This window comes from Pseudomonas sp. GW821-FHT04D07 (genome assembly GCF_059420225.1).
The window spans coordinates 56,083-111,838 of sequence record NZ_JBWKTH010000002.1; the positions used below are offsets into that span (position 1 = coordinate 56,083).

Below are 55,756 nucleotides of genomic sequence, written 5' to 3' on the forward strand. Positions count from 1 at the left end.
ACTGGGTCCACAGCCAGGCCCACCTCGCCGACCGCCTCGGTATCGGCCAATGGGCCGCGGTGATCGGCGGCAGCCTCGGCGGCATGCAGGCCATGCAATGGAGCATCACCTACCCCGATCGCGTGCGCCATTGCGTCGCCATCGCCTCGGCCCCCAAGCTGTCGGCGCAGAACATCGCCTTCAACGAAGTGGCGCGCCAGGCGATCCTCACCGATCCGGAGTTCCACGGCGGCTCCTTCCAGGAGCGCGGTGTGATCCCCAAGCGCGGCCTGATGCTGGCGCGCATGGTCGGGCACATCACCTACCTGTCCGATGACTCCATGGGCGAGAAATTCGGCCGTGGCCTCAAGAGCGAAAAACTCAACTACGACTTCCACAGCGTGGAATTCCAGGTCGAAAGCTACCTGCGCTACCAGGGCGAGGAGTTTTCCGGGCGTTTCGATGCCAACACCTACCTGTTGATGACCAAGGCCCTGGACTACTTCGACCCGGCCGCCAATTTCGACGACGACCTGGCGAAGACTTTCGCCAGCGCCACGGCGCGCTTCTGCGTGATGTCCTTCACCACCGACTGGCGTTTCTCGCCGGCCCGCTCGCGGGAAATCGTCGATGCGCTGATGGCCGCGCGCAAGGACGTCTGCTACCTGGAAATCGACGCCCCGCAAGGTCACGACGCCTTCCTGATTCCGATCCCGCGTTACTTGCAGGCGTTCGGCAACTACATGAACCGAATTTCGCTGTGAGGACGCCATGAGAGCCGACCTGGAAATCATCCAAGACTGGATCCCCGCCGGCAGCCGCGTGCTCGACCTCGGCTGCGGTGACGGCGAACTGCTGACCTGGCTGCGCGACCACAAGCAGGTCAGCGGCTACGGCCTGGAAAACGACCCGGACAATATCGCCACCTGCGTGGCCAAAGGCATCAACGTCATCGAGCAGGACCTGGACAAGGGCCTGGGCAACTTCGCCAGCAACAGCTTCGATATCGTGGTCATGACCCAGGCCCTGCAAGCCGTGCACTACCCGGACAAGATCCTCGACGAAATGCTCCGGGTCGGGCGCCAGTGCATCATCACTTTCCCCAACTTCGGTCACTGGCGCTGCCGCTGGTACCTGGCGAGCAAGGGCCGGATGCCAGTCTCGGAATTCCTTCCGTACACCTGGTACAACACGCCGAACATCCACTTCTGCACCTTCGAAGACTTCGAAGCCCTGTGCAGCGAACGCTCGGCCAAGGTCATCAATCGGCTTGCCGTGGATCAACAGCATCGCCATGGGTGGGCCAGTAAGCTATGGCCTAATCTATTAGGGGAGATCGGCATTTATCGTGTCAGCAGTCCGGGACTCGCCGATCATCGGATCGCGGTATAAACCGCACGATTTTCGAGGAGAACGATCATGCTGCGTTCAGTTGTGTTTCTAGTGGCGGCCTGTTTCGGCGTCACGGCCATGGCCGCCGATGCCATCAAGGGCGAGCGCCAGGAAGTGTTCGGTGATCTCACCGTGCACTACAACACCTTCAATTCCACCTACATTCAACCGAAGATTGCCAGTGAGGTGGGACTGGAGCGTAGCAAGACCAAGGGCGTCATCAACATCTCGGTACTCAAGGCCGACAAGCCGATGGTGGCGCAGGTCATCGGCACGGTGAAAGACCTGACCGGCGCGAACGTCAAGCTGGAGTTCAAGCAGATCACCGAACAAGGCGCCGTCTACTACCTCGCGCAGTACCCAGTACCGCAGCAGGAAAACCGCACCTTCGACATTACCGTCACCCTCGGCGGTGATGCCCACACTTTCAGCTTCAATCAGGAACTTTTCCCAGCCGAATGATGAACTTCAGCCAACTGGTACTGGCCAGCCACAACGCCGGCAAACTCAAGGAACTCCAAGCCATGCTTGGTGGGTCGGTGCAACTGCGCTCGATCGGTGAGTTCAGCAGCGTCGAACCGGAAGAAACCGGTTTGTCGTTCGTTGAAAACGCCATCCTCAAGGCCCGCAATGCGGCCCGTATTTCCGGCCTGCCGGCGCTGGCCGATGACTCGGGCCTGGCGGTGGACTTTCTCGGCGGCGCGCCGGGTATCTATTCGGCCCGGTACGCCGACGGCCTGGGTGATGCGGCGAACAACGCCAAGCTGCTCGAGGCCTTGCAGGACGTCCCCAGCGCCGAGCGCGGCGCACAATTCGTCTGCGTGCTGGCCCTGGTGCGGCATGCCGACGACCCGCTGCCGATCCTCTGCGAAGGCCTCTGGCACGGACGCATCCTGACCGCCGCCAGTGGCGAACACGGTTTTGGCTACGACCCGCTGTTCTGGGTGCCGGAACGCGACTGCTCCAGCGCCGAACTGGGTCCGGTGGAGAAGAACCAACTCAGCCACCGCGCTCGCGCCATGGCCCTGTTGCGCCAGCGCCTGGGCCTGCAATGACCCAGTCCGACTCCGCGCCGCCGCTGATCCACGGCAGTGCACCGACACCACGGGCGGCTCTGCCACAGCTGCCACCCCTGGCGCTGTACATCCATATTCCCTGGTGCGTGCGCAAATGCCCGTATTGCGACTTCAACTCCCACGCCGCCAGTCCGGTGCTGCCGGAAGAAGAGTACGTCGACGCGCTGCTGGCCGACCTCGACCAGGACCTGCACGCGGTGTACGGCCGTGAGTTGAGTTCGATCTTCTTCGGTGGCGGCACCCCCAGCCTGTTCAGCGCCCAGGCGCTGGGACGCTTGCTCAAGGGCGTCGAAGCGCGCATCCGCTTTGCCGCTGATATCGAAATCACCCTGGAAGCCAATCCCGGGACCTTCGAGCAGGAAAAATTCATCGCCTATCGCCAACTGGGCATCAATCGGCTGTCCATCGGTATCCAGAGCTTCCAGGAAGACAAGCTCAAGGCCCTCGGCCGTATCCATAGCGGCGGCGAAGCCGTGCGCGCGGCGGACATGGCGCGCCAGGCCGGCTTCGACAACTTCAACCTGGACCTGATGCACGGCTTGCCGGACCAGTCCCTGGAGGATGCCCTGGGCGACCTGCGCCAGGCCATTGCCCTGCGGCCCACGCACCTGTCCTGGTATCAGCTCACGCTGGAGCCGAACACGGTGTTCTGGAACCAGCCGCCGACGCTGCCGGAAGACGACACCCTGTGGGATATCCAGGAAGCCGGCCAGGCCCTGCTGGCCGAGCACGGCTACGCCCAGTACGAAGTCTCGGCCTACGCCCAACCCGGACGGGCGGCGCGGCACAACCTCAATTACTGGAGCTTCGGCGATTTCATCGGCATCGGCGCCGGCGCCCATGGCAAGCTCAGCCACCCGGACGGGCGCATCGTGCGAACCTGGAAAACCCGCCTGCCGAAGGACTACCTGAACCCGGCCAAGGCCTTCCAGGCCGGGGAGAAAGCCCTGGCCAATGAAGAGTTGCCGTTCGAGTTCCTGATGAATGCCCTGCGCCTGACCGCGGGCGTTGACACGGTCTTGTTTGCGCAACGTACCGGGCTTAGTCTCGACAGCTTGAACGAAGCACGCGCCGAGGCCGAACAAAGTGGCCTGTTGCAGGTCGAACCGTCACGCCTGGCGGCCACCGACCGTGGGCAACTGTTTCTCAACGACCTGCTGCAATACTTTTTGACCTAAGGAAACCCCATGGACCTGGTACTCGACCTGCTCGCCACGGTATCGCGTTGGAGCCGCAGCAACCTGTCGGAAATCGCCCTGGCGCTGGTGGGCTGCCTGCTGGTGCTGTTTGGCGCGGATATCAAGGGTTGGATCGATCAACGCCTGGGCAGCATCGCCGGCGCCTTGCGCGTGCCGCTGCTGGCCTTGCTGTGCATGATCGGTAGCGGCGCGGCCTTGATCTACGCCACGCCCTGGGTGGTGCGCGGCTTGAGCCAGTTCAACAACTACAGCCTGGCGCCGGTGTTGTTGGTGGTGCTGGTGTTGATCGGGGTGGTGGCGGATCGGCGCTGACGCTGAAGGCTAACGCGGTCAGTGTAGGAGCTGGCTTGCCAGCGATGAGGCCAGCAAGTCTTGCATCGATCTTGCGGACGTCATCGCTGGCAAGCCGGCTCCTACATAGGTTGCGGTGTGGGTGAGTACGGGATCCGGCTCACCTCACCGCCATAGGCCTCAGGCCAGCTTCTCGAACTTCAGGTCCCACACCCCGTGCCCCAGTCGCTCGCCACGGCGCTCGAACTTGGTGATCGGGCGTTCGGTCGGACGCGGCACGCATTTGCCATCTTCCGCCAGGTTGCGATAACCCGGGGCAACGTTCATCACTTCCAGCATGTATTCGGCATATGGTTCCCAGTCGGTGGCCATGTGCAGGATCCCGCCGACCTTCAGCTTGCTACGCACCAGCTCGGCGAAGGACGCCTGGACGATACGCCGCTTGTGATGGCGGCTCTTGTGCCAAGGATCCGGAAAAAACAGCATCAGCCGATCCAGGCTGTTGTCCGCCACGCAGCGGTTGAGCACTTCAATGGCGTCGCAGTCATAGACCCGCAGGTTCTTCAACCCCTGGGTCAGCACACCATTGAGCAGCGCGCCGACCCCCGGACGATGCACTTCCACACCGATAAAGTCCTGCTCCGGCGCCGCCGCCGCCATCTCCAGCAGGGAATGGCCCATGCCGAAGCCGATTTCCAGCGAGCGTGGTGCCGAGCGACCGAATACCTGGTCGAAATCTACCGGCGCATCGGCCAGCGGCAGGACGAACAGCGGCGTGCCCTGCTCCAGGCCCTTTTGCTGGCCCTCGGTCATACGCCCGGCGCGCATCACAAAACTCTTGATACGGCGGTGTTGGCGCTCTTCGCCGGCGTCCGTCTGGATTGGCGTGTCGTTCGATTCAGTCATCAAAGGCTCTTACTTGATCAGACCATCCAGCGGCGAGGAAGCGCTGGCATAGAGTTTTTTCGGCATACGCCCGGCGAGGTAGGCCAGGCGGCCGGCAACGATGGCGTGTTTCATGGCTTCAGCCATCAGGATCGGTTGCTGGGCGTGGGCAATCGCCGAGTTCATCAGCACCGCCTCGCAACCCAGCTCCATGGCAATGGTGGCGTCGGAAGCGGTGCCGACACCGGCATCCACCAGCACCGGGATCTTCGCTTCTTCGAGGATGATCTGCAGGTTGTACGGGTTGCAGATCCCCAGGCCCGTACCGATCAGGCCGGCCAGCGGCATCACCGCGATGCAGCCGATTTCCGCCAGTTGCCGGGCGATGATCGGATCATCGCTGGTGTAGACCATCACGTCGAAGCCTTCCTTGACCAGCACTTCGGCGGCCTTGAGGGTTTCGATCACGTTGGGGAACAGGGTTTTCTGGTCGGCCAGGACTTCCAGCTTCACCAGGTTGTGCCCGTCCAGCAGCTCACGGGCCAGGCGGCAGGTACGCACGGCTTCGATGGCGTCGTAACAACCGGCGGTGTTCGGCAGGATGGTGTAGCGATCCGGCGGCAGGATATCCAGCAGGTTCGGTTCACCCGGGTTCTGCCCCAGGTTGGTCCGGCGCACGGCCACGGTGACGATCTCGGCACCCGAGGCCTCGATGGCCAGGCGGGTTTCTTCCATATCGCGGTACTTGCCGGTGCCCACCAGCAGGCGGGACTGGTAGGTACGGCCGGCCAGCACGAAGGGCTTGTCGCTGCGAACAGTGCTCATTCGGAAATCCTCTTGAAAGGTTGAGGGCTTGCAGGGTGGATCAGGGCGCGGGACCGCAGGCGGGATCAACCGCCGCCGATAGCGTGCACCACTTCGACCTGATCGCCTTCACGCAGGGCCGTTTCGGCATGTTGGCTGCGCGCAACGATGTCCAGGTTCAGCTCTACCGCCACCCGCCGCCCGACCAGGTCGAGCCGGGCCAGCAACGCCGCGACGGTCTCGCCATCGGGCAGTTCAAAGGGTTCACCGTTCAATTGAATGCGCATGCGCCGGGCTGCCATCATTTTTAGGGGCCAGCATTCTAGCCCGATCAGTCCAAGCGACCCAAGCCATTCGTCGACCTGGCGGTCAGCTCAAGCCGCCGCTTGCAGACGCCAGGCGGCCAGTCCGAGGCAGAACCAACCGATCAGGAAGCACAGGCCACCGAACGGGGTGATGATGCCCAGCTTGCCGATACCGGTCAGGGTCAACAGATACAGACTGCCGGAGAACAGGATAATCCCGATGGCGAACGCAAGGCCGGCCCAGGCGACCAAACGCCCTGGAATATGGCTCGCCAGCAGGGCGACGCCGAACAGCGCCAGGGTATGCACCAACTGATAGGTCACGCCAGTGTGGAAGATCGCCAGGTACTCCGCGCTCAGGCGGTCTTTCAGGCCGTGGGCGGCAAAGGCACCGAGGGCGACGCCGGTAAAACCGAAAAAGGCGGCCAGCAGCAGAAAACCACGCAACATGACGAACTCCATCCAGGGGGCACAGGGTCTGTATAATGGCCCGCTCCCACGCCCCGGCCAAGCCATCTCTATGTTGCAATTCCTTTTCCGCCGCCTCGTCACCGTCCTGAAATGGTTCGCCATTGGCAGTGTGCTACTGGTGCTGCTGTTTCGCTGGGTGCCGCCGCCCGGTACCGCGCTGATGGTCGAACGCAAGATCGAGTCCTGGACCGATGGCGAGCCCATTGACCTGCAACGCAGCTGGCGCCCATGGGAGCAGATCTCCGACGAGCTGAAAGTCGCGGTAATGGCCGGTGAGGACCAGAAATTCCCTGAACACTGGGGTTTCGACCTCGATGCGATCCAGGCCGCCTTCGAGCACAACGAGCGTGGCGGTTCGATTCGCGGCGCCAGCACCTTGAGCCAGCAGGTGTCGAAGAATCTGTTCCTCTGGTCGGGTCGCAGCTATTTCCGCAAGGGGCTGGAGGCTTGGTTTACCACGCTGATCGAGCTGACCTGGCCCAAGCAGCGGATTCTCGAGGTGTACCTGAACAGCGTGGAGTGGGACGACGGGGTATTCGGCGCAGAAGCGGCGGCGCGGCATCACTTCGGCGTCAGCGCGGCGGGCTTGTCGCGGCAGCAAGCCAGTTTGCTGGCGGCGGTGCTGCCCAATCCACGGGAGTGGAGCGCCAGTCATCCGAGCATCTATGTGGCACGCCGGGCCGGCTGGATTCGCCAGCAGATGAGCCAACTGGGCGGGGATGAGTACCTGGTGGGGCTGAACAACTCGCGCAAGGCGCCTTGGGCGTTATAAAGTTGTCGCTGCGGTGCCTGTGCTGCCGTCTTCGCGGGCAAGCTCCGCTCCCACAGTGGACCGAGTCGTACGCCAGTCTTGTATACGCCACAAAACTTGTGGGAGCGGAGCTTGTCGGATCGCCGCACCGCCGCGAAGAGGCCCGCAATAACAGCGCATGACTGATAGCCTGTCATCGCCTGAAACAAAAACGCCCCGATCAGATCGGGGCGTTTTTTATTGCCTCAGCGCTTAAGCGGCAATCGACAGCTTCAGCTTGTTCATCGCACTCTTTTCCAGCTGGCGAATACGCTCGGCCGAAACGTTGTACTTCTGCGCCAGGTCGTGCAGCGTGGCTTTCTCTTCCGCCAACCAGCGCTGGTAGAGAATATCGCGACTGCGCTCGTCGAGCACTTCCAGGGCTTCATGCAGGTTGCTGTTGGAGTTCTCGCTCCAGTCGGCATCCTCCAGTTGACGCGCCGGGTCATACCGGTGGTCTTCCAGGTAGTTGGCCGGAGACTGGAACGCGCTGTCGTCGTCGGCTTCCGCCGCCGGGTCGAAGGCCATGTCCTGGCCAGTCAGCCGGCTTTCCATCTCGCGCACTTCACGAGGTTCCACACCGAGGCTTTCCGCCACGCGGTGAACTTCCTCGTTGTTCAACCAGGCCAGACGCTTCTTCTGGCTGCGCAGGTTGAAGAACAGCTTGCGCTGGGCCTTGGTGGTGGCCACTTTGACAATGCGCCAGTTGCGCAGGATGAACTCGTGGATTTCCGCCTTGATCCAGTGCACGGCGAACGACACCAGGCGCACACCCATTTCCGGGTTGAAGCGCTTCACCGCCTTCATCAGACCGACGTTGCCTTCCTGGATCAGGTCTGCCTGGGCCAGGCCGTAGCCGGAATAGCTACGGGCGATATGGACGACAAATCGCAGGTGGGCGAGCACCATCTGCCGAGCCGCCCCCAAATCCTGCTCATAGTAGAGACTCTCGGCCAGTTCACGCTCCTGCTCCGGCGTCAGCAATGGAATGCTGTTCACCGTGTTCACGTAGGCTTCCAGGTTCGCACCCGGGACCAGCGCGTAGACAGGTTGCAAAGAAGTGGTCATACGAAAAAACCTCCGACTCACATAACTCGTGCAGTGATGCACTGCGAAAATTGACCGGGAACCGTAGGACAAGTTCCCTAAACCACTGACACGGTCAATACAAACGAAACCACATTAATCTGACATTAACTACTTCGGTGCCAGCTCACGTAAATGCCGTGCGACCGCAATCCAAGCACCGATATACCCCAAGAGCACCGCCCCAAGCAACAATGACAGACCGTCGGCGACCGGCACGCCGGCCAGGGCGAAATCGCTGCCGTAGAGACCGGCCAGCCCGACCACCGCGTCATTCAGCCAGTTGAGGCCGTAAGCCAGCACCCCCCAGGATAAAAACCCGGCACCAAAGCCATAAAGCGCGCCCATATAGAGAAAAGGCCTACGCACATAGCTATCAGTGCCGCCGACCAGTTTAATCACTTCGATCTCGGTGCGGCGGTTTTCAATATGAAGACGAATGGTATTGCCTATCACCAAAAGTAATGCAGACACCAGCAGCACGGTCAGGCCGAAAACAAAGCGGTCGCCAAGTTTGAGGATCGCCGCCAGGCGCTCGACCCAGACCAGGTCCAACTGCGCCTGTTGCACCTTGGGCAACTCGGCCAGGCGCTGGCGCAGCGCTTCCAGGGTCGCTTTGTCGACTTCGTTCGGCGTCACCAGCACTACCCCCGGCAAGGGGTTCTGTGGCAATTCCTTGAGGGCTTCGCCCAGGCCTGACTGCTGCTGGAACTCGTCCAGGGCCTTTTCCTTGCTGATGAACTCGGCATCCGCCACGCCGGGCATGGTCTTGATCTGTTCGCTGAGGTGCTCGCCTTCGGTCGGGCTGGCATCCAGTTGCAGGTACAGGGAAATCTGCGCCGCGCGCTGCCAGGAGCCGCCGAGGCGCTCGACATTGTTCAGCAGCAGCGACAAGCCCATGGGCAGGCTCAGGGCCACGGCCATCACCAGGCAGGTAAAGAAGCTGCCAATCGGCTGCTTGCCCAGGCGCCGCAGGCTGTCCACCAGGCTGGCGCGGTGGCTTTCGATCCAGGCGCGCAACAGGGTGCCGAAGTCCGGGCCGTCGTCTTCGTCGCGTTTTTTCTTCGGTGCCTGCGGATCGGAGGCCTTCGGGGCCACGCGCTCGGCTACTTTGGGGCTGCGGGTCGCACTCATACGCTGGCCTCCCCGTCGCCGATCAATCGGCCGCGTTGCAGGGTCAGCATGCGGTGGCGCATGCGCGCGATCAGGGCCAGGTCGTGGCTGGCGATCAGCACGCTGGTACCCAGGCGGTTGATGTCTTCGAACACACCCATGATTTCCGCCGCCAGGCGCGGGTCGAGGTTACCGGTGGGTTCGTCCGCCAACAGCAGGGCCGGGCGATGGACGATGGCCCGGGCAATGCCGACGCGCTGTTGCTGGCCGGTGGAGAGGTCGCCGGGGTAGAGGTCGGTCTTGTCCGACAGCGCCACGCGCTCCAGGGCCGAATCCACCCGCTTGACGATCTCGGCCTTGGACAGGCCGAGGATCTGCAACGGCAAGGCGACGTTGTTGAATACCGTGCGATCGAACAGCAACTGATGGTTCTGGAACACCACGCCGATCTGCCGGCGCAGGAACGGAATCTGTGCGTTGCTGATCTGGCCCAGGTCCTGCCCGGCCAGCAGCAGCTTGCCGGTGGTCGGACGCTCCATCGCCAGCAGCAGGCGCAACAGGGTACTTTTGCCCGCGCCGGAGTGCCCGGTCACGAACAGGAACTCACCACGACGCACCCGAAAGCTCAGTTCATGCAAGCCGACATGACCGTTCGGATAGCGTTTACCGACCTGTTCGAAACGAATCATGAATGCTCCCGCTCGGCGAAAAGGGCCTGGACAAAGGGCTCGGCTTCAAAGGTACGCAAATCGTCGATCCCTTCGCCGACGCCGATGTAACGAATCGGCAGGCCAAACTGCTTGGCCAGGGCAAAGATCACCCCGCCCTTGGCGGTCCCATCGAGCTTAGTCAATGCCAGGCCGGTCAGTTGGACCGTCTGGTTGAATTGTTTGGCCTGGTTGATGGCGTTCTGCCCGGTACCGGCGTCGAGCACCAGCAACACTTCGTGCGGCGCGTCGGCATCGAGCTTGGCGATCACCCGGCGAACCTTCTTCAGTTCTTCCATCAGGTTGTCTTTGGTGTGCAGGCGACCGGCGGTGTCGGCGATCAGCACGTCGATACCTCGGGCCTTGGCCGCCTGGACCGCGTCAAAGATCACCGAAGCCGAATCGGCACCAGTGTGCTGGGCGATCACCGGAATCTGGTTGCGCTCGCCCCACACCTGCAATTGCTCCACCGCCGCCGCGCGGAAGGTATCGCCCGCCGCCAGCATGACTTTCTTGCCGTCGAGTTGCAGCTTCTTCGCCAGCTTGCCGATGGTGGTGGTCTTGCCGGCGCCATTCACGCCCACCACCAGGATCACAAAGGGTTTCTGCTGCGAAACGATGTTCAGCGGCTGCTCGACCGGTTTGAGCATCGCAGTCAGCTCGGCCTGCAGCGAAGCGTAGAGCGCATCGCTGTCGGTCAACTGCTTGCGGGCGACCTTCTGGGTCAGGCTCTGGATGATCACCGAAGTGGCTTCGACGCCCACGTCGGCGGTCAGCAGACGGGTTTCCAGTTCTTCCAGCAGATCGTCATCGATGGCCTTTTTGCCCAGGAACAGGCTGGCCATGCCTTCGCCGATACTGGCGCTGGTCTTGGACAGGCCCTGCTTGAGACGGGTGAAGAAGCCGACCTTGGTTTCTTCGGAAACCGGTTTGGCCGGTTCGACGGCCACGGGTTCGGCCACCGCAACCGGGGCCGGCGCAACCACGGGCGCCACAATTGGCGCAGGTGCTGGGACTGGTGCAGGTGCAGGTGCAGGTGCAGAGACTGGAGCTGGAGCTGGAGCTGGAGCTGGAGCTGGAGCTTCGACAATCGGCGCAATGACCGGCGCTTGCACCGGCGCGGCGATGAACGGTTCAGGCACGGCCACTTCAGCGACCGGCGCAACACCCGTTAGCGGAATCGGCGGGGTGATGTGCGGCGCCTGAACATCCTCGACCAGAGCCACGGGTTCTTCGGCCACTGGCAAATTCGGCCAAGGCTCATGTACGAGGGCATCCGGCGCAACGGCGGGCGTTTCAACCACCGGCGCGCTGGCCGGCAACGGCTCGGCGGCGCCCGGCGAAGCTCCGTTGAGCGCTGCCGGCGCGGCGTCAGGGGTCGGCTGTGGCTGTTCGACGACCGCTTCCTGCGGTTTTTTACGCAGCCAGCCGAACAGGCCTTTTTTCTCGCCAGCCGGGGCTGGGGTCTTCTTGTCGTCGTTGGAACCAAACATGGAGGACGGCTATCTCACGGTAGCGACGCGCCAAGGTGGCGCTTCGGCAAATAATATTCTGATGCGTAACAGACTGCCTTTTGACCAGATTGTTCGCGCGCAACGCAGTATCCTAGCACCTCCTCGCCCGCCGACGCTAAGATCACGCGGGCCGTACTACAGGTTTGAAAACGAATGAATGCTCTAGCCCGCCGTGCCGCTGGCCTGTTGCTCAGCACGCTCTGTCTGCCCCTGGCCGCCTTGGCCGCCGACCCGCAACCGACCCACGAATTCACCCTCGACAACGGCCTGAAGGTCGTGGTCCGCGAGGATCACCGCGCCCCCGTGGTGGTCTCGCAGATCTGGTACAAGGTTGGCTCGAGCTACGAGACACCGGGCCAGACCGGCTTGTCCCACGCCCTGGAACACATGATGTTCAAAGGCAGCGCCAAGGTCGGCCCGGGCGAAGCCTCGCTGATCCTGCGCGACCTGGGCGCTGAAGAGAACGCCTTCACCAGCGACGACTACACCGCGTATTACCAGGTCCTGGCCCGCGACCGCCTGGGCGTGGCCCTGGAACTGGAAGCCGATCGCATGGCCAGCCTGCGCCTGCCGGCCGACGAGTTCAGCCGGGAAATCGAGGTGATCAAGGAAGAACGCCGCCTGCGCACCGACGACAAGCCCATGGGCAAGGCCTTCGAGCGCTTCAAGGCACTGGCCTACCCGGCCAGCGGCTACCACACGCCGACCATCGGCTGGATGGCTGACCTCGACCGCATGAAAGTCGAGGAGCTGCGCCACTGGTACCAATCCTGGTATGTGCCGAACAACGCCACCCTGGTGGTGGTCGGCGACGTCACCCCGGACGAAGTCAAAACCCTCGCCCAGCACTATTTCGGCGCCATTCCCCGGCGTGACACGCCGCCGGCGAAGATCCCACGGGAACTCGACGAGCCCGGCGAGCGCCTGATCACCCTGCATGTGAAGACCCAGTTGCCGAGCCTGATGCTCGCCTTCAACGTGCCGAGCTTCGCCACCGCCGAAGACAAGCGTTCGGTCAGCGCCCTGCGCCTGATCGCCGCCCTGCTCGACGGCGGCTACAGCGCCCGCCTGCCGTCGCAACTGGAGCGCGGCGAAGAGCTGATCTCCAGCGGTTCGTCGAGCTACGACGCCTACACCCGCGGTGACACCCTGTTCCTGCTCTCGGCCACCCCCAACAGCCAGAAGAAAAAGACCCTGGCCCAGACCGAGGCCGGCCTCTGGCGCCTGCTGGAGCAGTTGAAGACCCAGGCCCCGAGCGCCGACGAACTGGAACGCGTGCGCGCCCAGGTGATCGCCGGCCTGGTCTACGAACGTGATTCCATTACCAGCCAGGCCAGCGCCATCGGCATCCTGGAAACCGTCGGTCTGTCCTGGAAGATGATGGACACCGAACTGGCCGACCTGCAAAGCGTCACGCCGCAGGATCTGCAGAAAGCCGCCCGGACCTATTTCACCCGCGAGCGCCTCAGCGTCGCCCATGTATTGCCCGAGGAGAGCGCCCAATGAATCAGTCCAAGGGGCCACGTTTCGCCTTGCTCGCCCTGACCCTCGCCGTTGCGGCGGGTGGTATCGGCTTTTATCTGTTCGATTCACGCAACTCCCAGGCCAGCCAGGCCCTCGACGCGGCCAAGTCCAGCCACAAGCTGCAATCGCTGGCGGAGCTGGACGGCAAGGCGCCAGCGCACCGCGCCCTGAACGTGCAGACCTGGAAAACCGCCGAAGGCGCCAAGGTACTGTTCGTCGAGGCCCATGAGCTACCGATGTTCAACCTGAACCTGACCTTCGCCGCCGGCAGCAGCCAGGACGGCAACGCGGCGGGCCTCGCCACGTTGACCAACGCCATGCTCAACGAAGGCGTGGCCGGCAAGGACGTCGGCGCCATTGCCCAGGGCTTCGAAGGCCTCGGGGCCGACTTCAGTAACGGTTCCTATAAGGACATGGCCATTGCTTCGCTGCGCAGCCTCAGCGCCGTGGACAAACGCGAGCCCGCGCTGAAGCTGTTCGCCGCGGTGGTGGGCAAACCGACCTTCCCCGCCGACTCCCTGACGCGGATCAAGAACCAGTTGCTGGCCGGCTTCGAATACCAGAAGCAGAACCCGGGCAAGCTGGCGAGCCTGGAATTGTCCAAGCGCCTGTATGGCGATCACCCCTACGCGCACCCGAGCGAAGGCACGGCACAGAGCATCCCGCCGATCAGCCTCGAACAGTTGCGCGCTTTCCATGCCAAGGCCTACGCGGCCGGCAACGTGGTGATCGCGCTGGTCGGCGACCTCTCGCGCAGTGAAGCCGAAGGCGTCGCCGCCCAGGTCTCCGCCGCCCTGCCCAAGGGCCCGGCCTTGCCGAAGATCGCCCAGCCGGCCGAACCGAAAGCCAGCGTCGGGCATATCGAGTTCCCGTCCAAGCAGACCACTATCCTGATGGCCCAGCAGGGCATCGACCGCACCGACCCGGACTACGCGGCCCTGTCCCTGGGCAACCAGATCCTCGGCGGCGGCGGTTTCGGGACCCGTCTGATGAGTGAGGTCCGTGAAAAACGCGGCCTGACCTACGGCGTCTATTCGGGCTTCTCGCCGATGCAGGTGCGTGGCCCGTTCCAGATCAACCTGCAGACCCGCGCCGAAATGAGCGAAGGCACGCTCAAGCTGGTCGACGACGTGATCGCCGACTACCTGAAAAACGGCCCGACCCAGAAGGAACTCGACGACGCCAAGCGCGAAATGGCCGGCAGCTTCCCGCTCTCCAATGCGAGCAACAGCAGCATCGTCGGCCAGTTGGGCCTGATGGGCTTCTATGACCTGCCGCTCGATTACCTGGAAAACTTCGTGCAACAGACCCAGGCACTGACCGTCGAGCAGATCAAGTCGGCCATGAACAAACACCTGAGTGTCGACAAGATGATCGTCGTCACCGCAGGCCCCACGGTGCCGCAAAAGCCCCTGCCGCCACCGACAGACAAACCCGCCGAGCAGCCGCTCGGGGTTCCGGAGCATTAATGGCCAGCCCATCGCGTCCCAGCAAGAAACCCGCTCACCCGCATAACGGCGTGAATCAACTGCGTATCATCGGCGGCGAATGGCGCAGCCGACGCCTGAGCTTCCCGGATGTCCCGGGGCTGCGTCCGACCCCGGACCGCGTGCGCGAAACCCTGTTCAACTGGCTGGCGCCCTATGTTGCCGGGGCCAAGGTGCTCGACCCGTTCGCCGGCAGCGGCGCCTTGTTCCTCGAGGCCCTGTCCCGTGGTGCGGCCATGGGTCAGGCGCTGGATGCCAGCAACCTGGCCGTGGCCAACCTGCGCGAACACTTGGGCACCCTGCGTTGCAGCGTCGGCCAGGTGCAGACCGCCGACGCCCTGCGCTACCTGGAAACCCAGACGGCCACGGCCTTCGACCTGGTGTTTCTCGACCCGCCGTTCAACCAGAACCTGCTGCCCGGCATCTGCGCCCTGCTGGAAGAGCGCCAGTGGCTGGCCGACGATGCCTGGGTCTACACCGAAAGCGAAACCGCGCCCTCGGGCCTCGGCCTGCCGGGCAACTGGCGCCTGCACCGCGAGCAAAAGTCCGGGCGGGTCTACTACGCGCTGTGGCAGCGCAGCGTCGCCACCCAGTAGCTTGAACCTCGATGGCGGCTCGAACTGATCCTCGAGCCGCCCTCACTATCCCGATACCGCCCGCTCATCCGTCCGCCAGATCAAGGTGCTCCTTTGAAACTCAAAAGGATCCCCGACGGATGAAACGACCCACCCTCTGGCGCGTACCCGGCTTGCTTTTGCTGCCGCTCGTCGCCTTCGCCAGCCCCGCGCCCAGCACCCACGAACTGACACTCGACAACGGTTTGAAAATCATCGTGCGCGAAGATCATCGTGCCCCTGTCGTGGCGGCCCAGCTTTGGTACAAAGTCGGCTCCAGTCACGAGCCGCCTGGCGAATCCGGGCTTTCCCATGCCCTGGAACACCTGTTGTTCCAGGGCAGCAGCAAAGTCTGCCCCGGCCAGGCGTTCCAGATCATGGAGCGCCTGGGGGCTCGGATCAACGCCTTCACCAACCATGACGCCACCACCTACGAATACCTGATGCCGCGCCATGTCCTGGGCGTCGCGCTGGAAATCATGGCCGACCAGATGAGCGCCGCGCAACTTTCGCCAGCCGCCTTCCGACGTGAAATCGAGGTGATCAAAAACGAGCGGTTACAGAGCATCGACGACGCCCCCTGGGCCTTACTCGACGAGAAGCTGCGCAGCCTGGCCTTTACCACCAGCGGCTATCGCACCTCCACTGTCGGCTGGCAGCACGACCTGCAACGCATGAACGTCCAGCAACTGCAGCGCTGGTACGCCAACTGGTACGCGCCGAACAACGCCACCCTGGTGCTGGTCGGCGATGTCACCGCCGAGGAGGTCGAAACCCTGGCCCGTCGCTACTTCGCCGAACTGCCCCGCCGGACGCTGCCCGAGGCCCCGCGCCCACTGGAACTGAACGAGCCGGGCGAGCGGCGGATCAGGCTACAGACCCGCAATGAGTTTCCCAGCCTGATCATGGCGTTCAACGTGCCCAGCCTGGCGACCGCCGCCGACCCGCATACCGCGCACACCTTACGCCTGCTCAACGAATTGCTCGGCGTCGGCGGCGGCTCGCGGATTTTCAGGCAGTTGAAATTCCGTGAAGAACTGATCACCCAGGCCCACTCCAGCTATGAGGCGTTCCACCGGGGAGACACCTTGTTGATGATTGCCGTCGACCTGGACACCCAGAAAAACCCGAGCCTGGAGGATATCCAGACACGCCTGTGGCAACTGCTCGACGAGTTCAAACGTACGCCTGTCAGCGCGCAGGAGCTTGAACGTGCGCGTACTCGAATGTTGGCGAAACGGGTGTTTGCCCGCGACTCAGTGGAAAACCAGGCGCAGAAACTCGGCAGCCTGGAAAGCGCCGGCCTGTCGTGGACCCTGGAAGAACGCGAACAAGAGCAACTGAAGGCCGTCACGCCCCTGGATATTCAACAAGCCGCACAAACCTACTTGACCCACGAGCGGCTCAGTGTGGCCCTGGCCAATCCTGGGAAAACCAACCATGAATAAGGCCTACACGCTGTTATCGAGCGTGCCGCTGGTGCTGCTCGCCATGTTTTTAATTCCTGGCTCGAAGGCGTCCACCACGGCCGGCATGTCGACCATCAAGCCTCTGCAATCGCTGAGCGAGGTCCAGCACCTGGCGCCCACCCCCGCCACCCGTGTTGTGCGGGGTTGGAAAACGCTCAACGGGACCAAGGTACTCTTCGTTGAAACCCATGGCCTGCCGTTGCTCGACGTGGCCGTGAGCTTTGCCGCGGGCAGCCGTTACGATGGCGCGCAACCGGGCTTGGCGGCCATGACCCTGAGCCTGCTCAACGAAGGCACGGACGGTAAAGACGTCGACGCGATCATGACCGCGTTCGACAGCCTGGGGGTCAATATCAGCAATGGCATCGACCGCGACCATGCGCGGTTCACCCTGCGCAGTCTCAGCGACGAAGCCATCCGCACACCGGCCCTGCAATTGTTGAGCGATGTGCTGAGCAAGCCCAGCTTCAGCGCCGATGCCATTCGCCGGGTAAAGAGCGAGGCCCTCGATCAACAAATGCGCCAGGATGTCGCCTTCGACACCTGGGTCAGTCACCGCTTTCCACCGCCGCTTTACTCACGACACCCTTACGCCCAGCCCCTCTACGGCACCCGGGAGAGTATCGAGAAAATCACTGTCGATCAGCTGCGAGCCTTTCACGACAAGGCTTACAGCGCAGGCAACGCCGTTATCCTGTTGGTCGGCGATCTCTCGCTGGAGCAGGCACAAACCCTCAGTGTGAAAATTTCCGAGGCCTTGCCCAAAGGTCCGGCGCTACCCCCCACCGCCAGTGCCCGCCGTGAAGACAGCATCGTTGGCACCACCCACATCGAACGCCCGACCCTGCTGGTCCATCTGGACTTGGCCCAGATCGCCATCCCCCGGCACCATCCCGATTACGTCGCGCTCTACGTCGCCAGCCTGATCTTTGGCGGCGGCTTCGATAGCCGGCTGATGCAGGCCTTGCGCGAGCAACATGGCGTCACCTATTCGGCGGTGGCCCAGCTCAGGAACTGGCAAGCCCGTGGACCGTTCCATATCCACCTCTCGACCCCGCCCGAATATCGCGACGCAGCCATCCAGCGGATAAAGCGGATGTTCGCGCAGTTCCTGCAAGAAGGCCCGACCGAGCAGGAGCTGCAGAACATCAAGCAGAGCCTGCGCGGTGACATGGCGCTGGATGGCGCAAGCAATGCGGATATCCTCCAGGCCTTGTTGCTGATCGCTCGTCACGACCTGCCGCTCAGCCTGACCGACTACGCCGAACAGGCGCAGCGGCTGACCCGTGAAGCTATCAAGGTCGCCTTGAACACGCATTTCGATGCCGAAAGCTGGGTGGTGACCAGTACCGGCCCGAGCGTCACCCAGCAAGCGTTGCCTGATCTGCGGAGTCCGGAACCAAGTTGCCAGCCCGGCGCCCTGCCGCCTGGATAAAAAGCTGCGGTAATGGACAGGACTGTGGCAATTTAGACGCATCGCACGCGCAAGCGTGGCTGCCATGACGACTTGCTTATGGCAGCGCCAGACCTGTCCACTCCCACTCCGAGACTCGCCGCGTTGCCGTCATTTTCCCAGCCCCCTCATTTGTCGGGCTTCACCCCCGCCCCGGGCCTGGGCAACCCGCACCTGCAAACCCTGTGGGGGCCACTCTGGCGCAAGACCGTCCACCTCGACCGCCGACGTGAACGCCTGTGGCTCGACGACGGCGACTTTCTCGACCTCGACTGGCACGGCCCGCACGCCGCCGAGACGCCGTTGGTGCTGATCCTGCACGGACTGACCGGCTCGTCGAACTCGCCCTATGTCGCCGGCCTGCAACAGGCGCTGGCCAACCAGGGCTGGGCCAGCGTGGCGCTGAACTGGCGGGGCTGTTCGGGAGAGCCCAACCTGCTGGCGCGCAGTTATCACTCCGGGGCCAGCGAAGACCTGGCGGCGACGGTCGCCCACCTCAAGGCGCTGCGCCCACTGGCACCGCTCTACGCCGTCGGCTACTCCCTGGGCGGTAATGTGCTGCTCAAGCACCTCGGGGAAAGTGGCCAGGACAGCGGCCTGCAAGGCGCCGTCGCGGTGTCGGTGCCGTTTCGCCTGGATCAGTGCGCCGACCGCATCGGCCAGGGGTTTTCACGGATCTACCAGGCGCACTTCATGCGCGAGATGGTGGCCTATATCAAGAACAAGCAGCGCCAGTTCCAGCACGACGGGCGGATCGAGGGCCTGGCGACCCTGAGCGACCTGGGACCGCTGACGGGCATGCGCACGTTTTGGGACTTCGATGGCCGGGTCACGGCGCCGCTGAATGGCTTTGCCGATGCACAGGATTATTATCGCCGCGCCTCCAGCCGCTATTTCCTTGGCACGATTCGCACCCCGACGCTGATCATCCAGGCCAAGGACGACCCCTTCGTGTTCCCCCACAGCCTGCCGGAGCCTGGCGAGCTGACAGCGGACACCCAGCTCGAATTGCAGACCAAGGGCGGGCATGTGGGGTTTGTCGACGGCAGCCTGGGCAAACCGACTTACTACCTGGAGCGACGCATCCCGCAATGGCTGGCCGATAGAGGATGTTGATCACACTGCGGAATCAATGTGGCGAGCGGGCAAGCCCGCTCGCCACAATCAGTCGCCCGTCGCCACCGCTCGCTGTGGATCGGTAATCCACTCGCTCCACGACCCGGCATACAAGGTTCCCAACGGATAACCCGCCAGGCACAGGGCAAACAGGTTTTGACACGCCGTCACCCCGGAACCGCAATACGCCACCAATTCCTGCGGCGGACGCTGCCCCAGCTTGGCGGCGAAACGTTGTTTGAGCTGATCCGCCGGCAGAAACCGGCCCTCGGCATCCAGGTTCTCGCTGAACGCCGCACATAACGCACCGGGGATATGCCCGGCCACCGGATCGATCGGCTCCACTTCACCACGAAAACGCGGCAAGGCGCGGGCGTCCAGCAGGGTCATCGACGGCTGCCCGAGGCGTTGTTGTAGGTGTTCGGCGCTGATCTGCAACGCGGCATCCGGCGTCCCCTCGAAGGATCCACGAGCGGCGGCCGGCGGATTCAGGCTCAGCGGCTGACCGGCCGCATGCCAGGCTTTCAACCCGCCATCGAGCAGGAACACGCCGTCACGCTTGCCCAGCCAGGTCAGCAGCCACCAGGCACGGGCGGCGTACATGCCCGGACCGTCGTCATAGAGCACGACCTCGCTGTCGGCACTGATGCCCCAGGCCTGCAGGCGCTCGACCAAGGCCGCCGGCGCCGGTAACGGATGACGCCCGGTCACGCCCTTGATCACCGGACCGCTCAGGTCCCGGTTCAGATCGGCGTAGTGCGCGCCTTCAATATGCCCCTGGGCATAGCTGCGCGGCCCGTAATCCGCGTCTTCAAGGGCAAAACGGCAATCCAGGATCACCAACCCGGGCCGGTCCTGGCGTTCGGCCAGTTGCCGGGGGCTGATCAGTTGCGCAAGGGACATGGCGAACTCCTCCTAAGTAAAGTAGATAACGGACAACTGTAGGAGCGAGCTTGCTCGCGATGGGCGTCAACGATAACGCGAGGTATCTGCTGCTACGCGGCGCCTCTGCCACCCTCGCGAGCAAGCTCGCTCCTACACCTCATCCAGGGCCTGTGCCAGCGGCACATAAAATTCGTTGAGCAACGTGTCCACCGCCGCCCGCGACTGCACGGTAACAAACCCCGACTCCAACACCAGCACCTGATAGACCCCACGCTTGATCGACTCTTCGCTCAAGTGGTGGGCATTCTCACGGGTGGTGCTCAGGAACCGCACCCAGGAGGTCAGGATAATCCAGGCATTGAGGGTCAGGGCCTCGATCTGCACGCGATCCATGTCGAGGATGCCGGCCTCGACAAACCCTGCGTAGATCGCCTGCCCCTGGATCAGGCAGCGCTGGGAAAAACACCGGTAACGCGCAGCCAGTTCGGCATCGCTTTCCAGCAGATGTTCGAGATCGCGGTGCAGGAAGCGATAACGCCACATCGCCGCCAGCAATGCCTTGAGATAGAAACGCTTGTCGTCGATGGTCGCGGCGCGGCCCGGAGGCGGACGCAGGAAGCTGTCGACCAGGGCTTCGTACTCGGCGAACAGCACGGCGATGATCGCCTGCTTGTTCGGGAAGTGGTAGTAGAGGTTACCCGGCGAAATGTCCATGTGCGCCGCGATATGGTTGGTGCTGACACTGCGCTCGCCCTGCTGATTGAACAGATCCAGACTGTTCTGGACGATGCGCTCGCTGGTTTTTATTCGGGGGGCCATGACTTCAGCTTTACTTCCAGAAGACGGTATCGGCCATCTTACGGCCTATCCGGCCGCGGATAAATCGCCACGATTCTCAGCTGCTATAAGAATCTACAGGCACTCCTTGTTGACTTTATGGAGCAATAGCTCTAAACATTCGTTTAAAAATAAAATCACATGCCCTGGAGCGCGCCATGTCTGCCGAAATCGCCTATCTGCAGGAATCGCAGCAGCAACTGGACCAGCTCCAGCACCGCTTTCAAGCACAACGCCAAGCCTATGCCGCGCATCCCATGCCCCCCGCCGAGCAACGCCGCCAATGGCTCGACAGCCTGCGCCAGTTGCTCAGCGACGAACGCCAGGCGCTGATTGACGCCATCAGCCAGGACTTCGGCAACCGCAGTGCCGATGAAACCCTGCTCGGCGAACTCATGCCCAGCCTCCATGGCATCCACCATGCCCGCCAACACCTCAAGCGCTGGATGAAACCGTCACGCCGGCGGGTCGGCCTGGCCTTCCAGCCGGCCTCGGCCAAGGTCGTCTACCAGCCACTGGGCGTGATCGGCGTGATCGTGCCCTGGAACTACCCGCTGTTCCTCAGCGTCGGCCCGCTGGTGGGGGCACTGGCGGCGGGCAACCGAGTGATGCTCAAACTCAGCGAATCGACTCCGGCTACCGGTCTTTTGCTCAAGGAACTGCTGGGCCGGGTGTTTCCGGAAGATCTGGTGTGCGTGGTGCTCGGCGAGGCCGAAATCGGCATGGCCTTTTCCAAGCTGCCATTCGATCACCTGCTGTTCACCGGCGCCACCAGCATCGGTCGGCACGTGATGCGCGCGGCGGCGGAAAACCTGACCCCGGTAACCCTGGAACTGGGCGGCAAGTCGCCGGCCATCGTGTCCCAGGACGTCCCCCTCAAGGATGCCGCCGAACGCATCGCCTTCGGCAAGACCCTCAACGCCGGCCAGACCTGCGTGGCACCGGATTATGTGCTGGTGCCGGAAGATCGAGTCGGCGCCTTCGTCGAAGCCTACCGCCAGGCGGTGCGCAGCTTTTATCCGACGCTGGTCGATAACCCGGACTACACCAGCATCATCAACGATCGCCAACTGGCCCGGCTCAACGGCTACCTGAGTGACGCCACCAGCAAGGGCGCGTTGCTGATTCCGCTGTTCGAGCAGAACCAACAGCGGCGCATGGGCCACAGCCTGCTACTGAACGTCAGCGACGAAATGACGCTGATGCAGGACGAGATCTTCGGCCCGTTGCTGCCCATCGTGCCGTACAAGGGCCTCGATGAGGCCTTTGCCTACATTAATCGCCGGCCTCGTCCCTTGGCGCTCTACTACTTCGGCTACAACAAGGTCGAACAGCAACGGGTGCTTCAGGAAACCCATTCCGGCGGCGTCTGCCTGAACGACACCCTGCTCCATGTGCCCCAGGAAGACCTGCCCTTCGGCGGCATCGGCCCCTCGGGCATGGGCCATTACCACGGTCACGAAGGCTTCCTGACCTTCAGCAAGGCCAAGGGCGTGCTGACCAAGCAACGCTTCAACGCGGCGCGACTGATCTATCCGCCTTACGGAAAATCGATCCAGAAACTGATCCAGAAACTGTTCGTTCGTTGATGTTCCACTGTCCAGGTGAATAACAAGAATGCCAAGCCTGCCCGCATCCCCCGTACTGAGCCGTCGTGGCGTGCTGAAAGTCGGCCTCTGTGCCGGCGCCTTCCTCAGCACCGCCGGGCTCGCCGCCAGCCTCAGCGGCTGCTCGGCCGGCCATCCGGCCAGCGGTTTTGCCGTGCTACAAGCCAACGACCTGCCGTTTCTGCAGGCGCTGATCCCGGTGATGCTCGAAGGCGCCGTCGCTGCCGAGAAAATGCCCGGCGCCATCGACCAGACCCTGGCGAGCCTGGACTACAGCCTCGCCCACCTGTCGCCGGAAATGCTCAAGCTGACCCGACAACTATTCGACGTCCTCGGCATGGGTATCACCCGTGGGCCACTGACCGGTATCTGGGGCCGCTGGGAAAATGCCAGTGACGCGCAGATCCACGCCTTTCTCGAGCGCTGGGAAAACAGCTACCTGAGCCTGCTGCGCATGGGCCACGCATCACTGCTGCAACTGGTGATGATGGCCTGGTACAACCGCGCCGAAGCCTGGGCCCACTGCGGTTATCCCGGACCGCCGAAAGTCTAGCCCCTGTAGAGATCCGGCTCTTGTGGGAGCGGGCGAACCTGACAAAACAACAATAAAAGAGGCTGCACATGCCCGTACCCGATCTGTTTCGCGAAGGCCTGGCCCGAGGCTGGAAAACCTATAACGGCGCTCGCCTGGAGCAGGACCTGACGCTGGAGGCCGATGTCGCCATTATCGGCAGCGGCGCGGGCGGCGGCACCACCGCCGAAATCCTTAGCGCCGCCGGCTACAAGGTTTTACTGATCGAGGAAGGCCCGCTGAAAACCAGCAGCGACTTCAAAATGCTCGAAGACCAGGCCTATACCAGCCTCTACCAGGAAGGCATCGGCCGCATGAGCAAGGACGGCGCCATCACCATTCTCCAGGGCCGCGCGGTTGGCGGTACCACGCTGATCAACTGGACCTCGAGCTTTCGCACGCCGGACCAGACCCTCGAACACTGGGCCAAGGAGCACAACGTCAAGGGCCACGGCAGCGCCGAGATGGCGCCCTGGTTCGAGAAAATGGAACAGCGCCTCGGCGTCGCCCCCTGGATTATGCCGCCCAATGCCAACAACGACGTGATCCGCAATGGCTGCGAAGCCCTCGGCTACAGCTGGAAAGTCATTCCGCGCAACGTCCGCGGCTGCTGGAACCTGGGCTACTGCGGCATGGGCTGCCCGACCAATGCCAAGCAGTCGATGCTGGTCACCACCATTCCGGCGACCCTGGAAAAAGGTGGCGAGCTGCTCTATCTGGCCCGGGCCGAACGCTTGCAGATCGAAGGCGACCAGGTCACCGGCCTGCTCTGCGTGGCAATGGACGAGCGTTGCGTGGCCCCCAATGGCCGAACCATCCGGGTCAAGGCGCGGCATTACGTGCTGGCGGGCGGCGGCATCAACAGCCCGGGACTGCTGCTGCGCTCCAAGGCACCCGATCCCGGCGGCCAACTGGGCAAACGCACCTTCCTGCACCTGGTGAATTTCTCCGCCGGGCAATTTTCCGAGGTGATCAATCCATTTTACGGCGCCCCACAGTCAATCTATTCCGATCACTTCCAGTGGAATGCCGGCGTCACCGGGCCGATGTCCTACAAACTCGAGGTACCGCCACTGCAACCGGCACTGGCCAGCACCCTGCTGGGTGGCTTCGGCGCGCAAAACGCCCTGCGCATGGAACAACTGCCGCACACCCACATGATGCTGGCGCTGATGCGCGACGGATTTCATCCGGACAGCCCCGGCGGTAGCGTGGAACTGCGCGGCGACGGCACGCCGGTGCTCGACTACCCGGTGTCCGCCTATGCCTGGGACGGCTTGCGCCGGGCGTACCACAGCATGGCCGAGATCCAGTTCGCGGCGGGCGCCAAGTCGGTACTGCCACTGCACGCCGATGCCGACTACGTGAATAGCCTGGCCAAGGCCCGGGATCTGATCGACGAACTGAGCCTGGAGCTGTACCGCACCCGCCTGGGCAGCGCCCATGTCATGGGCGGTTGCGCCATGGGCGAGGACGCGAAAAGCGCGGTCGCCGACAGCCTCGGCCGCCACCATCAACTGCGCAATCTGTCGATTCACGACGGCTCACTGTTCCCTACCAGCATAGGCGCCAACCCACAGCTTTCAGTCTATGGTCTGACCGCGCAGTTGGCGACGGCCCTCGCGGAGCGCTTGAAAAACCCGTAAAAAAGAGGACTATTCGCCGCGTCTATAGTGCTTTCTTCCCGGTATCCTGACTTGGCCCACCGGAAAGGCTGCGATACCATCCGACTCCCGCAAACGGATACCCGCCAGGACGACGCGATGAACCGAGTGTTGTACCCAGGTACCTTCGACCCGATTACCAAGGGTCATGGCGACTTGGTCGAGCGCGCCGCGCGCCTGTTCGACCACGTAATCATTGCCGTGGCTGCCAGCCCGAAGAAAAACCCGCTGTTTCCGTTGGAACAACGTGTGGAATTGGCCCGTGAGGTCACTCGACACCTGCCCAACGTGGAAGTGGTGGGCTTTTCTACCCTGCTGGCGCATTTCGCCAAGGAACAGAATGCCAACGTCTTCCTGCGCGGCCTGCGCGCCGTGTCGGACTTCGAATACGAGTTCCAGCTGGCGAACATGAACCGTCAATTGGCCCCGGACGTCGAAAGCCTGTTCTTGACACCGTCGGAACGTTATTCGTTCATTTCCTCGACATTGGTCCGGGAAATTGCGGCGTTGGGCGGCGATATCACCAAGTTCGTCCACCCAGCGGTGGCCGACGCACTGACCCTGCGCTTCAAGAAATAACGCCCGGCGCAGGCGCTGTCGAGGCAGGCTATTGCGGTCGCCTCGACGGGCGCGCGTGCACTGCGCGCGCCAATGCGGCACAATTGACGCATTAGTTTTCATGTCGCCCGGGCCTGCCGTCCGGGCCGGAGTGCCCATGTCCCTGATCATCACCGACGATTGCATCAACTGCGACGTCTGCGAACCCGAGTGCCCGAACGCCGCCATTTCCCAAGGCGAAGAGATCTACGTGATCGACCCGAACCTGTGCACTCAGTGCGTCGGCCACTACGACGAGCCGCAATGCCAGCAAGTCTGCCCAGTGGATTGCATCCCACTGGACGAAGCCCATCCGGAAACCGAAGCCGAGTTGATGGTCAAATACCGGAAGATCACCGGTAAGGCTTGAGCGTTGTAGCGAATCCAAGGCCCTTTTCGCGGGCAAGCTCCGCTCCCACAGGTTTTGTGCCGTACACAATATCCAGGCTTGACTCAAATATTGTGGGAGCGGAGCTTGCCGGGACGCCGGACCGCCGCGAAAGATCCGGTTCGCCTGAGCCCTGTGGGAGCGGAGCTTGCCCGCGAAAGGGCCATCATTGGCGCCGCAGCCACCTAAGGTGGTACTGGGCGTTATAGACGCCAAGCCAACCTACTGGTCGCCGTCAAAACCTTCCGCCGTGCAACCCAGGCAACGGGCAAAGGCCGCTTTCCCGGGGGCGAGCACCAGTGACTTGCCGGCCTTGCCCATGCCGTCGACGCCGCCGAACGCGGTAAACGGCAACGACACCACGAACACCGCCGTGCCCACCAGGGTCGCGCCCACCAGCAAGGGACGGGCGATGATCAGGTCGGCGATCATCGCGTAGGCCGGTGGATTCTGGATCGTGTAGGTCGGGTCGCCGCTGCTGCCATCGTCCGCCAGAACCGGCAACGCCTGCAGGCCAAAACTCAGGGCCACAACCAGGGCCAGGGTGCGAAACGGGTTCATGGCACTATCCTTCAACAAAGCAATGGATGGCAAAGTCTTAACTATAACAGCGTCCGCACGCTTGTCAGGTCAGCTCTGGCAACGCGGGCAGTACACGCTGGCCCGTTGGCCCAGACGAATCTCGCGCAAGACCGTGCCACAGACCTTGCAGTGCTCGCCGCCACGCCCGTAGACGAACAGTTCCTGCTGGAAGTAGCCGGGCTGGCCGTCGCCACCGATAAAGTCGCGCAAGGTCGTGCCACCCCGTTCGATGGCCGCCGCCAGGATCCGCTTGATTTCGATCGCCAGCACCAGGTAACGCCCCCGCGAGATGCTCCCGGCCTCGCGGCGCGGGTCAATGCCGGCGGCGAACAAGGCCTCGGTCGCATAGATATTGCCGACCCCCACCACCACCGCGTTATCCATGATGAACGGCTTTACCGCCATGGAACGCTTGCGCGACAGCTGGAACAACCGCTCACCGTCGAACAGCTCGGTCAGCGGTTCCGGCCCCAGGCGCGCGAGCAATTCGTGATTGAGCGGGTCCAGGCTCCAGAGCATCGCGCCGAAACGCCGTGGGTCGGTGTAGCGCATGGCCAGTCCGGACTCCAGCTCGATATCCACATGCTCATGCTTGGCCGCCGGCAAGCCGGCTTCCACCAGGCGCAGGTTGCCCGACATGCCCAGGTGACTGATCAGGGTCCCGACCTCGGCATTGATCAACAGGTACTTGGCTCGCCGCTCCACCAGCACGATGCGCTGGCCGGACAGGCGCACATCGAGGTCTTCCGGGATCGGCCAGCGCAACCGACGGTCGCGCACGATCACCCGGCTGACCCGCTGGCCTTCCAGATGGGGCGCGATACCGCGCCGGGTGGTTTCGACTTCAGGTAATTCAGGCATGGCGGCCCCAGGTCAGGCGATAACGGGCTCGACGACGGCACTCGGACGCTTAGTGAGCGCCGAGCTCGCGGATGTTTTCCCGGAGGTTTTCGAAGTCATAGTCGGACAGGCCGACATAATCGAGCACCAGAGGGCCGATGGCGTTCCATTCGTGGTCTTCGGCCGTGTTGCCGAGCACCCGATGGGACGCACAGATATGTTCGGCCATTTTCAGGATCGCCAGCAGGTTCTTCAACTGGCTGTTGCGGGTCGACTCGTCGCTGAAGATCGCCAGGGCGTTGTGATGATTGGCGATGGCGTTGGTCACATGCTCCGGCAGGCGCCAGGATTTGGCCGTGTAATAGCCAACCACCGCATGGTTGGTGTTGAACTCGGCGTTTTCCGTGTCCACCACCCGCTGCTCCGCGCTGGCATTGGCGTAGGCCCGCTCGAGCACGCTCATATAGTTGGGGAAACGCTTGATCATCAGCGGAATGCCACAATCGTGGAACAGCCCCAGGGCATAGGATTCATCGACCGCTTGTCCGCCGGTACGCTTGGCCAGGGTCAGGCTGGTCATAGCCACGTCCTGGGCGGTGTCCCAGAACCGATTGAGGGTCACGATGGTTTCGTCGGCCATCTCACCCTTGATCGACTGCGCGTTGATCAGGTTGATGATCGACCGGCTGCCCAGCAGATTCACCGCGCGCTGGATCGAAGCAATCTTGTTCGACAGGCCGTAATAAGGCGAGTTGACGACTTTCAGCAACGCGCCGGAGAGGCCAGGGTCCTGACTGATCAAGCGGGCAATCACCTCCAGGTCCGGGTCGGGCATGTACTGCTCCATCTGCAAATCCACCATGATTTGCGGTTGAGGCGGCACGCTGATGCCTTGCAGGGCCTGCTGGATCTGTTCGGCTGACAGTTCTTGGGACATGGGTACACACTCCGGACGAGTGAGCGATTCTAGCGGAAAACTTGTACGACATGGGCCGAGTGCACAATCGCTTACATGAAACATCGCACGCCGTGGAGGCCGAACTCCCGCTATAATTCCGCTCTTTTTTCCCCGGAGCGACGTCATGTCCCTGCCTAGCCTACGCCTCAAAGCCAACGCCGACCGACGCCTGCGCAACGGTCACCTGTGGGTCTACAGCAACGAAATCGACGTGGCGGCCACCCCCCTCCATGGCTTCAAGGCCGGTGACCAGGCCGTGCTGGAAGCCGCCGGCGGCAAGCCGTTGGGCATCGTTGCCATGAGCCCGAACAACCTGATCTGCGCCCGCCTGCTGTCGCGCGACATCAAGCTGCCACTGGACAAGTCGCTGCTGGTGCACCGCCTCAACGTAGCCCTGTCGCTGCGCGAGCGGCTGTTCGACAAACCTTTCTATCGCCTGGTCTACGGCGATTCCGACCTGCTGCCGGGGCTGGTGGTGGATCGTTTCGGCGATATCCTGGTGGTCCAGCTCGCCTCGGCGGCCATGGAGCAGCACAAGGATGAAGTGATCGCGGCGCTGGTCCAGGTCCTCAAACCGAGCGGCATCCTGTTCAAGAACGACTCCGCGGCCCGCGATGCCGAAGGCCTGGAGCGTTATGTAGAGACCGTGTTCGGCCTGGTGCCGGAGTGGGTTGCCCTGGAAGAGAACGGCGTGAAATTCGAAGCGCCGGTGATGGAAGGCCAGAAAACCGGCTGGTTCTACGACCACCGCATGAACCGTGCGCGCCTGGCGCCCTACGCCAAGGGCAAGCGGGTGCTGGACCTGTTCAGCTATATCGGCGGCTGGGGCGTGCAGGCGGCGGCGTTCGGCGCCAGCGAAGTGTTCTGCGTCGATGCCTCGTCCTTTGCCCTGGACGGTGTCGAACGTAACGCGGCATTGAACGGTTTTGCCGAGAAGATGACCTGCATCGAAGGCGACGTGTTCGAAGCCCTGAAGGAACTGAAGGCCTCCGAAGAGCGTTTCGACGTGATCGTGGCCGATCCGCCCGCCTTCATCAAACGCAAGAAAGACCTGAAGAACGGCGAAGGCGCCTACCGCCGCCTGAACGAACAGGCCATGCGCCTGCTGAGCAAGGACGGCATCCTGGTCAGCGCCTCGTGCTCGATGCATTTGCCGGAAGATGACCTGCAGAACATCCTGCTGACCAGCGCCCGTCACCTGGATCGCAATATCCAGCTGCTGGAACGCGGCGGCCAGGGCCCGGACCATCCGGTGCACCCGGCGATCCCGGAAACCCGTTATATCAAGAGCATTACTTGCCGGTTGTTGCCTAACAGCTGATTTTACCGTAGCGCGGAGCAGCCCCGCTCCGCGCCACAGGACTCGTTAAATATCCGACTTATCCTCTTTCATTACAAACACGTCCAGTTCAATCACACCCCAATAACATATAGACGCGACTTGCACCAACAACAAACACATACAAAGCCTCCTACACCCCAAAGACACCTCTTACAAAATTCCTGGAAATTTCCCACTTGGCTTTCCCTTGCCAACAACCACAACCAAACTACTATTGAGAACAGTCATTTCAAAAATGACTAACCCCGGAAGCATCAACTATCCAACTCAAAAGCAGAATGGAGTAATAACCATGAAAACAATCAATCTTGAATGCAAAAAAATCGCCAACCTTAACTGCCTGGTAACGACCAAGTAGCGTTAATAACAGTGAGGGATCGGGAAGTGCCAGCAATCCGATTCCCTCCTGCTAGCGTTCTAGTATTCCTCAAGAAGGTGGCATACCATGCATATAAACTCAAATCTATTTATTATTGCTCGCCCACCAAACCAGATCGTATGGAACTACAAAACACATACGCAACACGAGCTAAATATCCATTATGCAAAACGCTTATCCGAACTTATAGACAACCCGGATTCATTTGATGCGAATTCGTCGATGGACGCAGAGTTTCTCGCCTCTGGAATAATCAGCAAATCAAAACAGACCACCCCCACTTGGAAATGGGACGAGCTATCGAAGATATTCCATATCGGCACAAAGGACATTCCTTGCAAATATGAACCCCAAGATATTGAAGAATGGTCAACTCACTATCTGGAGCATTGTAATGAAATCCTAAAAAATCCGTCACCAGACTTCCTCTCAGAGAAAGTCCCACCCCCCCATCTGATCCCCCTGCCACCTCATTTGTCGACAGAATTATTGGAGATGTCGCTGATTCAAAGCCTGATCAGCAGAAAAACCTGTCGATCATTCGCCGACGATGAAATATCCCTAAGCCACGCCAGCACCTTGCTCTATCTCTCACTCGGCTATCTGAAAGAGCGCGATGAGGGTATCGATGAATCCATTCCAGAGAGGTTACGATCACGGCGAAGCAGCCCCTCAGGGGGTGGATTGAACGCATGCGACGGTTTTATCTATGCTCGTCGGATCAAAGGGATAGATCCTGGTATTTATCGCTATCATCCAGATCATCACGCATTGAGCTTCACACGTCCGTTACCAGCTAAACCTCTGGGTCTGTTCCTCGCGGGTCAGCATTTTATCAACACGTTGCCTTTCGGTGTTTTTCTCACCTGTCGTTTTGACAAATTGTGGTGGAAGTATGAGCATTCGCGAGCCTATCGGATGGCCTACGTCGAAACGGGTCACATCGCCCAAACGTTCCAATTGGTCGCCACTGCACTCAGACTAAAAACCTGGTTGACTGGCGCTATGGCTGATGAACAAATCGAGGATTTGCTAGGACTGGAAAATAATCCTGAACAAGTCTTATTTTTTGTAGGATGTGGAAAGGGTGATGCAGAAGCCCAGTGCGAAGCACTCCGCGCGCTGATCAAAGAACGGAGTGTTCAAGAATGACGCCATCGGCCTCCGACGTCTTGGGCGACTCTCCCTGCTTTACCTTGGGAGACTGGAATAACAAAGCCAGTGTAAGAAATAAAAAAGATAATTGCCTTCTCCCTCCCAAGCAGGAACTGGAGTTTGAGCTGGAAAGCAAATACTGGTTCCCTCCAACTTTTATGCCTTACCTACAACACCCGCTGATCACAGGCACAGATAAAAAAGTCAAACAAAAACTCACAGCCAATCACTTGATTCATTTTCTCGACTATACAACCGTACTAGAACACAAAATCGTCAATCCCTCGGTAGAAACCATCATCCATGGAGAATTGTCAGGCGACATACCCGAAGAAATGAAGTCCGCCGCCTTACAGCTCTACACTGACGAGGGTTATCATGCACTTTTTTCTTATGAAATGGCCAAACAGGTGGCAGAATATTACGATGTTCCTCACCGACATCTTAAGCCACTACGAATCACCCTGCTATTTGATTTTATCGACAGAACTGATGCAGAGCACAAACCACTGGCATGGTTCTTGACTGGCTTTGTGTCGGAGACAATTATTGCCAAAGAGCTACTCAACATCACCTGCCACACGATAATCTCTAGCGTATACCAGGTTCTACGACAGCATCTGGAAGATGAAGCTAGACACAGTCGATTTTTTGCAGACGTTTTTTACTATTTTTGGCGCAGCCTCGAGATTGACCAGCAACTACTTGCAGCAAAACTACTAAAAGACATCGTTCTTATTTTTTCAGAAGTCGATCACCCGTGGTTGAGGGAGAGTCTGTGCAGCACAGGTTTCTCTGCTTTTCAGGCCGACACCATCATTCGACCACTCCTGAATAAATCTGCGGCGGCTCAGCGTATGAGAATCAGCGCTGCTCCCACTTTCATGGCCATGAAAAGGGCCGGTGTTTTCGACAATAAACATAACAAGCTTCATTTCAAGGAGGCGGGCCTGATCGATGACTGAGCTAAATACAGCCATAAAGAAAAACAAAAAAATCTCGGCGATTGCACTCTTGCTATCCATGGTACTGCTAGGGGTATTTCCAATTGATGTACTGCTCCCGTCCTTTCCTTCGCTATCCTCTCATTTCAATCGCTCCCCTGCCGACATTGCCCTGTCCATCAGTCTGTTCGCCATCGGTATATCTATATCTCAACTGTTCATTGGTCCGTTATCAGATAGAATAGGTCGAAAAGGGCTCCTTCTTACCGGCATGGCGATATCCATGCTGGGGGCGCTGGGGTGCCCGCTAGTTGACGAATATCATCTGTTTCTACTATTTCGTCTGATCCAAGCACTCGGATGCGGTTGCTTTGTACTATCACAGGCCCTCGTCCAAGATCTATTCGAAGGCAAAGAGCGAGATCGACTACGCATTCTCATCGTTACTGCCAGCGGTGTTTTCATATCACTATCGCCCTTGGCCGGTGCCGCATTGCAGAAGTGGCTGGATTGGTCGGGCAGTTTCTATATATTCGCCATAGTCGCGGCGCTGGTATTCATCAAAGCCTACCTGCTCCTAGAGGACACAACAGTAGAAAAACGCCCCTCTCGTTCAATCTTCCAGGCCTATCAGCACATCTGCACAGATATGAAATTCCTTGGCTATTGGCTGATCGCTGCGCTGGTTTTCACCTGCCATTTTTCGTTTATCGTTATTTCACCATTGATATTCATGGAGCGCCTGCACCTCTCCGAGTACGAGTTCTCACTAACGTTGGTGCTCTACGGCGCGGCCTATATCATAGGCGGCGCCGTCGCGGGGTTTCTCAGTACCAGAATAACTTCCAACACTCAAATAACAGTGGGTCTATGCTTTATTTTTTGCGCTGGAATGATGCTATTTTACCTGTCAAATCGCCTCGGCCTGTCGACGATGACGGTATTGATACCGATGGTCGTTTGCACTGCGGGTACAACTATCACTCGTCCAGCTGCAACCTCAAAAGCCATGGAGAGTTTCCCGGATCAAGCTGGCGCAAGTGCCTCTGCAGGTAACACATTGATTTTCCTTTGCGGCGGACTGATCAGTGCGTTAGTCAATCTCAGCCCAGTGGCACTCGAAGCGACACTCGCCTTGTCCTTTCTGCTACTGAGCACGACCGGACTTGGCCTGAACACACTAATCCAGCGACGTAACCAGCGACCGGTTTTCGAGTGACACGATCCCAGTCGTCATCCTTCGCACTCCATAATCCCAGCCTCAGCAACTGCGCCCATTTCCAGCTACTGGAACGCGGCAGCCAGGGCCCGGACCATCCGGTACACCCGGCGATCCCGGAAACGCGCTATATCAAGAGCATTACTTGCCGGTTGTTGCCTAACCGCTAAGGCCCCGCCTTTAGCCGGCCCCAGCTCGCGCCTACAGGGAGTGTGCCTGCCTGGAAAACCGCCAGTCGTCACGCCACACACTTCGTCAGCCCCGACACAACGCTGCCGCCATTCCTTCCGCCCACGACCCGTGTAGAATCAGCCTATTCATCGCCAGTCATCCCCCGGCGGGTTTATGAGCTCAGGCCCAGGCGCGCGGCGATCCCGCGAGGCCAACGGCAGCTTTCGGGCACCCGGCTATTTTCGGTGTGCGCCAGAGGCCCATAGAAGCTCACTTCCCTTTGTGTACCTGATTAGCCGCCCGGAGCGCTCCATGCCTGATTACCGCTCGAAAACATCCACCCACGGCCGCAACATGGCCGGTGCCCGCGCCCTCTGGCGCGCCACGGGGATGAAAGACGCCGACTTCAAGAAACCGATCATCGCCGTCGCCAACTCCTTCACCCAGTTCGTTCCCGGCCACGTCCACCTCAAGGACATGGGCCAACTGGTCGCCCGTGAAATCGAACGTGCCGGTGGCGTGGCCAAGGAATTCAACACCATCGCCGTGGATGACGGCATCGCCATGGGCCACGACGGCATGCTCTATTCGCTGCCGAGCCGCGAGATCATCGCCGACTCCGTCGAATACATGGTCAATGCCCACTGCGCCGACGCCATCGTCTGCATCTCCAACTGCGACAAGATCACCCCCGGCATGCTGATGGCCGCCCTGCGCCTGAACATCCCGGTGATCTTCGTCTCCGGCGGCCCGATGGAAGCCGGCAAGACCAAACTGGCCGCCCACGGCCTCGACCTGGTCGATGCCATGGTCATCGCCGCCGACTCCAGCGCCTCTGACGAGAAGGTTGCCGAGTACGAGCGCAGCGCCTGCCCGACCTGCGGTTCGTGCTCCGGCATGTTCACCGCCAACTCGATGAACTGCCTCACCGAAGCCCTGGGCCTGGCCCTGCCGGGCAACGGTTCGGCGCTGGCAACCCACTCCGACCGCGAGCAACTGTTCCTCCAGGCCGGTCGCACCATCGTCGAGCTGTGCCAGCGTTACTACGGCGACAACGATGACTCGGTGCTGCCGCGCAATATCGCCAATATCAAGGCGTTCGAAAACGCCATGACCCTGGACATCGCCATGGGCGGGTCCACCAACACCATCCTGCACCTGCTGGCCGCCGCCCAGGAAGCCGAGATCGATTTCGACCTGCACCACATCGACCGCCTGTCCCGTCACGTGCCGCAACTGTGCAAGGTCGCGCCGAATATCCAGAAGTACCACATGGAAGACGTGCACCGCGCCGGCGGGATCTTCAGCATCCTCGGCGAACTGGCCCGTGGCGGCCTGCTGCACACCGACCTGCCGACCGTGCACAGCAAGACCCTGGCCGAGGGTATCGCCAAGTGGGACATCACCCAGACCAACGATGAAGCGGTGCACACCTTCTTCAAGGCCGGTCCCGCCGGTATCCCGACCCAGACCGCGTTCAGCCAGTCGACCCGTTGGGAAACCCTCGACGACGACCGTGAAAACGGCTGCATCCGCAGTGTCGAGCATGCCTATTCGAAAGAAGGCGGCCTGGCCGTGCTGTACGGCAACATCGCCCTGGACGGTTGCGTGGTGAAAACCGCCGGTGTCGACGAATCGATCCACGTGTTCGAAGGCAACGCGAAGATCTTCGAAAGCCAGGACAGCGCCGTACGCGGCATCCTCGCCGACGAAGTGCAGGCTGGCGACATCGTGATCATCCGTTACGAAGGTCCGAAAGGCGGTCCGGGCATGCAGGAAATGCTCTACCCGACGTCCTATCTGAAGTCCAAGGGTCTGGGCAAAGCCTGCGCCCTGCTGACCGACGGACGTTTCTCCGGCGGCACCTCGGGCCTGTCCATCGGCCATGCTTCTCCGGAAGCCGCAGCAGGTGGCGCGATCGGCCTGGTCCAGGACGGTGACAAGGTGCTGATCGACATTCCGAATCGCTCGATCAACCTGTTGGTCAGTGATGAAGTACTGGCGGCACGTCGCGCCGAGCAGGACAAGAAAGGCTGGAAGCCGGTGGAAGTGCGTCCCCGCAAGGTGACCACGGCCTTGAAGGCTTACGCATTGCTCGCCACCAGCGCCGACAAGGGCGCGGTACGCGACAAGGCGATGCTGGACAAGCTGGTACCTTAAGAAGGTTCGTACGATAAAAAGCCCGGCTACAGTGCCGGGCTTTTTATTGCGTCTCTCTTTCAGAAAACGATCAACTTCACTGCAGTCGAATGGCCACGATCGGGTCCATGAAGTTGATGCCGTAAGCTTTCTGAATTTTTTGATCCTGAAAAAAAGCGCTGATAAACAAGCAAAGGTTTTTTGCCGAGGCAAAGGTCGCTTGCCCGAAATTCGGATCAAAAAAACGCATTTTCTGATCCGCCTCCTTGAACACCGCGCACGCATGTTTGCCCGCAACCAGAATAAAGGCCCCGGGGGTATTCATCATGTAACCGGTGATTTGTACAAAGGGTGCAACGCCGGCGTTATATCCCGAGACTCGCCAACCGGTCTGCAGGGCCGCCAGCTCAACCCGCCGGGGAACCTGCGGAAAAAGACCTGGTGTATTATCCGGGCTATTGATGATCGCCTGTAACTTGTCGGCGTAGATCCAGGTGGCCGCTTCCTCCTTGGCGCTACGAAACTCGACGCCGTTTCGGCGCATGGCCAGATAGGTCAGGCACAAGGCGTAGCAAACACCGTCTTTACTGCGTAGATCATGATGATTTATATAATCGCCTTGTTTGAGCTTGCCACAAGTCCCTTCAAAATTTTTCGCATACCTTGCAAAAGCGCCCATCACCACTCCCAAATATAAAATTCGACAGTGCGGTTCGCCCACCAATCAGTTTATCAATCGACTGAAAAATAACCGCACGACCAGGATTCTAGCGAAGCGGTAAAAATGCACTCTATAAATTAACGCCCACAAAAATTAAAACTTTATATCTAATTCCGGCACTCTCACCCGAAGAGCAAAGCTTCAGCTCGCTAATGATCCGTGCTGCGCCTTACTGAATGTCTTCAGGCTTGACGATCACCCAGTGCTTGCCCGCCGTCACCGCCAGGCCTTCTTTCGCCTGGGCGTCGGTATGGTTCTTCATCATGCCGTTGAGCGCGGTCATGTACCGGTCCTTGCAGTTGACCTACAGGCGCCCAAGCGCCAACGGCTTATTCCAAAAACTCCAGTCGACATTCGATATCGTTATTAAATCCATATATATCAAGCTGTTAGGCTTGCCGGCTGGCAATTGCCGACTAGGGTAATTGGCACCTATCGTTTTCTGGAGCTTCAATGAATCTGCCGCTGATTCTCAACCTGCTGGTATTCCTCGCCCTGCTGCTGGGGCTGGCCCAAACCCGCCGCAGCACCTTCAGCCTGGCGAAAAAAGTCCTGCTCGCCCTGGTCCTGGGGGTGCTCTTCGGGGTCGCCCTGCACAGTATCTACGGTGCCGGTAACCCGGTGCTCAAGGCTTCCATCGGCTGGTTCGACCTGATTGGCAACGGCTACGTGCAATTGCTGCAGATGATCGTGATCCCGCTGGTGTTCGCCTCGATCCTCAGCGCCGTGGCCCGCCTGCACAACGCCACGTCCCTGGGCAAGATCAGCTTCCTGACCATCGGCACACTGCTGTTCACCACGGCCATTGCCGCGCTGATCGGTATCGGCCTGACCAACCTGTTCGGCCTCAGCGCCGAAGGCCTGGTGGCCGGCACCCAGGAATTGGCCCGTCTGCAAGTGATCCAGAGCGATTACGCGGGCAAGGTTGCCGACCTGAATGTGCCGCAGCTGCTGCTCTCGTTCATTCCGCAGAATCCTTTCGCCGACCTGGCCCGGGCCAAGCCGACCTCGATCATCAGCGTGGTGATCTTTGCCGCGTTCATGGGCGTGGCCGCGCTGCAACTGCTCAAGGATGATGTCGAGAAGGGTCAAAAGGTGGTGAATGCCATCGACACCCTGCAAGCCTGGGTCACGCGCCTGGTGCGCCTGGTGATGAAGCTCACGCCCTACGGCGTGCTGGCGTTGATGACCAAGGTGGTCGCCGGTTCCAACCTGCAGGACATCATCAAGCTGGGCAGTTTCGTGGTGGTGTCGTATATCGGCCTGGGCTTGATGTTCGGGGTCCACGGGCTGCTGGTGTCGCTGGCCGGGATCAATCCGCTGCGCTTCTTCCGCAAGATCTGGCCGGTGCTGACCTTTGCCTTTACCAGTCGCTCCAGCGCAGCGAGCATTCCGCTGAGCATTGAAGCCCAGACCCGCCGCCTGGGGATTCCACAATCGATTGCCAGCTTTGCCGCATCGTTCGGCGCGACCATCGGCCAGAACGGTTGTGCCGGGCTGTATCCGGCGATGCTGGCGGTGATGGTTGCGCCGACAGTGGGGATCAACCCGCTGGATCCGCTGTGGATCGCGACGTTGGTGGCCATTGTGACCTTGAGTTCGGCCGGGGTGGCCGGGGTCGGTGGTGGGGCGACATTTGCCGCGCTGATCGTGCTACCGGCGATGGGCTTGCCGGTCTCGCTGGTGGCGTTGCTGATTTCCGTGGAGCCACTGATCGACATGGGCCGCACGGCACTGAACGTCAGCGGTTCGATCACCGCCGGGGCGATTGCCAGCCAGGTGATGCAGCAGACTGACAAGGCCTTGCTGGAGGCTGAGGAACATGGGGAATTGGCGCAGGCTTGAGTTCTGCGGCGCCTGATAGATCGACTTCGCGGGCAAGCTCCGCTCCCACAGGTTCTCGGCCGTACACAAGATTCGGGTACGACTCAAAACTAATGTGGGAGCGGAGCTTGCCCGCGAAGAGGCACTCAAGACCGTGCTCAGCCTCGACACCTCTTAGGAACAGCGTTTAACGCTTTTCCCACACCTCGAAGCTGAACGCCGGCTTACCCTCAGCCGCCGGATGCGGTTCATCCGACACCAACGTCCACTGACCTTCATCGATCTGCGGAAACCAGGCATCGCCTTCCGGACTCAAGGCCACACGGGTCAGGTACAGCCGATCCGCCTGCTCCAGCCCCTGGGTATACAGTTGCGCACCGCCGATCAGCATCAACTCGCTCGCGCCCTGCTCCAGCGCCCACTGTTCAGCACGCACCAGCGCCGCCTCCAGCGACGGAAAAACTTCCGCGCCCTCCAACTGCAAACCGGCCTGACGACTGACCACCAGGTTCAACCGGCCCGGCAACGGCCGGCCCAGCGAGTCCCAGGTCTTGCGCCCCATGATGATCGGCTTGCCGAGGGTCGTGGCCTTGAAGTATTTGAAATCCGCCGGCAAATGCCAGGGCATGCTGTTGTCGACGCCGATCACGCGGTTTTCACCGAGGGCCGCGATCAGGCTTAAAGGGAGAGTTCTGTTCATGCCGCCGAGGATACCAGAGCCCATGGGCCGACTCGGACATACGCCGACAAAATTAACGCCCGCTTTCCCGCACGGACAACGGGATGCAGCTACCCGCCACAGCGGTTATGCTTCCAGCTCACTTGAGCCCAGGACGCCGCGTGACTGAACCGACTCCCCTGCACCGCCTCTGGCTGACCGAGACGGTGCGCCTGCGCGAAGAACAGGCAGGCCCGCTGGAAGACCTTGAGGCCAATCGCCGCGCTCGCACCGCGGGGGGCGACCTGCCGACCCGCATCCAGCACCGCGCCCTCTGGCTGGCCGAACGCGACGGCCTGCTCACGGCCTTGCACCATTGGTTGCAAGGCGCGCGCCTGGCACTGCTGGTCCTGGCGCTGCTGGTGATAGTCAGCGGTGCCGGCATGGCTTTCGCCGCCCTGGGCAACGGCCAGGCGCCGGTCAATGTGTTCTGGGCCCTGGGCAGCCTGCTCGGGCTGAACCTGCTGTTGCTGCTGAGCTGGGCCTTGGGCCTGGCGTTCGCTGGCGAACACGCGACCAGCTTCGGCCGCCTCTGGCTGTGGCTCAGCGAAAAGCTCGCCCGCGATGCCCAGGCCGCGCAACTGGCACCAGCCCTGCTGCTGATGCTGCAACGTCGGCGCCTCAACCGTTGGGCCATCGGCATGGTGGTTCATGGACTCTGGTTGCTGGCCATGCTCAGCGCGCTGGTCCTGTTGTTGATGTTGATGTCGACCCGGCGCTACGGCTTTGTCTGGGAAACCACCCTGCTGCGCGGTGACACCTTCGTCGCGCTGACCCAGGCCCTCGGTGCCCTGCCCGCCCTGCTCGGATTCAGCCTGCCCGACCCCGAAACGATCCGGGCCAGCGGCAATACCGCGTTGGACCTGGAGAACGCCCGGCACGCCTGGGCCACCTGGCTGGTGGGGGTGCTGGTGGTCTATGGCGTGTTGCCGCGCCTGCTGCTGGGCGGGTTTTGCCTGTGGCGCTGGCGCCATGGCAGCCGCGCCCTGAGCCTGGACCTCAATCTGCCCGGCTACGCGCAACTGCGCGAACGCCTGATGCCCAGCAGCGAGCGCCTGGGGGTCAGCGACGCGGCACCCGACGCGCAGCACAACACCCAAGCCGGCGCCACCGCCCTGGAGAGCGAAGGCGCCTTGCTGGTGGCCATCGAGCTGGACGACCAGCGCCCCTGGCCGCCGACCCTGCCGAAAACCGTGCGGGACGCCGGCATCCTCGACAGCCGCGAGTCGCGGCACAAACTGCTCGAACAATTGACCCGCTTCCCGCCGGCGCGCCTGGCGATTGCCTGCGACCCACGGCGCTCGCCGGACCGTGGCAGCCTCGGGCTGATCGCCGAACTGGCCCGCAGCGCCGGGGCGACCCGGGTCTGGCTGCTGCAGGCGCCACCCGGCCAGGCCCTGGATGCCGATCGCCTCGGCGACTGGCACGGCGCCCTGCAACAACTGGAACTGCCCTTCGCCGACAGCGCTCCGCTGAACTGGCTGGAGAGCGGCCATGACTAAAGCCCTGAAACTGGCCGTGGTCGGCCACACCAATGTCGGCAAAACCTCGCTGCTGCGCACCCTGACCCGGGACGTCGGCTTCGGCGAAGTCTCCCACCGCCCCAGTACCACCCGACATGTGGAAGGTGCGCGACTGTCGGTGGATGGCGAAGCCCTGCTCGAACTCTACGATACCCCAGGCCTGGAAGACGCCATCGCCCTGCTCGACTACCTCGAACGCCTGGATCGCCCTGGCGAACGTCTCGATGGTCCGGATCGCGTCGCCCGTTTTCTCGACGGCAGCGAAGCCCGCCAGCGCTTTGAACAGGAGGCCAAGGTGTTGCGCCAGTTGCTGGCCTCGGACGCTGGGCTCTATGTGATCGACGCCCGCGAGCCGGTGCTGGCCAAATACCGCGACGAACTGAGCGTCCTGGCCAGTTGCGGCAAGCCGCTGTTACCGGTGCTCAACTTTGTCAGCAGCGCCGAACAACGCGAGCCGCAGTGGCGTGAGGCCCTGGCCCGCCTGGGCCTGCACGCCCTGGTGCGCTTCGACAGCGTGGCCCCGCCGGAAGACGGTGAGCGGCGACTGTATGAAAGTCTGGCGCTGTTGCTGGAAGGTGCACGTCCACAGCTGGAACGGCTGGTCCTCGACCTGGAGGCCCAACGCCAGGCACGGCGGCAAAGCGCCAACCGCCTGATCGCCGAACTGCTGATCGACTGCGCGGCCTGTCGGCGCAGCGTGATCAGCGCAGCCGACGCGCAAACCCAAGCCATCGGTGAATTGCGCCAGGCCGTGCGCCGGCGGGAGCAACGCTGTGTCGAGGCCTTGCTCAAGCTCTACGGGTTCCGGCCTGGCGATGCGGCTGCCGGCGATCTGCCGCTGCTGGACGGGCGCTGGGGCGACGACCTGTTCAACCCGGAAACCCTCAAGCAACTGGGTGTGAAGGTCGGTGGCGGGATTGCCGCGGGAGCGGCGGCGGGTGCCGGTATCGACCTGCTGGTGGGTGGCCTGACCCTCGGTGCGGCGGCCCTGGCCGGTGCCCTCGCCGGCGGCGCCCTGCAAACCGCGCGCAGTTATGGCAGCCGCCTGCTGGGCAAACTCAAAGGTCAACGGGAACTGACCGTCGACGACAACGTCCTGCGCCTGCTCGCACTGCGCCAACGGCAACTGCTGAAAGCATTGGAAGCCCGTGGGCACGCGGCGATGGACAGCATCCAGATGGGCATGCCGAGGGATACCACCTGGCGTGAAGGCAAGTTGCCCGAGGCCTTGCACAAGGCCCGGGCGCACCCGCAGTGGTCATCGCTCAACCCTCAGGCCCGGTTGAACCGGCCAGAACGCCAGGAACAGATTGATCTGTTGCTGCAACGCCTGGCTGAAACCTGAAGTCGAGCCTTCAGCTATACCACTTGAACTTCAGAAAGGTCCGACCCATATATTTGATCCACTCCTCTTCGGCCCGGCTGACAATACCCTCACCGTCGATATCGAAGTAAACCACCGAGTCCAACGTCCCATTATTGTCGGTATCATGGGCCGAAGCCTTATAGATCAGAGTCTGGTTTCTGGGCGTCCCCGTCCCCTCATGAAGATGCAGCCTCACCACATTCGGTGACTTGTCACGGTGATAGTTCTCGGCAAACACCTTGATATAACGCTGCCAACTTTTCCCCCGGTTGAACCAGCCAAGCTTCAGGAAACTATTGGCACAGGCCCGGATCAGCTTTTCATCCTTGGCGTTGTCCTTGCCATCACGGTTGACGTCGCCGCCGAACTGCAAATCGGTCACCCCATCGGCGCTCACATCCACCGCCGCGGCCTTGAGCACCAATTTGTCGGGCTGACCCGACACTTCTTCATAAAAGCGCAGCAACACGGTATCGGCCCGACCATTACCGCTGCGATCCTGGGCGGTCATTCTCAGATAACGCATAAAAGACTCCTTTCCATGTGAGTCCTCACCTTAATTCGCCACAGCGATCAGTCACCAGACCAGGATTCCTGACCTTGCGTACGAATGTGCACCCACCTCTGAAAGACGCGGCGCCACTCAGGACCAACCACCGCCCAGGCTCTTGTACAGCGATATACGATTGCTCACCTGCAACAAGCGGGTCCGGATCAGGGCTTGCTGCGCCGTGCTCAGGCCACGCTGGGCATCGAGCACCTCGAGGTAGCTGTTCAAGCCATCCTGATAGAGCAATTGCGCCAACTCGACGCGGCGCGATTCGCTGCGCACCAGTCGTTGCTGCGCGTCGCACTGTCGATCGAGCGGTTCGTTCGAAGCCAGGGCGTCAGCCACTTCACGAAAGGCCTGCTGGATCGAACGCTGGTACTCGACCACAGCAATATCGCGCTGCACCTTGGACAGCTCGAGTTGCACGAAACGTCGGCCGATATCGAACAGCGGCAAGCTTACGGCGGGCGTAAAGGACCAGCCCTTGGCCTCCCCGGAGAACAGCTCACTCAACTGCGGGCTGCTGACGCCGAAGAAACCGGTCAGGGAAATACTCGGCAGGAAGGCCGCCCGGGCCGCGCCGATATTGGCATTAAAGGCCTTGAGCCGCGCCTCGGCGGCGCGAATATCCGGGCGCCGCACCAACAACTCGGAAGGCAGGCCCGGGGCAATCTCCGGTAACTGCGGCCCTTCGCCCCAGGCCCCGGAGGAAAGCCGCGCAGGGTCAATCGTCGCCCCCACCAGCAGCTCCAGGCGGTTCAGCGCCAAGCTCTGTTGCCGGGCCGCGTCGGCCATCTCGGCCTCCAGCGTCAAGGCCAGCGTATCGGCCTGGCGCAACTCCAACTCGCTCGCCAGCCCCAGTTCCTGACGGCGACCGATCAGGCGTTTCGACTCACCGGCCCGTTCCAGCAACTGGCGGTTCTGCCGGTGCAATTCAAGATAGCCACGATGTTCGTAGTAAGCCGTCGCGACCTCGCCGACCAAGCTGATCTGCACGCTCAGGGCATCTTCCTCACGGGCGACCAGACGCTGCCCGGCTTCAGCCTTCAGCGCGCGGACCCGGCCCCAGAGGTCCAGTTCAAAGGCCGTGATCCCTAGTCTGAACTGCCCCTGCTCATGGATCACCGCCTTGCGGGTGGGCGAGTCCGCTGCGGAAATTTTCTGCCGCTGCACCGAGCCGTCGACACCCCCGCCGGGCCATTGATCGGCAGCGGAAATCCCATGCAACGCTCGCGCCTCATCGATACGCAGGACGGCAACCTGCAGATCACGGTTATGCGCGCGCGCCAGCTCGATCAGCGCTTGCAGCTCGGGGTCGAGAAAGACCTCGCGCCAGTCCGGTAACGACCCGGCATCGCCCCGCCCCCCCGCTCCACGCCAATGCTCAGCCACGCTCGGTGATGGTTGCTGGTAGTCGGGAATGAACGAACACCCCGCCAACAGCAACATCACCAGCCCCGGGTAGCCTGCCTTCATCCCAGCCCCCGTCGTTGCAGAAGTCCTGGCAGCCCCGCAGCTTTCTCGTCCGAAGCCTTTTGCCGCTGGTAGAAGGCCTCCAGCCGCGCCAGGTAGAACCAGTGCTCCGGGGCCGCGCCAATAAACGACTCCATCGCCCGCGCCCATTGCGCCTGCATATCCGCCGCCGCGGTCCTGCCGATCCACTGGATCACATGCAGTTCGCCGCAACCACCGAGCCGGGCACGATGCCCCGCCAGCAGCACATCGCACTTCATTTTCGCTGCCAGGAACATCGGGCCCTTGACGAATTGCGCGGCGCGGCCGAACAGGCGCCCGTCCACCGGCTCGCCGGAGCGCACCCCACCGAAGCTCACCGGCAGGTCGGCAAAGATGAGCACCTGGTCACCGCGCTTGAGCGCCCGGGCAATCGCCAGCGCGGTCTTTGGAGCGTTGCTGTCGAGAATATCCACGCGGTGACCGAAGGCTTCCAGGCTCTTGAGGGAGCGCCGGGTCAGGGGGTCGTTGAAGTTCCAGATCGGGATGATGAAACGCTTCGGGACCGGGCAGCGCTCGATCATGCAGGCCACCGCCATCCAGTACTCGCCCGTGTGGGCCAGCACGATGATCGTCGCGCGCACCCGCGTACGCGGCCAATGTTGCTCCGGGTCATGCCAGGTAATTGCGCGAATCCAGGCGCGCAGTCGCTCGGGATGATTGCGCGGGTACAGCATCTGGTAGATCGCACACTGCAACTGGATGGCGCTGTAGCGACAGGCCAATGACCGGCAGGCGCGAGGTTCCAATCCGAACAGTTCGAGATTCTGTCGGCAGGTGTTGTAGTCCGCGCCGCGCCACACGGCCGGCAACCGCAGCAGGAAGGCCGGCAACAACGGCAAGCAACGGTGCGCAAACTTCAGCCGAAAGATCAGGGCCAGCCCCTTGATCAGGCGCGCGCGTAGCCCGGCCTTGCAACGCATCCACCACAACCAGCGGCGGATCGGCCAACCCGGGCGAAACGGATTCATCGCGCCGCGCCGCTCAAGGGCCGCAAACGCCCCTGGTGCATCAGCAGTACCGTGTCGCAGGCCTGGGCCACGGCCTTGTCGTGGGTCACAATCACACACAGCATCGGCAAGTGGCGCACGGTCTCGATAATCACATCGCGGGCACCGGGGTCCAGATGGGAGGTCGGTTCATCGAGCAACAACAACTCCGGACGCCGATACAACGCCCGGGCGATCAGCAAGCGTTGTTTCTGCCCCGAGGACAATTGCACGCCCATGGGGCCGAGCAAGGTGTTGAAGCCGTTGCTCAGTTTCAGGACGCTTTCCAGCAGTCCGGCCTGCTCGACACAGGTCTGCAAACGCAAGCCGTCCAATGGGTCGCTGTCCATCAGGATATTCTCGATCACCGTACCGGCGATGATCTCGTCGTGCGCGGTGACATAGGCCACGCTCTGGCGGTAGCGACGCAAACCGAAATGCCGCATCGCCAGGCCGTTGATCCTGAAGCGTCCCGTGTCCAGGGCATAGAACCCGGCGAGCACTTTCAGGAAGGTGCTCTTGCCGCAACCCGAAGGGCCGAATATCGCGATGCGCCGGCACCGGCCTTCCAGGCTGAAACTCAGGTCCTCGAAGGTTGGCCGGTCGAACGAACTGTAGCGAAAGCGCGCGCCCTCGATCTGGATCGAGCGCAAGGGTGGCTGCTGGCCAAGAGGATCGGCGCTGTACACGCTCGACTCCACCTGCTCGACCGGCTCATCGACGATTTCCTCGACCCGCTTGAGCTCGACCTTCACCAGCCGCAGGTTCATATAGCTGTCGACCACCTTCAGCGCGCAGCCCATGAACATGTCCTTGTAGAGGACGAAGGCGAACAGGTCACCGACGCTGTTCTCGCCATGGAGCACGGCCAGCGCGCCGAGGGCGCTGACCAGCAGCGAATGGCCGTGGGACAGCCCTTCATGTACCACCTGGTTCATCGCCTGCAAACGCTGGACGCCGGCGCGGGCCATTTCGGTGTCGGTGTGCTGGTTGCTCCAGTTCGCCAGCTTCGCCGCTTCGTAGTTGTAGAGCTTCATCGACTCGACATTGCCCAGGGTGCCGAGCAAGGTCACGTTGCGCGCCGTCTCGGCTTCGATCGAGGTTTTGTGGTGCTTCTCCATCACCGGCAGGGTCAGGCCACGAAACAGGAAAAACAGCAGGCACAACAGCAGTGACAAGGCCGCCAGCTTGGCGTTGATCAAGGCCATCAGCGCGAGAAACGCCACGCCGAAGGCCAGGTCGATGGCGATATCCATCCAGCCGGCGGTGAACTGCACGAAGGCTTTGTCGGTGGCCTGGGTCCGCCGCAGGATATCGCCGGGGGCGCGGCGTTCGAAGTAACTCACCGGCAGCCGCAGCAGCCAGGCGATAACTCCGGTGGACAGGTCCTGGCTCAGGGCGATGCGCAGGCGCATATCGAGGAGCGCGCGCAGCCAGGCGGCGAGGCTCTTGAACAGAAAGATCCCGCCAAAGACGTAGAGGATCAGAAACAGGAAATCCTCGTCGTTCTTCGCCACCACTTCATCGATGGTCAGGGAAAACAGCTTGGGCGCGGCGATGGCGCCGAAGTAACCAACCACCGAGAGCAGGCCCATGGGCACCAGGTAACGCAGCAGCCAGGTGTTGTTGCGCAGCACGCCGAGCGGGCCGAAGGTGCCGGGCATCCGCCGCTGGACCTGGGTGGTAAAGCCCAGCCCCGGAAGCATTTCCAGCGCCGCGCCGCTGAACATCGACAGCGCCTCTTCCCAACTATAGAAGCGCCGCCCCACCGCCGGATCGACGATATGCAGCCCCTGGCGGTTGGTCGACTGCAGCACGACGAAGTGCATGTTGTTCCAGAACAGGATCGACGGCGTGCGCAGTTGCCGCACGTCATGCAACTGCAAGCGTAGCGGGCGGCAGCTGAAGCCCAGCTCCTCGCTGACCTTGATCACCTGGAACAACGACATGCCGTCCCGCGCCACCCGGTAGCGCTGGCGCATCTCGCGCAAGGTCAGGGCCTTGCCGTGATAACCGGCGACCATGGCAATCGAGGCCATGCCGCATTCGGACATTTCGTCCTGGAGAATCACCGGGACCGTGCGCTGGAACAGCTGCCGCGAGCGGGCCAGGGCCTCGCGCAGCGATTGCTTGAGCCGGCTCATGCCGACTCACCCACGGGCCGCGCCGAGGCACCTCGCGCTGGTAGATAGTCGGGATTGCCCGCCAGCCCGCGGAGCACCGGCAGGAACAACCACTCCATCAGGTTCAGGCGTTCCAGGCGCAGCGAACCGCTGAGGGTCATACCGTCCTTGAGCCAGTCCTGGCGGATCTTGGTGCGCGGGTCGGAAAAATCGAGTTTCACCTCGGCCCGATAGGTCGGCCCCGGTTCCTCGCTATCGGTCCTGGCACCGGGCGGGGCTTCGAGATAGGTACTGGCGGTGCTGCGCACGATCTGCCCCTTGATCACGCCGTAGCGCTCATAGGGAAACGCATCGACCCGCACGATGACCTCGGTACCGGCGCTGGCGAAACCAATGGCTGCCGGACTGACATCGAGGATCACCACCGGCGCCTCGTGCAGGGCCCGGCTGATGCGTAGCAACATCATCGGCTGGCCGCCCTGGGCCCGGGCACCGGGAAATACCGAGACGGCATCGACGACCCCCTCGACGGGCGACAACAGGACATATTCCTGGCTTTTGTTGAGGGTCTCGAGGCGCTCGCGCAGGTCGTGACGTTGCCGGGCGAGGTCACTGACGCGGCTGGCGAGGGTGTGATCGGCCTCACTGCCGCGCTGCTCCAGCTCAAGGATCCGCTGTTGCGCGCTGGCCTGGGCCAGGTCGTTATTGGCCAGATCCTGGAGCACCGCCTCGTGCTTGACGATCGCCTCGTTCAGCGCCGCCACGGACACCGCGCCCTCGGCCGCCAGGCGCTCGTGACGCTGGCGGTTTTCCTGGGCAATGGCGGCCCGGCGCTGGATCGAACGCTTGATGGTGGCGGTGAGTTGCAGATCCTTGTGCAACTGCCCGATCTGCAATTGCAGGAGTTTTTGCTGGGTTTCGTGGGCCGAGCGGGCCTGGGTTTCATCGCCGGCGGCATCGTCCAGCAGGCTGCCCAGACGCTCGGCGCTTTGGGCGGAAAGGGGTTTGTCGCTGCCTTCGTTGAAGCTTTCCGGCTCCAGGGTACGGATCCGCACCAAGGGCTGGTCCTTGCTCACCGACGCGCCGGCCTCGACCAGCACTTCGCGGATATGGGCGGGGCGCTCACTGGTGATGCGGACCACATCGCGGGTGAGGATCCGGCCCTGGACATCTTCTTTCTTCGCGTAGTTGCCGATAAACAGCAAGACCAGGCCACCGGCGAAAAACAGGCAGACGAACCAGGCGAAGACCACGGGTGCCAGCGCCGCTCGCGGCGCGACCTTGCCCAACTCAAGCATAGGTGAACTCGTGCATGACAACCGACGCGACAGGGCTCGCGCCGATGAAGGAATACAACCTTGAGGACACTGAGCACTTTGTAGGAGCCAGCTTGCTGGCGATGGACGTCAACGATAATGCGGGGCATCTGAAACCACGCGGCGCCCTTGAGTTCATCGCGAGCAAGCTCGCTCCTGCACGCCCTGGCAGCGGGATCAGCTGGCTTTTTTCAGGCCTTCGGAGATCCAGTCGACGGCTTTGTCGAGGATCGGACCGAAGTCGGTGAAGAACCCGGAACCACGAACGTCCTGGGTCTCTTCGAGGGTCATTTCCTGAAGGGTGTTTTCTTGTTGGGTTGCTTCCAGCATAGGTATGGACCTCGGCATTATTATTGGATGAAGACAACATCGAGTCGTCCGGCGAGAGCACCGGCGAATCGAACTTTCAGGCAGTTCCGGAACGACGCGCCGTGCTTGAACTGCGAGTGCCATCTTCGGCCAAGGTCGTATTTATTTATATCCGAATAGTCTCTGGAGAACGGCGTAAAGCCGCATGAGCATGTAGGAACTGCGCCCGCCCTTCTGGATGTACCGAATTCCCCTGTAGGGGCCCGGCTTGCCGGCGATGGCGGCCGGGCAGACACCGCAAGACTCAATGGCCTCATCGCTGGCAAGCCAGCTACAAGGTTCGTGGTGTAGATGAAGTCGATGTGAGGATCAGCAGCTGCGTCGCCTTGGCGCGCAACAGTTGCAGGTCGATCACCGGCACTTCCTCGCACTTGGCCTGCTCGTCCCAATGGCGCATCCGCAGGCTCACGGCACACAAAGGGTTCAGCTCGAATTCCCGGGCTTCGTCCTCCGTCATCAGCCCGCCCTGGTATTCCAGAGTCCGGCGACTCGCTTCGCTCAAACGCTCGTAGTACCCAGGCTCGCGCAACGTCAGAAAACGCTTGGCCTGGACGTGATACTCCACCAGCCGCGCCAGCCGCTCGCTGAAGCCGGCCCGGCGCAAATAATCGGCACCGAGGCGCTCGTGACTGACCGCGCCATAACCGCCCATATCCCCCGCCGGTTGTTCACCAGACGGGCAGATATGCCCGATGTCATGGAAGAACGCCGCCAGCACCACTTCATCGTCGAAGCCCTCGGCCAAGGCCAACTGCGCGGCCTGGGACATATGCTCCAGCTGGGATACCGGCTCACCGATGTAGTCGGCGTTGCCAAACTGCCGGTACAAACCGAAGACTTCATCCAGCACCTGCTCGACGGACCTCATGCCGACTCCCCCAGCAAGCGGGCGATATTGCCTTCGGCCAGGGCCGGGCCGACGCTCATGCCAACACCCGTGTGCATCAGCGCGGCGCTCAGCCCCGGTGCGGCCCGAAGAAACGAAAACGGTCCCGGCCCCTTGGCACCGTAAACCCCTTGCCAGCGCTCCAGCACCCGCACCTTGCAGCCCAGGGTGTGCTCGGCCAGCTCCAGCAGCCAGGTATCGACCGGTTCGGCATTGAACGGCGAGGCATCGCTGCCGTAGTGGTGGGAGTCGCCGATGATCAACTCGCCATAAGGCGTCGGGCTGATCAGCAGGTGAATGCCGTGTTCGTGCAGGTGCGGACTGTCGCGCAGGATCTCGGCCTGAACGGCCGCCGCCTCCGGCAGGTCGGCAAAGGCGCCGTAGTGCACGCAACTCAGGCCGGTGAGCAGCGCGTGTTGCAGGTTCAGCTCGACCTGGGGTCGGGCGCGGAGCATTTGCAGGCGGCAGATGCTCGGTTGCAACTGGCTGATGGGCTCGGCTAGCAGGGTCTGATAATCGTGGCCGGAACAGACGATGATCTGTTCGGCGTGAAAGGTGCCGGCGGTGCTATGCAACCGGCCGGGCTCGACTTCGCGGACCAGGGTCGAGAAGTGGAAGGTCACGCCCAGTTCCCGTCGCAGGTACTCGATCAGCGTCGGGATCGCCTCGCGGGAGTAGAGCTGCTGGTCGTCAAGGCCGTGCAGGGCGGCGCGGTGATGACCGAACTGGCCGCCGTAGAGATCGTTCAGCGCGGCGCCGCGCAGCAGTTCGACGCGGTAACCCTGTTCCTCGGCGCGACCGGCGCAGAAGGCGTCCAGCAGATGTTCTTCAGCTTCGGTGCGGGCAAACAGGTATGAGCCGTTGCGCTTGAGGGCGAAGCCGGCCTGCTGCGCCCAGTTAGCCCAGATATCGCGGCTGGCGCGGGCCAGCTCGGACATGATGCCCGGCGGTTGGCCGGTGACCAGGGCCTGGCCGAAATTGCGCACCGAAGCGCCCAGGGGCGTGGTGCTGCGTTCGAAGACCGTGACCTTGAGGCCGCGCCGGGCGGCGGCGTAGGCGTGGGACAGGCCAAGGATGCCAGCGCCGACGATGAGGATGTCGCTGTGATTTTTCATTGAAGGGGGGTCCTGAGGGGAATGGCCGCTGCGCGGTTCGCGGGCAAGCACCGCTCCCACAGATCCGTGTCGTACGCACATGATGTGTTCGACGCGAACCTGTGGGAGCGGTGCTTGCCCGCGAAGAGGCCCGCGAGTCAGACAAAGATGTTACTGAGGCAATTTCTCCGACTTGCCGTCATAGCGCTTGCGCCATTCAGTAAGAATTTCGTCGCGGTTCTTCGACGCCCAGACAAAGTCGTTCTTGATCAGACGCTGCTCGTAGTCCGCCGGCAGTTCGGTCTGCGGTTTGGCAATGCCCGGCTGCGCCAGCACGGCGAAGTTTTCCTTGTACAGCTCCATGGCCGCGGGGCTGGACGAGAAGTCCGCCAGCTTCTTCGCCGCCTCTTCATGCGGCGTACCCTTGATCACCGCAGTAGCCTCGATCTCCCAACCCAGGCCTTCCTTCGGCAGGATGATGTCCAGTGGCGCACCCTGGCGCTTCAGCTGCACCGCCGGGTATTCAAAGGAAATACCGATCGGGAACTCGCCCGCCGCCGCCAGCTTGCACGGCTTGGAGCCGGAGTGAACGTACTGGCCGATGTTCTGGTGCAGCTCATCCATGTACTTCCAGCCCTGCTGCTGGCCAAAGGTCTGCAACCAGGCGCTGACATCCAGGAAGCCGGTGCCGGAAGAGGCCGGGTTCGGCATCACGATCTTGCCCTTGTACTCGGGCTTGGTCAGGTCCTGCCAGCTCACCGGCTTGCTCAGGTGCTGCTTCTCGGCTTCGACGGTGTTGAAGCAGATGGTTGCCGCCCAGACGTCCATGCCGACCCACGCCGGCGGGTTCGCCGCGTCACGGTAGTGGTTGCCGATCTTGCCCAGGTCCTTGGGCGCGTAGCTTTGCAGCATGCCCTGCTGATCGAGGATCGCCAGGCTGGAAGCCGCCAGGCCCCAGACCACGTCAGCCTGCGGACGCGCCTTCTCGGCCAGCAGCTTGGCGGTGATAATGCCGGTGGAATCGCGCACCCACTTGATCTCCACGTCCGGGTAGGTGGCCTCGAAGGCTTTCTTGTAGGCGGTCAACTGCTCGGACTCGAGGGCCGTGTACACGGTCAACTCGGTTTTCGCGGCAAAGGCATTCAGGCTGAAAGCAGTGAGGACAGCAGCGGCAAGAGCCAGGGGCTTGAACATGATGCGGTTCCTTGGTGAGTGCGGTTGGGGTTGGGCAAAGCGTTGGCGCGGGATCAATGGCCGGGCTCGGTCTGCCGCCAGGCCTGGGAGCGGCGCAACACGCCGCGCGAAGCCCAGGCCAGCAGCAGCGACACGGCCACCGAGGTAAACAGGATCAGACTCGACATGGCGGCGGCACCGCCGACATTGCCGGCGTCATCCATGTTCAGCACCGCCACCGCCGCAAGGATGGTGTCGGGGCTATAAAGAAAGATCGCCGCCGACACCGTGGTCATCGCCGAGACGAACAGGTAGCGGACGATGTCGAGCAACGCCGGCAGGCAGATCGGCAGCGTGACCCGCAGGTAGTGCCGGTAGAGCGGCGCCTTGAGCGACAGGGCGGCGGCCTCGAACTCGTTGTCGAGTTGGCGCAGCGCGGTGCTGGCGGTCATCTGCGCGGTGGTCAGGTAATGGGCGATGGTGCAGACCACCAGCAGGGTCATGGTCCCGTAGAACACATTCAACGGGTTGCCGTTGAGGTTGAAGAAAAACACGTAGCCCAAGCCCAGGACCAGACCCGGAACCGCCATCGGCACAAAGCCGAGAATGCGCAAGGCCAGGTTAAGGCCACTCTGGCCGCGGGTTTTCTCCATCAGGTAGGCCCCGGTGAAAATCAGCCCACTGCCCATCAGCGCCGTGCACAGCGCCAGGGTCAGGCTGTTGCGGTAGGCCAGCCAGCCGCTGCCGGTGGTCGCATTGAAGGCGTAGTGACTGAACGACAGCGACAGGTTGTACGGCCAGAACTTCACCAGCGACGAGTACACCGCCATGCCGAATACCAGCAGCAGGGCCGCGCAGATCAGCAGCACAATCACCAGGTAGCAGGCATCACGCCGCCATGACGGCGCCGCTTTGAACACCTGGGCGCGCCCGTTCATGGCCTCGCCATGACGCCGCCGCAGCCAGGCATCGACGACAAAACTGAACAGCGCCGGCAGTAACAGGATCATGCCGATCAAGGCGCCACGGCCGAACTGCTGCTGGCCGACCACTGCCTTGTAGGCTTCGAGCGCCAGCACCTGATAGTCGCCGCCCACCACCACCGGCACGCCGAAGTCGGTGATGGTCAGGGTGAACACCAGGCAGAAAGCGGCGAACAGCGCCTGGCGACTGGCCGGCCAGGTGATGCTGCGAAACGCCTTCCAGGGCCCGGCGCCCATGCTCGACGCAGCGTCGAACAAGCGCGCATCGGCCAGGGACAAGGCCGAGATCAGGATCATCAGGGCATGGGGAAAGGTGTAGATGACTTCGCCGAGGAGCATGCCCCAGAAACCGTAGATATTCTCTGACAGCAGGCCACGCAACAGGCCCTGGTTACCGAACAGGTAGACCAGCGCGATACCCGGCAACATCGACGGCGCCATCAGCGGCAACAGCGACAAGGCGCGCCACAACGGCTTGGCCGGGATCAGCGTGCGTTGCAGGGCGTAGGCAAACAGATAAGCCAGCGGTACGACGATGGCCGCAACGCTGAGGGAAACCTTCAGGCTATTGCCCAGCAGCCAGTGGAAATTGTCGCTGTTCAGCAGTTCCTTCGCCGCGACCCAACCACCGCCCTGCCCGGCTTCACTGCTGAAGCCGCGCCAGAAGATTGCCAGCAACGGCAGCAGCACCGCCACACCCAGCAGGCAAAGCCAGAGCAGCTTGCCGCCGACCACGAACAGGCGGTCGCCGAGGCCGACCCGGGCGGTCTTCACGCTCGACTGCCGGGACAGGGGCAGGCTGATTTCCGCGGCCATCTCAGGCAAACACCTGGAGGCTGTGGGGTGGCAAGGCCACCCAGATATCCGGCGCACCGAGGCGCGGCATGTCCTGTGGGCCGACTTCGGCCAACAGCGCGTGCCCGGGCAATTGGTTGAGTTCGAAACGCATGCGGCAGCGATTGCCGAGAAAGGTGATTTCACGCACCCGCGCCGGGAACAGGTTTTCCTCATGCACCGCTGGGTTGACGTTGATCGCTTCAGGGCGGCAGAACAGTCGACCGGAGGCGGCGCGGGCGCTGCCATCGGCCAGGCGCACATCCATGCCGCCGACCCGCGCATGGCTGTCGCTGCTGCGCTGGAACGGCAGCCAGTTGCCCTGGCCAACGAACTCGGCGACGAACGGCGTGGCCGGCTTGTCGTAGATTTCCTGGGGCGTGGCGTATTGCTCGACCTTACCGTTGTTCATCACGGCGATGCGGTCGGCCATCAGCATGGCCTCGTCCTGGTTGTGGGTGACCATCAGGGTGGTCACGCCAAGGTTGCGTTGCAGCTGGCGCAGCTCGGTGCACAGATGCTCACGGACCCGGGCGTCGAGGGCCGACATCGGTTCGTCGAGCAGCAACAGCGAGGGCGCCGGGGCCAGGGCGCGGGCCAGGGCCACCCGTTGTTGCTGGCCGCCGGAGAGCTGGCCGGGGTATTTCTTTTCGCTGCCGAGCAGGCCGACCAGTTCCAGCATCTGACCGACGCGCTTGCGGGTTACCTCGCGGCCACTGCCGGCGAGACCGTAGGCGATATTCGCTTCAACCGTCAGATTGGGGAACAGCGCGTAGGACTGGAACAGGATGCCGTAGTCGCGGGCTTGTGGCGGCAGGTCGGAGACATTGCGTTCGCCGAGGAACAGCTCGCCGTCGTCCTGACGCTCCAGGCCGGCGATGCAGCGCAACAAGGTGGTCTTGCCGCAGCCGGACGGGCCGAGCAGGCAGACCAGCTCGCCGGCGGCCACGTCCAGGGAGACGTTGTCCAACGCGGTGAAGGCGCCGAAGCGCTTGCGCACACCACGGACCTTCATCGGGGCGCCGGGGTTGGCCAGGGCGTTGGCGATCGAGTTGTTCATGGACGGACCTCATCAAGCGGATGAGGGTCATGCTAGGGAGCGAATGCGTAGGCTATGTGGCAACGAGGCCAAAGCTACCGATAGTGGTATTGGTAGATTTGGGTTGGGGATCGGTGTTGTCCGGACTGACGCTTTCGCGGGCAAGCTCCGCTCCCACAGGTTTTCTACCGTATACGAAACTTTGGTACGACACGAACATTGTGGGAGCGGAGCTTGCCCGCGAACCGCTCCCACAGGTTTGCTACCGTATACGAAACTTTGGTACGACACGAACATTGTGGGAGCGGAGCTTGCCCGCGAACCGCCGCGCAGCAGGCGGCCATTCACCACGGAACTATCAGGCCGGCGCCATTTCCTGCGCCAACCCCAGAAACGCCGCTGGCAGGCGCGCCGCCTTGCGTTCCTTGAGGCAATACAGGTACTCGGCGATCTGCGGCGCGTTCTCCAGGCTCAGAACCCGCAACTGCGGGTCATGCGGGACTTCCTGGCGAGCAATCAGGCTGATGCCGATATTGCGCAGCACCGCCTCGCGGATCGACTCACGACTGCCGATCTCCAGCAGCGGCCCGAAACTCACCCCGGCACCGTGCAAAAACTCCTCGGTCAGGCGACGGGTGGTCGAGCCCACCTCGCGCATCAGCAGGCAATGCCCAGCCAGCGCGCTCAGCGGTACATGATCGTGCACCGCCAACGGATGATTGCGATGCACCGCCAGGACCAGCGGGTCGCTGCCCAGCAAACGGCGGATCAGGCGCGGGTCGTCGAGCAACTGCGACGAGGCCGCCACATCAACCCGATAATCCTCCAGCGCCTCCAGCACCTGCTGGGAGTTGCCGATTTCCACCGATACGTCCACCTGCGGCAGGCGCTCGCGAAAGGCCTTCACCAGATCGAGGATGTAGTACGGCGCCGTCGCGGCAATGCGCAAAGTGCCCTGTACCTGCCCGGCGTTACGCAGGAAAAACTCGATATCGGCCTCCTGCTGCAACAGCGTCTTGACCATCGGCAGCAAACGCGCGCCATCTTCACTGACGCTCAGCCGCCGACCGCCGCGATAGAACAACTCGACCGAGTACTGGCTTTCCAGATGGCGGATCTGGGTGGTCACCGTGGGCTGGCTGAGCCCGAGCTTTTTCGCCGCCAGGGTGATGCTGCCCAGGCG

At 62.0% G+C, this 55,756-nt stretch carries 53 protein-coding genes and 2 pseudogenes (2 of these 55 running past the window's edge); 27 read left to right on the forward strand and 28 right to left on the reverse strand.

Going from position 1 to position 55,756, the window contains the following annotated elements:
- The 6 genes in view from metX to AC07T0_RS03830 are tightly spaced (at most 27 nt apart) and all read left to right on the forward strand, a layout consistent with a single transcriptional unit that may run on beyond the window.
- On the forward strand, positions 1-743 hold the 3' portion of the coding sequence (gene metX / locus AC07T0_RS03805) for a homoserine O-succinyltransferase MetX (RefSeq protein WP_494999932.1). It extends 397 nt beyond the left edge of the window; 743 of the gene's 1,140 nt are visible here — the last part of the coding sequence; its start codon lies beyond the left edge, outside the window; the stop codon is at positions 741-743.
- A gap of 7 nt (positions 744-750) precedes the next feature.
- A complete protein-coding gene (metW, locus tag AC07T0_RS03810; protein WP_494999933.1) occupies positions 751-1,371 on the forward strand; it encodes a methionine biosynthesis protein MetW in 621 nt (206 codons plus the stop codon).
- A gap of 27 nt (positions 1,372-1,398) precedes the next feature.
- On the forward strand, positions 1,399-1,833 hold the full coding sequence (locus tag AC07T0_RS03815; protein ID WP_494999934.1) for a DUF4426 domain-containing protein: 435 nt from the start codon (positions 1,399-1,401) through the stop codon (positions 1,831-1,833).
- Positions 1,830-2,426, forward strand: a complete 597-nt coding sequence (rdgB, locus tag AC07T0_RS03820) for an RdgB/HAM1 family non-canonical purine NTP pyrophosphatase (protein ID WP_494999935.1) — start codon at positions 1,830-1,832, stop codon at positions 2,424-2,426. The genes AC07T0_RS03815 and rdgB overlap by 4 nt, the downstream gene beginning before the upstream one ends.
- The gene (gene hemW, locus AC07T0_RS03825; protein WP_494999936.1) at positions 2,423-3,625 is read left to right on the forward strand and encodes a radical SAM family heme chaperone HemW; all 1,203 of its coding nucleotides are present in this window, start codon (positions 2,423-2,425) and stop codon (positions 3,623-3,625) included. The genes rdgB and hemW overlap by 4 nt, the downstream gene beginning before the upstream one ends.
- Positions 3,626-3,634: 9 nt before the next feature.
- The gene (locus AC07T0_RS03830; protein ID WP_060781995.1) at positions 3,635-3,958 is read left to right on the forward strand and encodes a DUF3392 domain-containing protein; all 324 of its coding nucleotides are present in this window, start codon (positions 3,635-3,637) and stop codon (positions 3,956-3,958) included.
- 159 nt (positions 3,959-4,117) lie between these two features.
- Here AC07T0_RS03830 and trmB read toward each other — a convergent pair whose 3' ends face one another.
- The 4 genes from trmB to AC07T0_RS03850 all read right to left on the reverse strand — a co-directional run bounded on the left by trmB (position 4,118) and on the right by AC07T0_RS03850 (position 6,381).
- Positions 4,118-4,843, reverse strand: coding sequence for a tRNA (guanosine(46)-N7)-methyltransferase TrmB (gene trmB, locus AC07T0_RS03835; protein ID WP_494999937.1), 726 nt, complete (start codon positions 4,841-4,843; stop codon positions 4,118-4,120).
- Between the two features lie 9 nt (positions 4,844-4,852).
- Positions 4,853-5,647 carry a thiazole synthase gene (locus AC07T0_RS03840; protein ID WP_100944605.1) on the reverse strand — a complete coding sequence of 265 codons (795 nt, stop codon included), beginning with the start codon at positions 5,645-5,647 and terminating at the stop codon, positions 4,853-4,855.
- A gap of 65 nt (positions 5,648-5,712) precedes the next feature.
- Entirely contained in the window at positions 5,713-5,913 is a 201-nt protein-coding gene (gene thiS / locus AC07T0_RS03845; protein ID WP_177098270.1) for a sulfur carrier protein ThiS, read from the reverse strand.
- A gap of 87 nt (positions 5,914-6,000) precedes the next feature.
- Complete coding sequence (locus AC07T0_RS03850; protein WP_494999938.1) at positions 6,001-6,381, reverse strand: DUF423 domain-containing protein; 381 nt, start codon at positions 6,379-6,381, stop codon at positions 6,001-6,003.
- 70 nt (positions 6,382-6,451) lie between these two features.
- On the opposite strand from AC07T0_RS03850, the gene mtgA reads away from it, so the two are divergent.
- Positions 6,452-7,174: a monofunctional biosynthetic peptidoglycan transglycosylase gene (gene mtgA / locus AC07T0_RS03855; protein ID WP_494999939.1), complete on the forward strand. Its 723-nt coding sequence runs from the start codon at positions 6,452-6,454 to the stop codon at positions 7,172-7,174.
- A gap of 231 nt (positions 7,175-7,405) precedes the next feature.
- On the opposite strand, the gene rpoH is transcribed toward mtgA, so the two are convergent.
- From rpoH to ftsY, 4 genes are all read right to left on the reverse strand, one after another.
- Complete coding sequence (rpoH, locus tag AC07T0_RS03860) at positions 7,406-8,260, reverse strand: RNA polymerase sigma factor RpoH (RefSeq protein ID WP_100944601.1); 855 nt, start codon at positions 8,258-8,260, stop codon at positions 7,406-7,408.
- A gap of 129 nt (positions 8,261-8,389) precedes the next feature.
- Positions 8,390-9,412, reverse strand: coding sequence for a permease-like cell division protein FtsX (gene ftsX, locus AC07T0_RS03865; protein WP_494999940.1), 1,023 nt, complete (start codon positions 9,410-9,412; stop codon positions 8,390-8,392).
- Entirely contained in the window at positions 9,409-10,080 is a 672-nt protein-coding gene (gene ftsE / locus AC07T0_RS03870) for a cell division ATP-binding protein FtsE (RefSeq protein WP_494999941.1), read from the reverse strand. Before ftsE ends, ftsX begins: the two co-directional genes overlap by 4 nt.
- Entirely contained in the window at positions 10,077-11,591 is a 1,515-nt protein-coding gene (ftsY, locus tag AC07T0_RS03875; RefSeq protein ID WP_494999942.1) for a signal recognition particle-docking protein FtsY, read from the reverse strand. The genes ftsE and ftsY overlap by 4 nt, the downstream gene beginning before the upstream one ends.
- Before the next feature lie 174 nt (positions 11,592-11,765).
- Between ftsY and AC07T0_RS03880 the strand changes: the two genes are divergently transcribed.
- The 6 genes from AC07T0_RS03880 (at position 11,766) to AC07T0_RS03905 (ending at position 19,275) form a co-directional block, all read left to right on the forward strand.
- On the forward strand, positions 11,766-13,118 hold the full coding sequence (locus AC07T0_RS03880) for a M16 family metallopeptidase (RefSeq protein ID WP_494999943.1): 1,353 nt from the start codon (positions 11,766-11,768) through the stop codon (positions 13,116-13,118).
- Positions 13,115-14,605 carry a M16 family metallopeptidase gene (locus AC07T0_RS03885; RefSeq protein ID WP_494999944.1) on the forward strand — a complete coding sequence of 497 codons (1,491 nt, stop codon included), beginning with the start codon at positions 13,115-13,117 and terminating at the stop codon, positions 14,603-14,605. The genes AC07T0_RS03880 and AC07T0_RS03885 overlap by 4 nt, the downstream gene beginning before the upstream one ends.
- On the forward strand, positions 14,605-15,219 hold the full coding sequence (rsmD, locus tag AC07T0_RS03890) for a 16S rRNA (guanine(966)-N(2))-methyltransferase RsmD (RefSeq protein ID WP_494999945.1): 615 nt from the start codon (positions 14,605-14,607) through the stop codon (positions 15,217-15,219). Before AC07T0_RS03885 ends, rsmD begins: the two co-directional genes overlap by 1 nt.
- Before the next feature lie 119 nt (positions 15,220-15,338).
- Positions 15,339-16,685: a M16 family metallopeptidase gene (locus tag AC07T0_RS03895; RefSeq protein ID WP_494999946.1), complete on the forward strand. Its 1,347-nt coding sequence runs from the start codon at positions 15,339-15,341 to the stop codon at positions 16,683-16,685.
- Positions 16,678-18,141 (forward strand): M16 family metallopeptidase, encoded by a 1,464-nt coding sequence (locus AC07T0_RS03900; protein ID WP_494999947.1) that lies wholly within the window; start codon positions 16,678-16,680, stop codon positions 18,139-18,141. The genes AC07T0_RS03895 and AC07T0_RS03900 overlap by 8 nt, the downstream gene beginning before the upstream one ends.
- Before the next feature lie 78 nt (positions 18,142-18,219).
- Positions 18,220-19,275: a hydrolase gene (locus AC07T0_RS03905; RefSeq protein ID WP_494999948.1), complete on the forward strand. Its 1,056-nt coding sequence runs from the start codon at positions 18,220-18,222 to the stop codon at positions 19,273-19,275.
- 48 nt (positions 19,276-19,323) lie between these two features.
- On the opposite strand, the gene AC07T0_RS03910 is transcribed toward AC07T0_RS03905, so the two are convergent.
- Complete coding sequence (locus AC07T0_RS03910) at positions 19,324-20,178, reverse strand: sulfurtransferase (RefSeq protein WP_494999949.1); 855 nt, start codon at positions 20,176-20,178, stop codon at positions 19,324-19,326.
- 132 nt (positions 20,179-20,310) lie between these two features.
- On the reverse strand, positions 20,311-20,979 hold the full coding sequence (locus AC07T0_RS03915; RefSeq protein ID WP_494999950.1) for a TetR/AcrR family transcriptional regulator: 669 nt from the start codon (positions 20,977-20,979) through the stop codon (positions 20,311-20,313).
- A gap of 176 nt (positions 20,980-21,155) precedes the next feature.
- Here AC07T0_RS03915 and AC07T0_RS03920 point away from each other — a divergent pair, with 176 nt between their 5' ends.
- From AC07T0_RS03920 to AC07T0_RS03940, 5 genes are all read left to right on the forward strand, one after another.
- Positions 21,156-22,586 (forward strand): coniferyl aldehyde dehydrogenase, encoded by a 1,431-nt coding sequence (locus AC07T0_RS03920; RefSeq protein ID WP_494999951.1) that lies wholly within the window; start codon positions 21,156-21,158, stop codon positions 22,584-22,586.
- A gap of 28 nt (positions 22,587-22,614) precedes the next feature.
- Positions 22,615-23,157 (forward strand): twin-arginine translocation pathway signal protein, encoded by a 543-nt coding sequence (locus AC07T0_RS03925; protein WP_494999952.1) that lies wholly within the window; start codon positions 22,615-22,617, stop codon positions 23,155-23,157.
- Positions 23,158-23,225: 68 nt separating this feature from the next.
- Positions 23,226-24,821, forward strand: coding sequence for a GMC family oxidoreductase (locus AC07T0_RS03930; RefSeq protein ID WP_494999953.1), 1,596 nt, complete (start codon positions 23,226-23,228; stop codon positions 24,819-24,821).
- A 117-nt stretch (positions 24,822-24,938) separates the two neighbouring features.
- On the forward strand, positions 24,939-25,418 hold the full coding sequence (gene coaD / locus AC07T0_RS03935; protein ID WP_248795101.1) for a pantetheine-phosphate adenylyltransferase: 480 nt from the start codon (positions 24,939-24,941) through the stop codon (positions 25,416-25,418).
- Positions 25,419-25,554: 136 nt separating this feature from the next.
- A complete protein-coding gene (locus tag AC07T0_RS03940; protein ID WP_191489419.1) occupies positions 25,555-25,806 on the forward strand; it encodes a YfhL family 4Fe-4S dicluster ferredoxin in 252 nt (83 codons plus the stop codon).
- Between the two features lie 240 nt (positions 25,807-26,046).
- On the opposite strand, the gene AC07T0_RS03945 is transcribed toward AC07T0_RS03940, so the two are convergent.
- From AC07T0_RS03945 to AC07T0_RS03955, 3 genes are all read right to left on the reverse strand, one after another.
- Positions 26,047-26,385, reverse strand: coding sequence for a multidrug transporter (locus tag AC07T0_RS03945; protein WP_494999954.1), 339 nt, complete (start codon positions 26,383-26,385; stop codon positions 26,047-26,049).
- Positions 26,386-26,454: 69 nt separating this feature from the next.
- The gene (mutM, locus tag AC07T0_RS03950; protein ID WP_494999955.1) at positions 26,455-27,267 is read right to left on the reverse strand and encodes a bifunctional DNA-formamidopyrimidine glycosylase/DNA-(apurinic or apyrimidinic site) lyase; all 813 of its coding nucleotides are present in this window, start codon (positions 27,265-27,267) and stop codon (positions 26,455-26,457) included.
- 49 nt (positions 27,268-27,316) lie between these two features.
- On the reverse strand, positions 27,317-28,129 hold the full coding sequence (locus AC07T0_RS03955; protein WP_495000286.1) for an HDOD domain-containing protein: 813 nt from the start codon (positions 28,127-28,129) through the stop codon (positions 27,317-27,319).
- Between the two features lie 199 nt (positions 28,130-28,328).
- Between AC07T0_RS03955 and AC07T0_RS03960 the strand changes: the two genes are divergently transcribed.
- The 6 genes and pseudogenes from AC07T0_RS03960 to ilvD all read left to right on the forward strand — a co-directional run bounded on the left by AC07T0_RS03960 (position 28,329) and on the right by ilvD (position 35,574).
- A complete protein-coding gene (locus AC07T0_RS03960) occupies positions 28,329-29,525 on the forward strand; it encodes a class I SAM-dependent rRNA methyltransferase (protein WP_494999956.1) in 1,197 nt (398 codons plus the stop codon).
- Between the two features lie 466 nt (positions 29,526-29,991).
- Positions 29,992-31,077 (forward strand): SagB family peptide dehydrogenase, encoded by a 1,086-nt coding sequence (locus tag AC07T0_RS03965; protein WP_494999957.1) that lies wholly within the window; start codon positions 29,992-29,994, stop codon positions 31,075-31,077.
- The gene (locus AC07T0_RS03970) at positions 31,074-32,045 is read left to right on the forward strand and encodes a diiron oxygenase (RefSeq protein ID WP_494999958.1); all 972 of its coding nucleotides are present in this window, start codon (positions 31,074-31,076) and stop codon (positions 32,043-32,045) included. Before AC07T0_RS03965 ends, AC07T0_RS03970 begins: the two co-directional genes overlap by 4 nt.
- Positions 32,038-33,243: a multidrug effflux MFS transporter gene (locus AC07T0_RS03975; protein WP_494999959.1), complete on the forward strand. Its 1,206-nt coding sequence runs from the start codon at positions 32,038-32,040 to the stop codon at positions 33,241-33,243. The genes AC07T0_RS03970 and AC07T0_RS03975 overlap by 8 nt, the downstream gene beginning before the upstream one ends.
- Before the next feature lie 56 nt (positions 33,244-33,299).
- Positions 33,300-33,413: pseudogene (locus AC07T0_RS03980) on the forward strand (RlmI/RlmK family 23S rRNA methyltransferase); the annotation flags it as partial.
- Positions 33,414-33,726: 313 nt separating this feature from the next.
- Positions 33,727-35,574 (forward strand): dihydroxy-acid dehydratase, encoded by a 1,848-nt coding sequence (ilvD, locus tag AC07T0_RS03985; protein ID WP_494999960.1) that lies wholly within the window; start codon positions 33,727-33,729, stop codon positions 35,572-35,574.
- Positions 35,575-35,650: 76 nt separating this feature from the next.
- Here ilvD and AC07T0_RS03990 read toward each other — a convergent pair whose 3' ends face one another.
- Both AC07T0_RS03990 and AC07T0_RS03995 read right to left on the reverse strand, forming a co-directional pair.
- Positions 35,651-36,232 (reverse strand): YopT-type cysteine protease domain-containing protein, encoded by a 582-nt coding sequence (locus tag AC07T0_RS03990; protein WP_494999961.1) that lies wholly within the window; start codon positions 36,230-36,232, stop codon positions 35,651-35,653.
- Between the two features lie 211 nt (positions 36,233-36,443).
- Positions 36,444-36,578: pseudogene (locus AC07T0_RS03995) on the reverse strand (haloacid dehalogenase-like hydrolase); the annotation flags it as partial.
- Positions 36,579-36,727: 149 nt separating this feature from the next.
- On the opposite strand from AC07T0_RS03995, the gene AC07T0_RS04000 reads away from it, so the two are divergent.
- The gene (locus AC07T0_RS04000) at positions 36,728-38,119 is read left to right on the forward strand and encodes an L-cystine transporter (RefSeq protein ID WP_494999962.1); all 1,392 of its coding nucleotides are present in this window, start codon (positions 36,728-36,730) and stop codon (positions 38,117-38,119) included.
- Positions 38,120-38,285: 166 nt separating this feature from the next.
- Here the strand turns inward: AC07T0_RS04000 and AC07T0_RS04005 are convergent, their stop codons facing one another.
- Complete coding sequence (locus tag AC07T0_RS04005) at positions 38,286-38,798, reverse strand: dihydrofolate reductase (RefSeq protein ID WP_494999963.1); 513 nt, start codon at positions 38,796-38,798, stop codon at positions 38,286-38,288.
- Between the two features lie 140 nt (positions 38,799-38,938).
- On the opposite strand from AC07T0_RS04005, the gene AC07T0_RS04010 reads away from it, so the two are divergent.
- Together AC07T0_RS04010 and AC07T0_RS04015 are read left to right on the forward strand one after the other, a co-directional pair.
- Positions 38,939-40,318, forward strand: coding sequence for a DUF2868 domain-containing protein (locus AC07T0_RS04010; protein WP_494999964.1), 1,380 nt, complete (start codon positions 38,939-38,941; stop codon positions 40,316-40,318).
- Positions 40,311-41,684: a DUF3482 domain-containing protein gene (locus tag AC07T0_RS04015; RefSeq protein WP_494999965.1), complete on the forward strand. Its 1,374-nt coding sequence runs from the start codon at positions 40,311-40,313 to the stop codon at positions 41,682-41,684. Before AC07T0_RS04010 ends, AC07T0_RS04015 begins: the two co-directional genes overlap by 8 nt.
- 10 nt (positions 41,685-41,694) lie before the next feature.
- Here AC07T0_RS04015 and AC07T0_RS04020 read toward each other — a convergent pair whose 3' ends face one another.
- The 12 genes from AC07T0_RS04020 to AC07T0_RS04075 all read right to left on the reverse strand — a co-directional run.
- Entirely contained in the window at positions 41,695-42,231 is a 537-nt protein-coding gene (locus AC07T0_RS04020; protein WP_494999966.1) for a hypothetical protein, read from the reverse strand.
- A 117-nt stretch (positions 42,232-42,348) separates the two neighbouring features.
- A complete protein-coding gene (locus tag AC07T0_RS04025; RefSeq protein ID WP_494999967.1) occupies positions 42,349-43,731 on the reverse strand; it encodes an efflux transporter outer membrane subunit in 1,383 nt (460 codons plus the stop codon).
- Positions 43,728-44,738 carry a lysophospholipid acyltransferase family protein gene (locus tag AC07T0_RS04030; protein WP_494999968.1) on the reverse strand — a complete coding sequence of 337 codons (1,011 nt, stop codon included), beginning with the start codon at positions 44,736-44,738 and terminating at the stop codon, positions 43,728-43,730. The genes AC07T0_RS04025 and AC07T0_RS04030 overlap by 4 nt, the downstream gene beginning before the upstream one ends.
- Positions 44,735-46,900: a peptidase domain-containing ABC transporter gene (locus AC07T0_RS04035; RefSeq protein WP_494999969.1), complete on the reverse strand. Its 2,166-nt coding sequence runs from the start codon at positions 46,898-46,900 to the stop codon at positions 44,735-44,737. Before AC07T0_RS04035 ends, AC07T0_RS04030 begins: the two co-directional genes overlap by 4 nt.
- Complete coding sequence (locus AC07T0_RS04040; RefSeq protein WP_494999970.1) at positions 46,897-48,177, reverse strand: HlyD family secretion protein; 1,281 nt, start codon at positions 48,175-48,177, stop codon at positions 46,897-46,899. The genes AC07T0_RS04035 and AC07T0_RS04040 overlap by 4 nt, the downstream gene beginning before the upstream one ends.
- Before the next feature lie 195 nt (positions 48,178-48,372).
- Entirely contained in the window at positions 48,373-48,525 is a 153-nt protein-coding gene (locus tag AC07T0_RS04045) for a hypothetical protein (protein WP_191489403.1), read from the reverse strand.
- Between the two features lie 310 nt (positions 48,526-48,835).
- On the reverse strand, positions 48,836-49,432 hold the full coding sequence (locus AC07T0_RS04050) for a phosphonate degradation HD-domain oxygenase (RefSeq protein ID WP_494999971.1): 597 nt from the start codon (positions 49,430-49,432) through the stop codon (positions 48,836-48,838).
- Entirely contained in the window at positions 49,429-50,565 is a 1,137-nt protein-coding gene (locus AC07T0_RS04055) for a TIGR03364 family FAD-dependent oxidoreductase (RefSeq protein WP_494999972.1), read from the reverse strand. Before AC07T0_RS04055 ends, AC07T0_RS04050 begins: the two co-directional genes overlap by 4 nt.
- A 150-nt stretch (positions 50,566-50,715) precedes the next feature.
- The gene (locus tag AC07T0_RS04060) at positions 50,716-51,738 is read right to left on the reverse strand and encodes a putative 2-aminoethylphosphonate ABC transporter substrate-binding protein (RefSeq protein ID WP_494999973.1); all 1,023 of its coding nucleotides are present in this window, start codon (positions 51,736-51,738) and stop codon (positions 50,716-50,718) included.
- A gap of 53 nt (positions 51,739-51,791) precedes the next feature.
- Positions 51,792-53,516 carry a putative 2-aminoethylphosphonate ABC transporter permease subunit gene (locus tag AC07T0_RS04065; RefSeq protein ID WP_494999974.1) on the reverse strand — a complete coding sequence of 575 codons (1,725 nt, stop codon included), beginning with the start codon at positions 53,514-53,516 and terminating at the stop codon, positions 51,792-51,794.
- A 1-nt stretch (position 53,517) separates the two neighbouring features.
- Complete coding sequence (locus AC07T0_RS04070; RefSeq protein WP_494999975.1) at positions 53,518-54,594, reverse strand: putative 2-aminoethylphosphonate ABC transporter ATP-binding protein; 1,077 nt, start codon at positions 54,592-54,594, stop codon at positions 53,518-53,520.
- A 337-nt stretch (positions 54,595-54,931) separates the two neighbouring features.
- Positions 54,932-55,756, reverse strand: partial view of a LysR family transcriptional regulator gene (locus AC07T0_RS04075; protein WP_494999976.1) — the 3' portion only. 39 nt of this gene lie beyond the right edge of the window; 825 of the gene's 864 nt are visible here — the last part of the coding sequence; the start codon falls outside the window, past its right edge; the stop codon is at positions 54,932-54,934.

Excerpts from the sequence above, each read along its gene's own strand:
- metW (WP_494999933.1), top strand. The coding sequence starts at position 751 with ATGAGAGCCGACCTGGAAATCATCCAAGACTGGATCCCCGCCGGCAGC.
- AC07T0_RS03815 (WP_494999934.1), top strand. The coding sequence starts at position 1,399 with ATGCTGCGTTCAGTTGTGTTTCTAGTGGCGGCCTGTTTCGGCGTCACG.
- rdgB (WP_494999935.1), top strand. The coding sequence starts at position 1,830 with ATGATGAACTTCAGCCAACTGGTACTGGCCAGCCACAACGCCGGCAAA.
- hemW (WP_494999936.1), top strand. The coding sequence starts at position 2,423 with ATGACCCAGTCCGACTCCGCGCCGCCGCTGATCCACGGCAGTGCACCG.
- AC07T0_RS03830 (WP_060781995.1), top strand. The coding sequence starts at position 3,635 with ATGGACCTGGTACTCGACCTGCTCGCCACGGTATCGCGTTGGAGCCGC.
- trmB (WP_494999937.1), bottom strand. The coding sequence starts at position 4,843 with ATGACTGAATCGAACGACACGCCAATCCAGACGGACGCCGGCGAAGAG.
- AC07T0_RS03840 (WP_100944605.1), bottom strand. The coding sequence starts at position 5,647 with ATGAGCACTGTTCGCAGCGACAAGCCCTTCGTGCTGGCCGGCCGTACC.
- thiS (WP_177098270.1), bottom strand. The coding sequence starts at position 5,913 with ATGCGCATTCAATTGAACGGTGAACCCTTTGAACTGCCCGATGGCGAG.
- AC07T0_RS03850 (WP_494999938.1), bottom strand. The coding sequence starts at position 6,381 with ATGTTGCGTGGTTTTCTGCTGCTGGCCGCCTTTTTCGGTTTTACCGGC.
- mtgA (WP_494999939.1), top strand. The coding sequence starts at position 6,452 with ATGTTGCAATTCCTTTTCCGCCGCCTCGTCACCGTCCTGAAATGGTTC.
- rpoH (WP_100944601.1), bottom strand. The coding sequence starts at position 8,260 with ATGACCACTTCTTTGCAACCTGTCTACGCGCTGGTCCCGGGTGCGAAC.
- ftsX (WP_494999940.1), bottom strand. The coding sequence starts at position 9,412 with ATGAGTGCGACCCGCAGCCCCAAAGTAGCCGAGCGCGTGGCCCCGAAG.
- ftsE (WP_494999941.1), bottom strand. The coding sequence starts at position 10,080 with ATGATTCGTTTCGAACAGGTCGGTAAACGCTATCCGAACGGTCATGTC.
- ftsY (WP_494999942.1), bottom strand. The coding sequence starts at position 11,591 with ATGTTTGGTTCCAACGACGACAAGAAGACCCCAGCCCCGGCTGGCGAG.
- AC07T0_RS03880 (WP_494999943.1), top strand. The coding sequence starts at position 11,766 with ATGAATGCTCTAGCCCGCCGTGCCGCTGGCCTGTTGCTCAGCACGCTC.
- AC07T0_RS03885 (WP_494999944.1), top strand. The coding sequence starts at position 13,115 with ATGAATCAGTCCAAGGGGCCACGTTTCGCCTTGCTCGCCCTGACCCTC.
- rsmD (WP_494999945.1), top strand. The coding sequence starts at position 14,605 with ATGGCCAGCCCATCGCGTCCCAGCAAGAAACCCGCTCACCCGCATAAC.
- AC07T0_RS03895 (WP_494999946.1), top strand. The coding sequence starts at position 15,339 with ATGAAACGACCCACCCTCTGGCGCGTACCCGGCTTGCTTTTGCTGCCG.
- AC07T0_RS03900 (WP_494999947.1), top strand. The coding sequence starts at position 16,678 with ATGAATAAGGCCTACACGCTGTTATCGAGCGTGCCGCTGGTGCTGCTC.
- AC07T0_RS03905 (WP_494999948.1), top strand. The coding sequence starts at position 18,220 with ATGGCAGCGCCAGACCTGTCCACTCCCACTCCGAGACTCGCCGCGTTG.
- AC07T0_RS03910 (WP_494999949.1), bottom strand. The coding sequence starts at position 20,178 with ATGTCCCTTGCGCAACTGATCAGCCCCCGGCAACTGGCCGAACGCCAG.
- AC07T0_RS03915 (WP_494999950.1), bottom strand. The coding sequence starts at position 20,979 with ATGGCCCCCCGAATAAAAACCAGCGAGCGCATCGTCCAGAACAGTCTG.
- AC07T0_RS03920 (WP_494999951.1), top strand. The coding sequence starts at position 21,156 with ATGTCTGCCGAAATCGCCTATCTGCAGGAATCGCAGCAGCAACTGGAC.
- AC07T0_RS03925 (WP_494999952.1), top strand. The coding sequence starts at position 22,615 with ATGCCAAGCCTGCCCGCATCCCCCGTACTGAGCCGTCGTGGCGTGCTG.
- AC07T0_RS03930 (WP_494999953.1), top strand. The coding sequence starts at position 23,226 with ATGCCCGTACCCGATCTGTTTCGCGAAGGCCTGGCCCGAGGCTGGAAA.
- coaD (WP_248795101.1), top strand. The coding sequence starts at position 24,939 with ATGAACCGAGTGTTGTACCCAGGTACCTTCGACCCGATTACCAAGGGT.
- AC07T0_RS03940 (WP_191489419.1), top strand. The coding sequence starts at position 25,555 with ATGTCCCTGATCATCACCGACGATTGCATCAACTGCGACGTCTGCGAA.
- AC07T0_RS03945 (WP_494999954.1), bottom strand. The coding sequence starts at position 26,385 with ATGAACCCGTTTCGCACCCTGGCCCTGGTTGTGGCCCTGAGTTTTGGC.
- mutM (WP_494999955.1), bottom strand. The coding sequence starts at position 27,267 with ATGCCTGAATTACCTGAAGTCGAAACCACCCGGCGCGGTATCGCGCCC.
- AC07T0_RS03960 (WP_494999956.1), top strand. The coding sequence starts at position 28,329 with ATGTCCCTGCCTAGCCTACGCCTCAAAGCCAACGCCGACCGACGCCTG.
- AC07T0_RS03965 (WP_494999957.1), top strand. The coding sequence starts at position 29,992 with ATGCATATAAACTCAAATCTATTTATTATTGCTCGCCCACCAAACCAG.
- AC07T0_RS03970 (WP_494999958.1), top strand. The coding sequence starts at position 31,074 with ATGACGCCATCGGCCTCCGACGTCTTGGGCGACTCTCCCTGCTTTACC.
- AC07T0_RS03975 (WP_494999959.1), top strand. The coding sequence starts at position 32,038 with ATGACTGAGCTAAATACAGCCATAAAGAAAAACAAAAAAATCTCGGCG.
- ilvD (WP_494999960.1), top strand. The coding sequence starts at position 33,727 with ATGCCTGATTACCGCTCGAAAACATCCACCCACGGCCGCAACATGGCC.
- AC07T0_RS03990 (WP_494999961.1), bottom strand. The coding sequence starts at position 36,232 with ATGGGCGCTTTTGCAAGGTATGCGAAAAATTTTGAAGGGACTTGTGGC.
- AC07T0_RS04000 (WP_494999962.1), top strand. The coding sequence starts at position 36,728 with ATGAATCTGCCGCTGATTCTCAACCTGCTGGTATTCCTCGCCCTGCTG.
- AC07T0_RS04005 (WP_494999963.1), bottom strand. The coding sequence starts at position 38,798 with ATGAACAGAACTCTCCCTTTAAGCCTGATCGCGGCCCTCGGTGAAAAC.
- AC07T0_RS04015 (WP_494999965.1), top strand. The coding sequence starts at position 40,311 with ATGACTAAAGCCCTGAAACTGGCCGTGGTCGGCCACACCAATGTCGGC.
- AC07T0_RS04020 (WP_494999966.1), bottom strand. The coding sequence starts at position 42,231 with ATGCGTTATCTGAGAATGACCGCCCAGGATCGCAGCGGTAATGGTCGG.
- AC07T0_RS04025 (WP_494999967.1), bottom strand. The coding sequence starts at position 43,731 with ATGAAGGCAGGCTACCCGGGGCTGGTGATGTTGCTGTTGGCGGGGTGT.
- AC07T0_RS04030 (WP_494999968.1), bottom strand. The coding sequence starts at position 44,738 with ATGAATCCGTTTCGCCCGGGTTGGCCGATCCGCCGCTGGTTGTGGTGG.
- AC07T0_RS04035 (WP_494999969.1), bottom strand. The coding sequence starts at position 46,900 with ATGAGCCGGCTCAAGCAATCGCTGCGCGAGGCCCTGGCCCGCTCGCGG.
- AC07T0_RS04040 (WP_494999970.1), bottom strand. The coding sequence starts at position 48,177 with ATGCTTGAGTTGGGCAAGGTCGCGCCGCGAGCGGCGCTGGCACCCGTG.
- AC07T0_RS04045 (WP_191489403.1), bottom strand. The coding sequence starts at position 48,525 with ATGCTGGAAGCAACCCAACAAGAAAACACCCTTCAGGAAATGACCCTC.
- AC07T0_RS04050 (WP_494999971.1), bottom strand. The coding sequence starts at position 49,432 with ATGAGGTCCGTCGAGCAGGTGCTGGATGAAGTCTTCGGTTTGTACCGG.
- AC07T0_RS04055 (WP_494999972.1), bottom strand. The coding sequence starts at position 50,565 with ATGAAAAATCACAGCGACATCCTCATCGTCGGCGCTGGCATCCTTGGC.
- AC07T0_RS04060 (WP_494999973.1), bottom strand. The coding sequence starts at position 51,738 with ATGTTCAAGCCCCTGGCTCTTGCCGCTGCTGTCCTCACTGCTTTCAGC.
- AC07T0_RS04065 (WP_494999974.1), bottom strand. The coding sequence starts at position 53,516 with ATGGCCGCGGAAATCAGCCTGCCCCTGTCCCGGCAGTCGAGCGTGAAG.
- AC07T0_RS04070 (WP_494999975.1), bottom strand. The coding sequence starts at position 54,594 with ATGAACAACTCGATCGCCAACGCCCTGGCCAACCCCGGCGCCCCGATG.